Annotated in this window: 39 protein-coding genes (2 of these 39 running past the window's edge); 29 read left to right on the top strand and 10 right to left on the bottom strand. The window is 73.2% G+C overall.

Annotated elements, in window-relative coordinates:
- The 4 genes from ccrA to B9S64_RS25705 form a co-directional block, all read right to left on the bottom strand.
- Nucleotides 1-652, bottom strand: partial view of a crotonyl-CoA carboxylase/reductase gene (gene ccrA, locus B9S64_RS25690; RefSeq protein WP_228872478.1) — the 5' portion only. The gene continues 551 nt to the left of window position 1, outside the view; 652 of the gene's 1,203 nt are visible here — the first part of the coding sequence; the start codon lies at nucleotides 650-652; its stop codon lies off the left edge, out of view.
- Between the two features lie 98 nt (nucleotides 653-750).
- Nucleotides 751-1,683, bottom strand: a complete 933-nt coding sequence (locus tag B9S64_RS25695; RefSeq protein ID WP_103488514.1) for an alpha/beta hydrolase — start codon at nucleotides 1,681-1,683, stop codon at nucleotides 751-753.
- Between the two features lie 184 nt (nucleotides 1,684-1,867).
- Nucleotides 1,868-2,863 (bottom strand): 3-oxoacyl-ACP synthase III family protein, encoded by a 996-nt coding sequence (locus tag B9S64_RS25700; RefSeq protein WP_181012101.1) that lies wholly within the window; start codon nucleotides 2,861-2,863, stop codon nucleotides 1,868-1,870.
- A gap of 8 nt (nucleotides 2,864-2,871) precedes the next feature.
- A complete protein-coding gene (locus tag B9S64_RS25705) occupies nucleotides 2,872-3,939 on the bottom strand; it encodes a ketoacyl-ACP synthase III family protein (RefSeq protein ID WP_051422277.1) in 1,068 nt (355 codons plus the stop codon).
- A 1,569-nt stretch (nucleotides 3,940-5,508) separates the two neighbouring features.
- Here B9S64_RS25705 and B9S64_RS25710 point away from each other — a divergent pair.
- Both B9S64_RS25710 and B9S64_RS25715 read left to right on the top strand, forming a co-directional pair.
- Complete coding sequence (locus B9S64_RS25710) at nucleotides 5,509-10,104, top strand: non-ribosomal peptide synthetase (protein ID WP_258317579.1); 4,596 nt, start codon at nucleotides 5,509-5,511, stop codon at nucleotides 10,102-10,104.
- Between the two features lie 134 nt (nucleotides 10,105-10,238).
- Nucleotides 10,239-11,837 (top strand): (2,3-dihydroxybenzoyl)adenylate synthase, encoded by a 1,599-nt coding sequence (locus B9S64_RS25715; protein ID WP_103489124.1) that lies wholly within the window; start codon nucleotides 10,239-10,241, stop codon nucleotides 11,835-11,837.
- A gap of 79 nt (nucleotides 11,838-11,916) precedes the next feature.
- On the opposite strand, the gene B9S64_RS25720 is transcribed toward B9S64_RS25715, so the two are convergent.
- Nucleotides 11,917-12,585: a TetR/AcrR family transcriptional regulator gene (locus tag B9S64_RS25720; protein ID WP_103489125.1), complete on the bottom strand. Its 669-nt coding sequence runs from the start codon at nucleotides 12,583-12,585 to the stop codon at nucleotides 11,917-11,919.
- Nucleotides 12,586-14,065: 1,480 nt separating this feature from the next.
- Here B9S64_RS25720 and B9S64_RS25725 point away from each other — a divergent pair.
- Together B9S64_RS25725 and B9S64_RS25730 are read left to right on the top strand one after the other, a co-directional pair.
- On the top strand, nucleotides 14,066-16,042 hold the full coding sequence (locus B9S64_RS25725; RefSeq protein WP_103489126.1) for a BTAD domain-containing putative transcriptional regulator: 1,977 nt from the start codon (nucleotides 14,066-14,068) through the stop codon (nucleotides 16,040-16,042).
- Between the two features lie 90 nt (nucleotides 16,043-16,132).
- The gene (locus tag B9S64_RS25730; RefSeq protein WP_103489127.1) at nucleotides 16,133-16,876 is read left to right on the top strand and encodes an SDR family NAD(P)-dependent oxidoreductase; all 744 of its coding nucleotides are present in this window, start codon (nucleotides 16,133-16,135) and stop codon (nucleotides 16,874-16,876) included.
- 56 nt (nucleotides 16,877-16,932) lie between these two features.
- Here B9S64_RS25730 and B9S64_RS25735 read toward each other — a convergent pair whose 3' ends face one another.
- Together B9S64_RS25735 and B9S64_RS35440 are read right to left on the bottom strand one after the other, a co-directional pair.
- Entirely contained in the window at nucleotides 16,933-18,090 is a 1,158-nt protein-coding gene (locus B9S64_RS25735; protein WP_103504949.1) for a saccharopine dehydrogenase NADP-binding domain-containing protein, read from the bottom strand.
- Nucleotides 18,087-23,615 carry a non-ribosomal peptide synthetase gene (locus B9S64_RS35440; RefSeq protein ID WP_103504948.1) on the bottom strand — a complete coding sequence of 1,843 codons (5,529 nt, stop codon included), beginning with the start codon at nucleotides 23,613-23,615 and terminating at the stop codon, nucleotides 18,087-18,089. Before B9S64_RS35440 ends, B9S64_RS25735 begins: the two co-directional genes overlap by 4 nt.
- A 659-nt stretch (nucleotides 23,616-24,274) precedes the next feature.
- Between B9S64_RS35440 and B9S64_RS25745 the strand changes: the two genes are divergently transcribed.
- The 13 genes from B9S64_RS25745 (at nucleotide 24,275) to B9S64_RS25805 (ending at nucleotide 37,623) form a co-directional block, all read left to right on the top strand.
- On the top strand, nucleotides 24,275-24,862 hold the full coding sequence (locus B9S64_RS25745; protein ID WP_181012201.1) for a response regulator transcription factor: 588 nt from the start codon (nucleotides 24,275-24,277) through the stop codon (nucleotides 24,860-24,862).
- Nucleotides 24,863-25,633: 771 nt separating this feature from the next.
- Nucleotides 25,634-26,563, top strand: coding sequence for a hypothetical protein (locus tag B9S64_RS25750; RefSeq protein ID WP_146060093.1), 930 nt, complete (start codon nucleotides 25,634-25,636; stop codon nucleotides 26,561-26,563).
- A gap of 41 nt (nucleotides 26,564-26,604) precedes the next feature.
- Nucleotides 26,605-27,486: a diiron oxygenase gene (locus B9S64_RS25755; protein WP_103490083.1), complete on the top strand. Its 882-nt coding sequence runs from the start codon at nucleotides 26,605-26,607 to the stop codon at nucleotides 27,484-27,486.
- A complete protein-coding gene (locus tag B9S64_RS25760) occupies nucleotides 27,483-27,728 on the top strand; it encodes an acetylxylan esterase (RefSeq protein WP_028441047.1) in 246 nt (81 codons plus the stop codon). Before B9S64_RS25755 ends, B9S64_RS25760 begins: the two co-directional genes overlap by 4 nt.
- Nucleotides 27,725-28,552: a hypothetical protein gene (locus tag B9S64_RS34615; protein WP_103490082.1), complete on the top strand. Its 828-nt coding sequence runs from the start codon at nucleotides 27,725-27,727 to the stop codon at nucleotides 28,550-28,552. Before B9S64_RS25760 ends, B9S64_RS34615 begins: the two co-directional genes overlap by 4 nt.
- On the top strand, nucleotides 28,552-29,556 hold the full coding sequence (locus B9S64_RS34620) for a nitronate monooxygenase family protein (RefSeq protein WP_103490081.1): 1,005 nt from the start codon (nucleotides 28,552-28,554) through the stop codon (nucleotides 29,554-29,556). The genes B9S64_RS34615 and B9S64_RS34620 overlap by 1 nt, the downstream gene beginning before the upstream one ends.
- Complete coding sequence (locus B9S64_RS25775) at nucleotides 29,543-30,415, top strand: alpha/beta fold hydrolase (protein WP_164344151.1); 873 nt, start codon at nucleotides 29,543-29,545, stop codon at nucleotides 30,413-30,415. Before B9S64_RS34620 ends, B9S64_RS25775 begins: the two co-directional genes overlap by 14 nt.
- Nucleotides 30,408-30,683: a phosphopantetheine-binding protein gene (locus tag B9S64_RS25780; protein WP_103490079.1), complete on the top strand. Its 276-nt coding sequence runs from the start codon at nucleotides 30,408-30,410 to the stop codon at nucleotides 30,681-30,683. Before B9S64_RS25775 ends, B9S64_RS25780 begins: the two co-directional genes overlap by 8 nt.
- Before the next feature lie 52 nt (nucleotides 30,684-30,735).
- The gene (locus B9S64_RS25785; RefSeq protein ID WP_146060092.1) at nucleotides 30,736-31,239 is read left to right on the top strand and encodes a 4'-phosphopantetheinyl transferase superfamily protein; all 504 of its coding nucleotides are present in this window, start codon (nucleotides 30,736-30,738) and stop codon (nucleotides 31,237-31,239) included.
- Nucleotides 31,240-31,309: 70 nt separating this feature from the next.
- Entirely contained in the window at nucleotides 31,310-31,570 is a 261-nt protein-coding gene (locus B9S64_RS25790; RefSeq protein WP_103490077.1) for an acyl carrier protein, read from the top strand.
- Nucleotides 31,567-34,293, top strand: coding sequence for an aminotransferase class III-fold pyridoxal phosphate-dependent enzyme (locus B9S64_RS25795; RefSeq protein ID WP_103504946.1), 2,727 nt, complete (start codon nucleotides 31,567-31,569; stop codon nucleotides 34,291-34,293). Before B9S64_RS25790 ends, B9S64_RS25795 begins: the two co-directional genes overlap by 4 nt.
- Nucleotides 34,290-36,035, top strand: coding sequence for a fatty acyl-AMP ligase (locus B9S64_RS25800; protein WP_103490075.1), 1,746 nt, complete (start codon nucleotides 34,290-34,292; stop codon nucleotides 36,033-36,035). The genes B9S64_RS25795 and B9S64_RS25800 overlap by 4 nt, the downstream gene beginning before the upstream one ends.
- An 82-nt stretch (nucleotides 36,036-36,117) precedes the next feature.
- Nucleotides 36,118-37,623: an APC family permease gene (locus tag B9S64_RS25805; RefSeq protein WP_103490074.1), complete on the top strand. Its 1,506-nt coding sequence runs from the start codon at nucleotides 36,118-36,120 to the stop codon at nucleotides 37,621-37,623.
- 41 nt (nucleotides 37,624-37,664) lie between these two features.
- Here the strand turns inward: B9S64_RS25805 and B9S64_RS25810 are convergent, their stop codons facing one another.
- On the bottom strand, nucleotides 37,665-38,414 hold the full coding sequence (locus tag B9S64_RS25810; RefSeq protein ID WP_109492124.1) for a TetR/AcrR family transcriptional regulator: 750 nt from the start codon (nucleotides 38,412-38,414) through the stop codon (nucleotides 37,665-37,667).
- 222 nt (nucleotides 38,415-38,636) lie between these two features.
- On the opposite strand from B9S64_RS25810, the gene B9S64_RS25815 reads away from it, so the two are divergent.
- On the top strand, nucleotides 38,637-40,040 hold the full coding sequence (locus tag B9S64_RS25815; RefSeq protein WP_258317580.1) for an MFS transporter: 1,404 nt from the start codon (nucleotides 38,637-38,639) through the stop codon (nucleotides 40,038-40,040).
- Nucleotides 40,041-40,273: 233 nt separating this feature from the next.
- Here the strand turns inward: B9S64_RS25815 and B9S64_RS25820 are convergent, their stop codons facing one another.
- Nucleotides 40,274-41,134, bottom strand: coding sequence for an SAM-dependent methyltransferase (locus tag B9S64_RS25820; protein ID WP_181012219.1), 861 nt, complete (start codon nucleotides 41,132-41,134; stop codon nucleotides 40,274-40,276).
- A 157-nt stretch (nucleotides 41,135-41,291) separates the two neighbouring features.
- Here B9S64_RS25820 and B9S64_RS25825 point away from each other — a divergent pair, with 157 nt between their 5' ends.
- Together B9S64_RS25825 and B9S64_RS25830 are read left to right on the top strand one after the other, a co-directional pair.
- Nucleotides 41,292-42,296 (top strand): Lrp/AsnC family transcriptional regulator, encoded by a 1,005-nt coding sequence (locus B9S64_RS25825; RefSeq protein ID WP_228870295.1) that lies wholly within the window; start codon nucleotides 41,292-41,294, stop codon nucleotides 42,294-42,296.
- Nucleotides 42,297-42,419: 123 nt separating this feature from the next.
- Nucleotides 42,420-43,967 (top strand): MFS transporter, encoded by a 1,548-nt coding sequence (locus B9S64_RS25830; RefSeq protein WP_103490345.1) that lies wholly within the window; start codon nucleotides 42,420-42,422, stop codon nucleotides 43,965-43,967.
- A gap of 122 nt (nucleotides 43,968-44,089) precedes the next feature.
- On the opposite strand, the gene B9S64_RS25835 is transcribed toward B9S64_RS25830, so the two are convergent.
- The gene (locus B9S64_RS25835) at nucleotides 44,090-46,258 is read right to left on the bottom strand and encodes an AfsR/SARP family transcriptional regulator (protein WP_181012218.1); all 2,169 of its coding nucleotides are present in this window, start codon (nucleotides 46,256-46,258) and stop codon (nucleotides 44,090-44,092) included.
- Nucleotides 46,259-47,360: 1,102 nt separating this feature from the next.
- On the opposite strand from B9S64_RS25835, the gene B9S64_RS25840 reads away from it, so the two are divergent.
- The 9 genes from B9S64_RS25840 to B9S64_RS25880 form a co-directional block, all read left to right on the top strand.
- The gene (locus B9S64_RS25840; protein ID WP_103490343.1) at nucleotides 47,361-48,731 is read left to right on the top strand and encodes a salicylate synthase; all 1,371 of its coding nucleotides are present in this window, start codon (nucleotides 47,361-47,363) and stop codon (nucleotides 48,729-48,731) included.
- Entirely contained in the window at nucleotides 48,728-49,783 is a 1,056-nt protein-coding gene (locus B9S64_RS25845) for a ketoacyl-ACP synthase III family protein (protein WP_103490342.1), read from the top strand. Before B9S64_RS25840 ends, B9S64_RS25845 begins: the two co-directional genes overlap by 4 nt.
- Nucleotides 49,776-51,449 (top strand): (2,3-dihydroxybenzoyl)adenylate synthase, encoded by a 1,674-nt coding sequence (locus B9S64_RS25850; RefSeq protein WP_103490341.1) that lies wholly within the window; start codon nucleotides 49,776-49,778, stop codon nucleotides 51,447-51,449. The genes B9S64_RS25845 and B9S64_RS25850 overlap by 8 nt, the downstream gene beginning before the upstream one ends.
- Before the next feature lie 83 nt (nucleotides 51,450-51,532).
- Nucleotides 51,533-51,823, top strand: a complete 291-nt coding sequence (locus B9S64_RS25855; protein WP_103490350.1) for a phosphopantetheine-binding protein — start codon at nucleotides 51,533-51,535, stop codon at nucleotides 51,821-51,823.
- Complete coding sequence (locus tag B9S64_RS25860; protein WP_258037784.1) at nucleotides 51,820-53,376, top strand: amidohydrolase family protein; 1,557 nt, start codon at nucleotides 51,820-51,822, stop codon at nucleotides 53,374-53,376. The genes B9S64_RS25855 and B9S64_RS25860 overlap by 4 nt, the downstream gene beginning before the upstream one ends.
- A gap of 67 nt (nucleotides 53,377-53,443) precedes the next feature.
- Nucleotides 53,444-54,676, top strand: a complete 1,233-nt coding sequence (locus B9S64_RS25865) for a 3-deoxy-7-phosphoheptulonate synthase (RefSeq protein WP_103490340.1) — start codon at nucleotides 53,444-53,446, stop codon at nucleotides 54,674-54,676.
- A gap of 29 nt (nucleotides 54,677-54,705) precedes the next feature.
- Complete coding sequence (locus B9S64_RS25870) at nucleotides 54,706-55,476, top strand: 2,3-dihydro-2,3-dihydroxybenzoate dehydrogenase (protein ID WP_103490339.1); 771 nt, start codon at nucleotides 54,706-54,708, stop codon at nucleotides 55,474-55,476.
- Nucleotides 55,477-55,500: 24 nt separating this feature from the next.
- A complete protein-coding gene (locus B9S64_RS25875; RefSeq protein WP_308460747.1) occupies nucleotides 55,501-56,151 on the top strand; it encodes an isochorismatase family protein in 651 nt (216 codons plus the stop codon).
- Nucleotides 56,148-57,671, top strand: partial view of an anthranilate synthase family protein gene (locus B9S64_RS25880; protein ID WP_103490338.1) — the 5' portion only. 450 nt of this gene lie beyond the right edge of the window; 1,524 of the gene's 1,974 nt are visible here — the first part of the coding sequence; the start codon lies at nucleotides 56,148-56,150; its stop codon lies beyond the right edge, outside the window. The genes B9S64_RS25875 and B9S64_RS25880 overlap by 4 nt, the downstream gene beginning before the upstream one ends.

The following is a 57,671-nucleotide window of genomic DNA, read 5'->3' on the forward strand; positions in this document are numbered from 1 at the left end:
CGCCGAAGACCTTGGCGATCTGGATGGCCATGGAGCCCAGCCCGCCGGAACCGCCCCAGATCAGGATCGGGTCACCGGGCCGGACGACGTTGGGCTGCCACCCGGTCAGCTGCCGGTAGGCGGTCGCGCCGGACAGGATGTACGCCGCCGCCTCCTCCCAGGACAGCCGCTCGGGCTTCGGCACGCACTGGAAGTCCTTCACCACGGTGAACTGGGCGAAGGAGCCGTAGTTGGTCTCGTACCCCCAGGCCAGCGTTGAGTCCGAGGCCGTGGGGTCCACCCCCAGCCGGATGTCCTGCGCGGTCTCGTCCCACACCCCCGGCGACACCACCACGTGCTGGCCGACCTTGACGTTGTGCACGCCGTCGCCGACCGCCCAGACGATTCCCGAGCAGTCGGACCCCCCGATGTGGAAGTCCTCCTTCTCGCCCCGGCGCTGCCGGGCCCCGATGACGTCCACCGGCTGACCCAGCGCGGCCCAGACGTTGTTGTAGTTGATCCCCGCGGCCATCACGTAGATGAGCACCTGTCCCCGGCCGACCGGGGGCACGTCGACGACCTCCTCCTGGAAGGCCTGGGCGGGCGGGCCGAACCGTTCGCGCCGGATGAGCGACGCGTGCATCTTGGCCGGCACCACCCCGGTGGGCGGCATCTCGCCGAGTTCGTACAGTTCTTTCACTTCGAAATTCCTCACATTCCCGGAAGTGCGGACGCGGGTGTCCGAACCGAACATTGCGTGGGCCGCCGGCGTTACGTGGCCGTCGGCACCGAGGCCAGCGTCCGTTCCACCGCCTCCAGCACGTCGCGCAGCGCCGCCGAGGCCGCGGGCACGACACCGGCCATGAGGAGGTAGCCGTGCACCAGGCCCGGCGCCGGAACGTGTCGCACCGAGACCCCGGCGGCGGCCAGGCGGGACGCCAGGTCCACGCCCTCGTCGCGCAGCCCGTCGAACTCGGCGGTCCCGACGACGGTCGGCGGCAGCCCGCGGTGGTCGGCGTTGAGCAGGTCGATCGCCGGATGGGTGCGGTGCGCCGGATCGGGCACGTACTGCTCGTAGTACCAGCGCAGATCGTCGGCCTCCGCCAGATAGCCCGTCCCGTACGCGCGGACGGACTCCGACGCCATGGTGGGATCGGCGGGCGGGTACACCAGGAGCTGGGCGGCGAACCCGGGCTCGCCCCGGTCGCGCCGGTGCATCGAGATCCCCAGGGCGAGCCCCGCCCCGGCGCTGTCACCGGCGATCACGTGGTCGCGGCCGGGGAACGCGGCGGCCGCCCAGTCGGCGGCGGCGATCCCGTCCTGGAGCGGTACGGGAAAGGGGTGTTCGGGCGCGCGCCGGTAGTCGACGGAGACCACGACCGCGTCGAGGGCGCCCGCGACACGGCGGCACACCGGGTCGTGGGTGTCCACGTCGCCGGCCATCCAGCCGCCGCCGTGCAGATAGGTCACCAGACGGCCCCGGTCGGTCACCGGCAGGTAGGTGCGGACACGGAACGAGCCGCCCTGGCCGTCGATCATCCGGTCCGTCACCTCGGCGACCGGTTCCGGCGCGGTACCACGCGAGTGGGCCGCGCTGTCGGTGTAACGGCGGCGTACCTCCGCGGGCGTGAGCGTGCGCGCCGGCGCCGGCCGATCGACAGCCTGCCATTGGATCAAGGCGTGGATGAAACGGTCGATGGGCACGAGATCTCCTCGGTTCGGCCGGCGGAGGACGCGGCGGTGGGTGCCACACGCCCGGTGGCGCGGGCGGACGCCGCGGTGCGGTCGCGCGGGTGGCGTGGCCGCACCGGGGCTCAGGACCGGGGCCGGCGGGGCCGGGAGCCCGGGGTGCCGGCGCTCCCCGGTCCGCCCCGCCTCGGGGACGACGTCACCACTCGACGAGCGTCAGCCCGACCGAGACCCCGCCCCCCAGACCGACCAGCAGGATCTTGTCGCCCCGGGACAGCGCCCCGGCGCCGGCGGCGTGGTCCAGGGTCAGCGCGATCGAGGCGGACCCCGTGTTGCCGTACTCGCCCACCGTGCGGTGCACCGTCGCGGCGGGCAGGTCCAGACGCGCGGCCAAGTCGTCGAGCATGACGCCGTTGGGCTGGTGCGGCACCACGTGCGCGATCTCTGACGGGAGCACCGCGCTGTCGTGGAGGAACTGCTTCACCAGCCCCGGCACGATGGTGTTGGACAGTTCACGCGCGGTGCGTCCGTCCATCGCGAAGTAGTGCAGACCGGCGTCGTGGATCGCCGGGTCGTACGGCTTCCGGCTGCCGCCCGCGGGCACCTGGATGAGGTCGGAGAACTCGCTGTAGAAGTGGAACGCGGAGGTCAGGACGGAGCCGCCGGAACGGCTCGGCCCGACGACCGCCGCACCGGCGCCGTCGCCGAACAGGACGGCGGACTTCGGGTCGGCGGGGTTGAGGATGCGCGAGTACACGTCGGCGCCGATGACCAGGCCGTACCCGCCGTTCCTGGCGACCAGCGCGGAGACCACGTCGAGCGCGTACACGAACCCGGCGCAGACGGCGTTCACGTCGAACGCCGCCACCCCGGATCCGGGCCCGCCCAGGTTGCGGTGCACGAAGGCCGCCGTCGCCGGCTGCTGCTGGTCCGGCGTGGAGGTCGCGACGACGATGGTGGACAACTGGTCCACCGTGATCCCGGCGGACTCCAGCGCCCTGCGGGCGGCGCCGGTGGCGATGTCCGAGGTGGCCTGGTGCGGTTCGGCCCAGCGGCGCTCGCGGATGCCCGTCTTCCGCAGGATCCACTCGGCGTCCACACCGGCGGGCGCACCGACCTCGTCGTTGGACACCACGCGGTCCGGGGCACAGGACCCGGTGCCCAGGATCGCGACGGAGCCCGCGGGAGCGCTCATCGGCGGCCTCATTCCGTGACGTCGGCCGGCAGGGCGAAGTCCGTGGTGGCCTCGGGCCACTCCGGGACCGACTCGATCTCCAGCACGGCGGCGGTCAGCGAGTATCCGCCGCCGGCGCTGACCAGGAGGACGTGGTCGCCCTGGCTGAGCTGCTTCTTCTCCACCAGACGGGCCACACCGGCGATCAGGTCGCCCGCGCCCATGTGCCCGGTGTAGCGGCCCCAGTCCATCAGCGTGCGCTCGCTCGTGATGCCCAGCGGCTTGAGGAACTGGACCGCCATCAGGCCGTGGCCCATGTTCGGCATGAGTATCTTGGCGAAGTCGTCGATCTGGTGGCCGGTCTTCTTGAGCACCGAGCGGACGAGCGTGACGAGCGCGTCCTCGCAGCGCCGCAGCACCGACTCCTTCCCGACCTCCTCCAGGTACGACTTCTTGGGCGCCCGCAGATCGTGGGCGACCTCGCCGTACGCCGAGGTGAACGGCTCGGAACCGCGCCACAGCGGTTCCAGGGAGGCGTCCGTGAGCGAGTCCACGGCCACGACACGGGCGAAGCCGCTCTGCGTGGAGAGCACCATGGCCGTGGCCCCGTCGCCGCCGACGATGCCGTACGCGCCCCGCCACCGGTTGAGGGTGGGCGCGGCGAAGCGGTCGGCGGTGGTGACCATGGCGCTGGACCCCCGGCCCGCTTCGAGCATGGCCACCGCCATGTCGAGCGCCACCATGCCGCCGTTCGAGCACTGCTCCACGTTCACGGAGGTGGCGTCGGTGATGGCCAGCGCGCGCTGGATGTAGGGCGCCGAGGTCCAGCCCCAGTCGCGGCCCTGGTGGTAGAGCGAGGCGTGCACGATGAGGTCGACCTGGCCGCCGACCACGTCCACGGCACGGTCGAGGGCGCGGCGCCCGGCGATCACCGCCATGTCCGGAACCGAGATCTCGTCCGAGGCGACCGGCAGGCAGAGGATGTTGTTGGTCGTGAAATCTTCGGCGACGTACCGGCCGTCGGCCACCGCCTCCTTGGCCGATTCCGCGGGCGGGATCCAGGCCGCGGCCGACGTAATGTAGACAGGGGTGCTCATTCTCTACTTCCTCCGAGTTCGATTCCCGTCGGACAGGCAGTTCTCACACACCGAATTGCCGGGCCGATCGGTTGGTGCGGCAGCGCGTAAGGGGTGGCCGGGGCCCCTGGGGCACCCGTCACGGGAGCGCTCGACGATGCGGGCCGTCAGGCCGCGGACATGACGTGTGACGCTGTCGAGGCTTTCGCTGACGGAACCCGTCCGTTTACGCCGCAGCCTCGCCCGACGAGTTCGCCCACCCCTCCAATGAGCGTTTCATCGGAATGCGGTCCACGCTACCAGCGCCCACCCTGGTCATTGAAATATGAATTTCTCACGACTTGTGGTTAATACCGCACGGGCCATGAGGAGTTCGGGGACGGCGGGGTCTTCTCCCGGGCGCCGGTGAGGCGTTGGGCGCGTCGGTTCGCGGGGCTCCGGGGCGCGGGTTCCGGGCCGCCCGTCCGTGTACGGACCAGGTGGCCGCCACCGGGGGGCCGTGCGCGCGAAGAGCGGACGATCCCGTGCGAAGCCGCGGACGTTCGGTGGGCGGCCGCGGACGGTCTCGCGCACGGTCGCGGACGATCCGTGCGCGGTCCTCGAACGGTCCTACCCCGCAGACGCGTTCTCACGCGGCGGGACGGGGTTCGCGCCGATCCCCGGAACTCGGAACCCGGCGGACGTGTTCGCGGTACAGTAATTTTCGTACGCGTTTCCAAATCGTTTCCACAACGATGGGAGAGCGATGAGCGCGATCGATCCCGCTGGGGTGAGGGAGCGGTCCACGCCGGTGCCGGACGCCGGTCCGGCGGGGGAGCGGTGGGCGAACCCTCCGGCCCGGAGACGGCTCCTCGCCCCCCGGCCTCCCGGGCGGCGCCTCGCTCGTACCGCCGTCCGCGCACGCCGCCGGGGGCGAGGGCCGGCCGAGCGCGGCCGGCCACCCTTCGCCCCGGCCGACGGCCCCTCGGGCCGGTAGCCGTCCCCGGCCGCGCACCGGTACGCGCTCCGCGGCCGACGGAACCGCTCCCGGACTCCGTGGCCAGGGCCGGGGTGACGCCAGGGACCGGGACGCGCCCGGAGGCGGCGCCCGGCCGCCCGCCGTACGCCGTGGGTGGCCCCACGAGCCCCTCGGAGCCGTCGAGTTCGCCGCTCCGGTCGCCGCCCGCCCTCCCGGCGCGACCGGTGCGGGGCGGTCCTCGGCACGCGCGCACTCCGGCGGGACCACCGGGCCGCCCGGTGGTCCCGCCGAAAGGCGCGCGCGCCGGCCGCCGGATCGCAGTGACGTGCCGTCACCCTCCCGCCCCGGTCCGGGAGGGCGACGGCACGCGGCGCGTCCGCGCCCGCCGCTCGACGTGGCCGGCCGGCCGGGGGACGCCCGGTGCGCCGCGTGCCGTCCGCGTCGGAGTCACCGGACCGGCCGGGGGCCCGCACAGCAGGTCCGGGGCGCCGGGCCGGGCGCGCACACGGGCAACTCCCGTGACCGGTCATGATCACGCCGAATTCCCGAAGATCGACACAACGACGGCGCCCGACCGGAAAGATGCGGTTGACCCCGCTCCGTAGACCACCTCCCGACGAACTGAGGAATGGATGTCACAGAAGCGCACGTCGAGACGCTCGTCCGGGCCGGTGGACCCGCAGGTCCTCATGGGCAGCCCGGAAGCACTCCGCAGGCAGCTGTCCGAACTCCTCGGTACGGAGCTCGGGGTCGGGCACCAGGACGCCAACCTGTTCGAACTGGGCCTCCAGTCACTTCAGTTGATGCAATTCGTCAACCGGCTCAACCGGGCGGGTGTGCGCGCCGACTTCTCACTGATGGCCCAGGACGCCCGCCTGTCACGCTGGTACGAACTGCTCGGCGGCGAACTCGGGGAGACGGACGGCGGGGACGGCCCCGCACCACCGCCCGCCGCACCCCGCGTCGACGGCCGGGACCCCTTCCCCCTGACACCCGTTCAGCAGGCCTACTGGATCGGTCGGCAGGACGGCAGGCCGCTCGGCGGTGTCGGCTGCCACGCCTACCTGGAGTTCGACGCGCCGCACGTCGACGCCGACCGGCTGGAGACCGCCGTACGCGCCCTGATGCGGCGTCACCCGATGCTGCGCGCCCTCTTTCTGGACGACGCGACCCAACGCGTGCTCGACACCTCGCCCTGGCCGGGTCTCACCGTCCACCGCCACGAGGACCCGGCCGACGCCGCCCGCGCGCTGGACACCGTACGCGAGACGCTGTCCCACCGGCGCCCGGACGTGGCCCGGGGCGACGTGATGGACGTCCAGCTGAGCCACCTCCCCGGCGGCGGACACCGCATCCACCTGGACGTGGACCTGCTGGCCGCCGACGTCCACAGCGTCCGGGTGATCCTGGCCGACCTGGCCGCGCTCTACGAAGACCCCCACGCGCCCGGCGAGCCGGTCTACGGCTTCGCGCAGTACCTGGCGGACCGCTCGGCGGCCGGCCACGACACCGGGGCCGGACGCGCGAAGGAGTACTGGGCCAAGCGCCTGCCCGGACTGCCCGGCGGCCCCGCGCTGCCGCTCCAGGCCGACCCCGGCGAGGTCGCCGTCACCCGCTTCGTACGCCGCACCCGCGTACTGACCCCGCAGCGGTGGGCGGTGCTGCGGCGCCGGGCGTCCGAGCACGGCCTCACCCCGTCCGTGGTGGTCGCCACCGCCTTCGCCGAGGTCCTCGCACGGTGGAGCGGCGAGCGGCACTTCCTGCTCAACCTCCCCCTGTTCGACCGCGACCACGACGCGCACCCGGACGTCGGGGGCGTCGTCGCCGACTTCACCAGCCTGATCCTGCTGGAGGTGGACCTCACCCGGGGCACCGGCTTCGCCGAGCGGGCCAGGGCCCTCCAGGAGCGCCTGCACGAGGACGTCGGTCACGCCGCGTACTCCGGTGTGGACGTGCTGCGCGACTTCATCAGGGCCGACGTCGAGGCCCCCCGCACCGCCCCGGTGGTCTTCGCCTGCAACGTGGACGCGCCGCTGGTCCCCGACGCCTTCGCGGAGCTCTTCGGCGACGTGACCTGGATGGTGTCCCAGACCCCGCAGGTCTGGCTGGACTGCCAGGTCTACCGCACCCGGGACGACGGCCTGCTGCTGGCCTGGGACGCGGTGGACGAGCTGTTCCCGCCGGGGATGCTCGACACGATGCTCGACGCCTGCGCCGCCCTGCTGGGGGAGCTGACGGTGACGGACTGGGGCGGCGCGCCGGAACTCCGGCTCCCCGCCGCCCAGCGCCGCCGCCGTGACGAGGTGAACCGTGTGCCCCGCACGCACAGCGGACGGCTGCTGCACGAGGCGTTCTTCGCCCGCGCCCGCGAGCGGGCCGACGCGCCGGCCCTGCTCTGGGGCGACGGAGGCGACGGCGGCCCCGGCGGCGACGGGCCGCGCTGCGGCACGGGCGACGGCCCCGGCGGCACGCTCACCCACGGAGAGCTCGCGGACCGCGCCCTGCGCATCGCCGGGAGCCTGGCGCGGCGCGGGGTCTGCCGGGGCGCCCCGGTCGTCGTCACCGCCCCCAAGGGCCCCGACCAGATAGCCGCGGTGCTCGGCGTGCTGGCCGCCGGAGGCACCTACGTCCCCATCGGTGTCGACCAGCCCGCCGAGCGCCGCGAGCGGATGCTCGCCCTGAGCGGCGCCCGGCTGGTCCTCGACGGCAGCCAGAGCCGGCCGCCGGACCGGCCCGGCACCGAAGTCCTCCCGCTGGAACAGGCGTTGCTCGCGGCCCCGCTCACCGCACCGACGCGCGCCGACCCCGAGGACACCGCGTACGTCATCTTCACCTCCGGGTCCACCGGCACACCCAACGGCGTGGAAATCAGCCACCGGGCCGCCGTCAACACCGTCGAGGACGTCAACGACCGCTTCGGCGTCACCGCCGACGACCGGGTCCTCGCGGTGTCCGCCCTGGACTTCGACCTGTCGGTCTGGGACGTCTTCGGCCTCCTGGGCGCGGGCGGCGCCCTCGTCCTGGTGGCGGAGTCCGACCGCCGCGACGCACAGCGGTGGCTGAGCCTGTGCCGCCGCCACGGGGTGACCGTGTGGAACTCCGTACCCGCGCTGATGGACATGCTCCTGACCGCCGCCGACCAGGCCCCGCTGCCCGGATCCCTGCGCCTGGCCCTGCTCTCCGGCGACTGGATCGGCCTCGATCTGCCGGGCGCCCTGCACGACGCCACCGACGGGCGGTGCGCGCTGGTGGGCCTGGGCGGGGCCACCGAGGCGGCGATCTGGTCGAATTACCACGAGGTCGGGGCGGTACCGGCCCACTGGCGCTCCATTCCTTACGGCACCCCGCTGGGCAACCAGCGCTTCCGGGTGGTCGACGCCCAGGGCCGGGACTGTCCCGACTGGGTGCCCGGTGAGCTGCGGATCGGCGGTGACGGTCTCGCGCGCGGCTACCGGGGCGATCCCGCGCTGACCGCCGAACGCTTCGTGTCCGACCGGGGCGAACGCTGGTACCGGACCGGTGACGTGGCCCGCTACTGGCCCGACGGGTCCCTGGAGTTCCTGGGCCGGGCCGACCAGCAGGTGAAGATCAACGGCTTCCGCGTCGAACTGGGCGAGATCGAGACCGCCCTCCAGGGCCACCCCTGCGTGGCTCACGCCGTCACCGTGGCGCTCGGTGAGCGGCGCGACGAACTGGTGACGGCCGTCGTCGAGCGGCGCGCACCGGCCCCCGCCCCCGGCGGCGCCGCCGCCCTCCCGCGCCCGTCGCACGGCGCGGTGGACCAGGAGCACGCGCTGACCGAGACGCTGCTGGCCGCCGTCCTGGACGGGCTCTGCGTCCCCTCGGCGGACGGGGCGATGTGGCCGCCGCCGATCCCCGAGGAGCAGAAGGCCCGGCTCGACGGATGGACGGAGTACCTGGTGGGGCGCGAGGTCCTGGCGGGCTCCGCGCGCCCCCTGGTGCCCGGCCCCCGCTGGAACCAGGTGCGGGATCCCCGGCGCCCGGCGTTCCTGCGGGAGCGGACCGCCGGTACCCCCCTGGAGCGGGTGGCGGACGCCTGGGCGCGCGCCGTGCCCCTGCTGACCGCCGTGGTCAAGGGGGAGGCCGGGACGGAGGCGCTCTTCGAGGATCCCGCCCTCTCACCGGAGGGGCTCGGCGATCTGCTGCCCGGCGTCCGCGCCTGCCTCGCCGACATCGCCCGGGAGCTGTCGGGACCGGCACGGGACGGCACGGGCCCGCTCACCGTCGCCGAATGGGGCGCCATGGGCGGCAGGAACGCCGACCGGCTCTTCGAGGACCTCGACCCGGACAGCGTGATCTACACCCTGCTCGCCCCGTCGGCCGCCGAACTGGCCTCAGCCGAGGCCCGGTTGGCGACCTCGCGGCACACCGTGCGGATGGCCCTGCGGGACGCGTCGGCCGTCCCCGAGGCGTATCTGCACCGCTTCGACGCGGTGGTGGTCAACGACGCGCTCAGCAGCATGCCGGACCCGGACACCGCCGTCGCGGCCATGGCCCTGCTCGGCACCGCCGGCGGCCGGCTCTGGCTGCTGGCCCGGACCGAGCCGTCACCGCTCGCGCTGCCCGGCACCACACCGACCCACGGCACCTGCCCCTTCGACGCCGGACAGTGGCTGCGGGCCCTGGCGTACGAGGGCTTCGCCGACGCCCGGGTGACCCGCGTGGAGCCGGACCAGGTGGTGCTGATCACCGCCCGCTACCCGCCGAAGGCACCCGGCCTCGACCCCGTGGCGCTGCGGGCCTGGCTCGCGGACCACCTGCCCGCGCACATGATCCCCGGCATGCTCGTGGCCCTGCCCGCCCTGCCGCTCAGCGGCAACGGCAAGGTGGACCACCGCCGCGTCAGGGAGGTCCTCTCGGGCTGCGCCGTCCGGCCCCCGGAGAGCGCCGAACCGCCCCGGGGCGAGGTGGAGGAGACCCTGGCCGGACTGTGGACCGAGGTCCTCGGCGGCCACGACGTCTCACGCGACGCCAACTTCTTCCTGATGGGCGGCGACAGCATGCTGGCCACCCAGCTGGTGACCGGCGTCCGGCGGCGGCTGGGGGTCGAACTGCCCATGCGGGCCGTGCTCAGGGCGCCGACCGTCGCCGGAATGGGCGCCCTGGTCGCCGAGTTGCGCGGGCAGGCGGCCGCGGTGCCGCGCGGCACCCGCGCGGGCGCGTACGACGTCCACGGGCACGACGCCTACGACGAAGGGGAGCTGTGAGCACCGAAGCGTCCGCCGGTACGGGGTGGCCTGCCCGCCCCCTCGGCGGCCCGGCCGTCCCCGCGCTGAGCGGCGGACCGGCCCCGCGACCCACCCCGTGATCCCCCGGACAGAGAACAGGACGGAACGTATCCATGCGAGAAGGCTGTGTGCCGTGGCCCGCCTCAACCGCCGCCACCTACCGTGCCCAGGGGTACTGGAACGACGACGTGCTGGGCCGGCGGTACACGTCCGAGCCCGGCCGTGAGACGCGTACCGCCGTGATCACCCCCACCCGGCGGCTGACCTACGGGCAGGTGGACCGGGCCGCCGACCGGCTCGCCGCCGGACTGAGGGCCCGGGGCCTGGACGCCGGTGACCGTGTCGTGGTGCACCTGCCCAACGACGTGGAGACGGTGGTGCTGTGCGTCGCCCTCTTCCGGCTGGGGGCGCTCCCGGTCTTCGCGCTCCCCGCGCACCGCACCTCGGAGATCACCCATCTGGTGAACACCGCGGAGGCGGTCGCCTACGTCTGCGCGGACCGGGTCCTCGACTGCGACTACCGCGTCATCGCCCAGGAGGTGCGGGAGCGCACCGGCTCCCTCCGTGAGATCTACGTCGTCGGCGACGCGGGCCCCTTCACCGCGCTGGCCGAGGTGGACGCGGACCCGGTGGAGCTGCCCGCGCCCCGGCCCGAGGACGTGGCGCTGTTCCTGCTCTCCGGAGGCACGTCCGGACCGCCCAAGCTCATCCCGCGTACGCACGCCGACTACGGCTACCAACTGCGGGAGTCCGCGCGGCTGTGCGGATTCGGCCCCGGCACCCGCTATCTGTGCGCCCTGCCGCTCGGACACAACTTCGCGCTGGCCTGCCCGGGAGTGCTCGGCACGCTCCAGGCGGGCGGCACCGCGGTCCTGGCCCCGGCCCCGACACCGGAGTCGTGCTTCCCGCTCGTGGAGAGCGCGGGCGTGACGGCCACGTCGCTGGTCCCGCCCCTGGTGCCGCTCTGGCTGGACGCCGCCGAGTGGACCGAACACGACCTCGGCTCCCTGGAACTCCTCCAGGTCGGCGGCTCCCGGCTCGACCCGGCCACCGCCCGCGAGGTGCCCGAGGGCCTGGGCTGCACGTTGCAGCAGGTGTACGGGATGGCGGAGGGCCTGCTGAACTTCACGCGCCTGGACGACCCCGAGGACGTCGTCTTCCACACGCAGGGCCGTCCGCTCTCCCCGGCGGACGAGATACGGGTGATCCGCGAGGACGGGCGGGAGGCCGGGCCGGGCGAGGAGGGCGAGCTGTTCACCCGGGGCCCGTACACGCTGCGCGGCTACTACCGGGCCGAGGAGCGCAACCTCGTCCAGTTCACCGAGGAGGGCTACTACCGCACCGGTGACGTGGTGAAGCGGACCGCCGGGGGCGACTTCGAGGTGGTGGGCCGCACCAACGACGTGGTCAACCGGGGCGGTGAGAAGGTGCCCGCCCAGGAGGTGGAGGAGCACCTGCTGGCCGATCCGCGCATCCGGCAGGCCGCGGTGGTGGCGCTGCCGCACCCGCACATGGGGGAGCAGACCTGTGCCTGCGTGGTCGCGCGGGACGAGGACCGGCCGCCCGTCCTGCGTGAGGTGCAGGCCGCTCTGCGGGGGCGCGGCATCGCCGCCTACAAGCTGCCGGACCGGCTCGTCGTCCTGCCCGGCCTGCCGGTGACCGGGGTGGGGAAGGTCGACAAGAAGGCGCTCAGGGCCCGCCTGGGCGGCTGAGCGCACCGCCCCCGCGCGGCCGTCGGCGCCCGGCCGGTACCCCGGTTGCCGACGTCTGCGGGCGCCGGGCACCCCGGGATCAGCGGGCGGCCCGCAGGAGCCCGTCCACGACGGCTTCGAGCCCCCGCCGGTGGTTGTCGGCGGTGGCCAACTCCGTCCACCTGCCGCCCAGACGGGCCAGCTGGGGGTACTCCCCGGCGGTCAGCACGCGCATGCTCCGCTCCCGCTGGGGCGGGCCCCCGCCCTCGCTCCGGGCGCGCTCGCGGTTGAAGCGCACGGTCAGCTCACCGATGGTGTAGTACCAGATGACCCGGTAGGCGTACACGGCGTCCTCATGCGTCAGGCCGCAGCCGACCGCCGCGTCGATCATGCTCTCCACGAGCCACATCGCGGAGACGCTCACGAAGCCGTCGGACGCCAGGACTTCGACGATCCACGGGCAGTCCGCCAGGATGTCGTGGAGGACCTGGGCGCTCGCCAGCAGACGCTCACGCGGCTCCTCGGGCAGCTCGGGCCGGGGGAAGGCCTCGGCGTGCGCGTCCAGCAGGAGCAGCAACAGCTCCTCCTTGTCCCGCACATGGTGGTAGAGGGCCATCGGTGTGCTGGACAGCTCCTTGGCCAGCCGCCGCATGGAGAGGTTCCCGGCCCCCTCCTCCCGGAGAACGCCCTGTGCGGCGGTGAGGATCGTCTGCCGCGACAGGCGGCCCACCCGGCCGGGCCCGGCCGGCTGTTGCTTCTGGTCCCGCATGCGTCCAGCTTTCTCCGTTCCAGGCCCGACCGGGCCCACGCACCACCGACCGAGGGCGTTCGCCGGGCCGTACGGCGGGGCGGAAGCGGGTGCGGGAGCGCCGGGAGGGCTCCATGGCACACGACCGTAGTCTCCGCCGGGGCGTTTGACGCCGCCGAGGAGGCACCTGCGTGGCCGGAGGCGGCGCGGGGCCGAGCGCCGGACCCGTGGCGGGGCCGGATGGTGACGGTCCGGCAGCGAACGTTCGCACAGCGCTTCGAGACCAGGCCGCCCTTCGCACACCGCTTCGAGGTCGAGGCGGCCGTCCGTGGTGCGCTCCGGGGCCCGCGCGGCGTCGGGTACCGGCCCCGGCGGCCTGACTCCGACGGGCGGTGGGGCGGCCCGGTGCCCGCTCCCCGAAGGGGTCGGCCGACCCCGGCCGGACCGGCCGGCCACGGGCTCGACCGGCCTGGTCAGGACCCGGTTCCAGCAGGCCCGAGCACGCTTGTCCCCTCACCGGTGGCACGCGATACGGCCTCCGCGGAGAGGGAGTTGAAGGATCTTGACCGGCGGCTGGGGCATGAGTGAAGCGGGATGACAATCAGCCATGCCGACGCTAGTGTGACCTTACGCGTACAACTTATGGGTGAAAAAGACGGGGGAAACATGCTAAGCCGATCTTTGCCTGATGGTTTACTCGGTGGCTCGGATGCGCGTGCGCCCTTGTGCGGACGTCCGAGTCCGCGGCGGCGGTACCCGATAGTGGCACGGGCCGTCGGGGGCCACGAGACCCTTATGGCTATTTCGCACAGGTGTTGATCAGGCGAAGGTCCACGGCTGATCTGTAGTCCTGTTTCGCGCCGGTGTGCGTGCGTACGAGCCCCTGCCGGTCGCGGTCGTCCGGGCGGTCCGGAGGCCGGCGGTACCGGCTTCCCAGGTGGCGCCTCGGGCCCCGGCGCTCCGGCCTGACGTTCCGGCACGTCGGTCTCGCGTTCCGGCCGCCCCGCGTGGCCGTCGTGGCGCCCCGATGGTGCGACCCCATTTTTGGGTGTGTGGGCCACGAGTTTCGGCCCCTCAGCAAGGACATGCCTTTTCCGCCGACGATGTCGTGGCCGGACGCATTCCCCAGGTGAATGCCCTGGTCCAGAGGGGGGACATGAATAGCTCTTACCGCACGTCCGCTCCGAAAGAGCGGCGCGGTTCCCCCGGTGGCGCAAACGGACCCGACGCCTCCGGCATTTCTACCACACGTGTGGTGTGCACGGAACTCGGTGACAGGTCGATATCCAGCCGAATGGCAGATGAATTCCTGCCGACGTCCCGACGTATTCCGTTCCACGCGAACGGCGTCCCCGGCCAGGAGCGCCGGGCGGAGCCGTCCTCGGCCGCCGCGCGTGCACTGAAGGAGACCCGCGCCACGTTGAAGTCCCTGCCCCGGTGCCGACGCGGATGAGCCGGTACGGCAGCGGAACGGAACGCCACTTCAGGAGGCGAATGACCCATGGCCACCACGGGAGCAGCCTTACGCATACAGCTCTTGGGGTCGGTACGCGCCTGGCGGAAGGGGGTGGAGGTGGCTCTCGGCCCGCCCAAGCAGCGGGCCGTGCTGGGCCTGCTCGCCAGTCGCGCCAACGACGTCGTGGGCGTCGAGAACATCGTGGACGCCCTGTGGGGCGGTGACGTACCCCAGACGGCCGCCAACGGCGTGCACACCTATGTGGGCGGACTGCGCCGCGCGTTGGAGCCGGGACGCAGCAGAAGAGCGGCCGGTGCCGTCCTCACCTCCGAATCCGGCGGGTACTGCCTGAGGCTGGATCCCCTGGACGTGGACGCCACCCTGTTCGCACGCAGTCATAGTGACGCGCGTAGGTCCCGGGGATCGGGCTCCAGTGAGGTGACCCTGCGGCTGTACGAACAGGCGCTGTCGCTCTGGCACGGCGAGGCGTACTCGGGGGTCCCCGGGCCCTTCGCCGCGATGGAGCGCACCCGGCTGCGCGACCTGCGGCTGACCGCCGTGGAGGAGTGGGCCGCCGGGATGCTGGCGGCCGGCCGGCACGCCGAGATGGTCACCGGGCTGACCGGAGCGGTGTCCGAGGAGCCGCTGCGGGAGAAGCTGCGCTGGCTGCTGATCCTGGCCCTGTACCGCTGCGGACGGCAGGCCCACGCCCTGCACATGTACGAGGAGACCCGGCAACTGCTCAGCAGCGAGCTGGGCGTGGAGCCGGGAGCCGACCTGCGCATCCTGTACCAGCAGATCCTGTCCGGGCATCCGGAGCTGCGCCCGCCGGGCGGCGACACCCCGCACGAACTGCTCGGGGTCCGGGAGGCGGCGTTCCGTGGCGGTGCGCCCAAACCGGTGCAACTGCCGCCGCTGGCCCGTGGGTTCGTGGGCCGCGACAAGGAGCTGTCCCAGCTGGAGGCGGTGCTGGAGGAGGAGAGCGCCGGGCACGGCGCCTCGACCCCGGTCGCGGTGGTGGACGGACCGGCCGGTGTCGGCAAGTCGGCGCTCGTCCTGGAGCTGGCGCACCGGCTCATCGACCGCTTCCCCGACGGCCAGCTCTATGTGGACCTGCGCGGCGCCGCGTTGCAGGGCCGGCCGCTGAGCGCCGCGGACGCCCTCGGGCAACTGCTGGGCAGCCTGGGGGTCGAGGACGCCCAGATGCCTCCGGGCCTGGCCGCCCGCGCCTCCCTCTACCGGAGCCTGCTGCACGGCCAGCGGATGCTGGTGGTGCTCGACGAGGCGCAGAGCGCCGACCAGTTGCGGCCGCTCATACCGCGTGGCTCGTCCTGCGTCCTGGTGACCAGCCGGCAGCGCTTCGGCGGGCTCGCCGCGCGGGACGGCGCCCATCTGGTCACCGTCGGACCGCTGGCCGACAAGGAGTCGGCGCGGCTGCTCGCCGGACTCAGCGAGGGCCGCCTCGACGAGCGGGACCCGGCCACCGAGCGGCTGGTGGCGCTGTGCGGGGGGCTGCCGCTGGCCCTGCGCATCGTCGCCGACGGACTGGCGGCCAACCCCGAGGTACCGGTGGACGCGCTGGTCGAGCAGTACGCGGCCGAGCACGGCCGGCTCGACCGGCTCACGGTCGGGGACGACGCGGCGGCCAGCATGCGCAGCGTCTTCGAGGCGTCGTACCAGGCGCTCCCCGAGGACGCGGCACGGATGTTCCGCCACCTCGGCATGTACCGGGGCACGTTCACCGTGCAGATCGCCGCGACGCTCGCCGAGACGGACTGGGACACCACCCGCAGGCTGCTCGCGCTGCTCGCCGCCAACCATCTGCTGGAGGAGGAGCCGGGCCACCGGTACCGCTTCCACAACCTCATCGGCATCTACGCCGCCGAGTGCGCGGAGCGCGAGCCGCCGGCCCGCCGCGAGGAGGCGCTCGCCCGGCTGGTCCGGCTGGGGCCGACCGTGCCGCAGGCCCGGCCGCCGTCCGGGCACGGCGACTGGCGTGACACGCGCGCCGCCGCGTTCTGAGCGGGACGGCGCGTCGGTGACCGGGGCCCGCGCGGCCCCGGCGCCCGTACGGACAGAGAACGACCGGTACGTCTTGGAGGATGGATGTCAGTGGGACAGCTGGACGAGAAGGTGGCCTTGGTGACCGGTGGCTCGACCGGGATCGGTCTGGCCGTCGCCCGGCGGTTCGCCGCCGAAGGGGCCACCGTCTACCTCACCGGGCGGAGCAAGGCCGAGATGGACGAGGCGGTGAGGACCGTCGGTGAACGGGCCGTCGGCATCCGGAGCGACGTGTCGGACCTGGACGACCTGGACCGGCTCTTCGCGCAGATCAAGGAACGCAGCGGACGGCTGGACGTCGTCGTGGCGAACGCGGGCTTCGGGGAGCTGGCCCGGCTGGGGGAGATCACCGAGGAGCACTACGACAAGACGTTCGACACCAACGGCAAGGGCACGCTCTTCACCGTCCAGAAGGCCCTTCCCCTCATGTCGAGGGGAGCCTCGGTGATCGTGCTCTCGTCCACCAACGCCTCGACGGGCGTCAGGGGGATGACCACCTACAGCGCCACCAAGGCCGTCGTCCGCAGCTTCGCGCGGACCTGGGCGGCCGAGCTGGCGGGCCGGGGCATCCGGGTCAACGCGCTCAGCCCCGGGCCGACGGAGACCCCCGGTCTGCGGAGCCTCACCGCGCCGGGCGGCCGGCAACTGGCGGACTCCCTCGCGGCCGCGATCCCGTTCGGCCGGCTCGCACGGGCCGAGGAGGTCGCCAACGCCGCCCTCTTCCTGGCCTCGGACCAGAGCTCCTTCACCACCGGGGCGGAACTGTTCGTGGACGGGGGCCTCAACCAGGTCTGAGAGCGCCACGGACCCGGCGGGCGGGCGGCACCTCCGGCCCCGCCCGCCGGAGGGCGTCAGAGCGTGCCCTCCTCCACCCCGCCCGCTTCGGTGCCGTCCCCCGGACCGCGCCCGTGCTCCGCGTCCGGGGAGGACGAGACCGTGGTCTGCCGTACGGTCACCCCGGGGACCCCGGTCCGCAGCCAGTCGACCACGGCCCGCGGTGACAGGACCGCCGACGCCTGGTGCACCCCCCGCAGCACCTGCCCGCCGCACACCGCGGCGGCGGCGAACGCCCCCACCGCGCCGGTCAGACGGGAACCGTCCTCGCCCCGGATCACGATCGCCCGGCTGACCGCGTTCCCCTCCTGGTCCGATCCCTCCAGACGCCCCCACAGCACGTGGTAGGGGGTGCGTCCGGCCGCGTCCAGGGCGCTGGAGCGCACCAGCTCCTCGGCCCTGGCCGCGAGGTCCCGCGGCCCCGGGTGCCCGCCCCGCGCCCGGTTCAGGGTGCCGAGGACGGCGTCCCCGTCGAAGGCGTTGTACCACCGGGCCTCCCCGAGGCCCAGCTCCCGTGCCCTGTCCACCAGTTCCTCGGTCAGGAAGGGATGCGCGACGAGCGGCCGGGGCACGCCGGGCACCGGGAAGTGCCGTTCGACCGCCAGCGCCGAGGGCACCACCCCGCCCCGCCACACGGCCATGGGGGTGCCGTAGCCGCGCTCCGCGCTCAGCAGGTAGTCGAGCGCCCCGGTCCGGGTCAGGGTGCCCAGACCCGCGTAGCAGCCGGTGAACTCCCCGCCGGGACGCAGACCTTGGGACAGCAGCCCCGGCAGCAGCCCGGAGAGCCCCGGTGTCAGCCCGGCCGACAGGACGGCCGTACGCCCCGGGACCGGGTCGGCCGTGCGGCCGTCGTCCATGACGTCCACGTAGTCGGCACCCGCGGCGAAGGCCGCGCGGCGGGCCCGGTCGACCAGCAGGTAGGCCGGGCCCGCGCAGTTGAGCACGGTACGGCAGCCCTGGCTGAAGCGGCCCAGGCTGCGCGGGTCGCCCGCGTCCACCGCCATGGCCTCGGCGGGCGCGGGGAGCCGGGCGGCGCAGGCGCGCGCCGCCTCACCGTCGCGCCCTCCGAGCCGTAGCCGGAACCGGCCCTCGGCGGCCAGGCTGCGCGCCGCGCTCCGCCCGACCGCGCCGTAGCCGCCGATGATCCCGATCAGGGGCGCGCGACGGCGGCTCATGCCGCACCCCGCGCCGTCGCGCGCACCAGGAGTCCGGCCAGTGCCGCGGCGTGCGGCGGCCGGACGCAGGTGAAGTGGTCACCCGGCACGTCGGCCACGCGCAGCCCGTCGCCGCACACCCGCTGCCAGTAGGCACGCATGTCGTGGTGCATGCTGGGGAAGATCTCCGCCTCGCCCCGCTGGCGTACCAGGGTGGTCGCCCCGGTGTACGGGGTGGCCTGGTGGGCGGCCACCGCCGCCAGGCTGTGTTTGACGGTGCGGAAGGCTCTCTCCAGACGTTCGGGCGCTCTCAACTCCGCGCTCTCCTGGGGAAGATACGTGCCGATGGCCCGCAGCCTCTCCTTCTGGGGCCGCGCGGCCAGGGATCTGAAGGCGCGCAGGGCGCCGGTCCCGGCCGGTCCGAGCGCGGTGGGCGGCCGCTCGGTGAGGGCGCCCTGCGGCACCCGGTCACCGTGCCGCCGGGTGGCCGCCGTGACCAGGGCGCGGGTCGCCGCCTCGTCCCGGGGGTAGCCGAGCGCGACGGTGTCGGCGCGCATCATGCGGGCGAAGACGTACTCGGCGAGCAGATCGTCCTCCACCAGGTACGGCACCCGGTAGCTGCTGATGACCGACACCCCGCCGACCTCGCCGCCCGCCCTGCCCAGCCGGCCGGCCAGCTCGGTGGCCAGCAGCCCTCCCATGCAGTAGCCCACGAGGTGGACCCGGGTGAGGCCCTGGTCGAGGAGGACCCCGGCATAGCGGTCGGCCAGGGCGGCGACCAGCGTCCCGGGGTCGCCGCCCAGATAGGCGTCGAGGTCGTCGACGACCAGCCCGGCGACGGGCAGCCGCCCGGAGAGCTCCTGGACCAGCGCGCGGTACGGCCCCACGGTGCCGGTCCCGTCGTGCACCAGCAGCAGGGTCGTGGGCTCCCCGGAGCCACCGGGCCCGGCGGGGGCATCGGTACCGCCGATCCGTACCAGGGGAGAGGCCGTCGCGGCGGGCGGACCGGCGGCCGGGGCGCCCGCCGGGCGCAGCCGGTCGGCGAGCGCGGCGACCGTCGGCCGGTTGAGTACGCAGCGCAGCAGGTCGTCCCAGCCCATCCCCGCGGCCTGCGGGAGGTGTTCGCGCATCCGGCCGACCAGGCGGGCGACCAGCAGGGAGTCGCCGCCGAGTGCGAAGAAGTCGGCGTGCCTGCCCACGGCGGGCACACCGAGCACCTGGGACCACAGGCCGGCCAGGGCGCGCTCCAGGTCGTCGGCCGGTGCCGCACCGGCCTCCCCGGCGGCGGCAGCGGTCACCGCCGGGGAGGCGAGGCGGGCCAGCCGGGCGCGGTCCACCTTGCCGTTCGCGGTCAGCGGGACCGTGTCCACCACCTGGAGCTCCGCCGGGACCATGGGGGCGGGCAGCCGCTCGGCCAGATGCGTTCGGAGCTCCGTGGTGGTCAGGGCCGCGCGGTCCGGTTTGAAGCGGGCGACGAAGACCTGCTGGCCGATGTCCGCGAGCGCGCTGTCCTCGTGGGGCAGGCACAGCGCGGTCTCCGCCCCCGCCTCGCGCAGCAGGTCCAGCCACTGCGGCCGGGTGAGGAAGGGGGAACCGGTCTTCTCCCGCGCGTCGGTGAAGCCGGTGAGCCCGTCGTTGAACTCCATGGACGTCATGGCGCGGGCCGTGTCGCGGGTGGCCTCGACGAAGACCAGCCAGCCCCCGGGGGCCGTCAGCTCGCGGATCCGCTCCAGCATCCGGCCCGCGTGCACGGCGTTGTGCAGGACGTTCGCGGCGACGACCACATCGGCGCCGTTCGGCCGGAACCCCTGGGCCCGGTAGTCCTGGTCGAGGTCGAACAGCCCGAAGCGCACCCACGGACGGGCGGCGAACGCCTCGCGCGCCTCGGAGAGGAAGAAGGGGGAGAGATCGGTGAAGTGGTAGTCGACCGGAAGGCCCTCCAGCGCCGGGACCAGGTCCGCGCTGGTGCCCCCGACACCGGCCCCGATCTCCAGCAGGCGGACGGGGCCCGGCCCCTGGTGCTCCCTTACGAGGTGCCGTACGGCCCCGGCCACGGCCGCGTTGTTGTACCGGCTGATCAGGTTCGCGCGGTAGGCGGCGGCCGCGGTGTCCAGGCGCCCCTCGGGGAAGAGCAGCTCGCGCACCGGGAGTTCGCCGCTCAGCAGAGCGGCCAGCCGCGCCTCGCAGTCGCGGTGGAAGCGGACGAGGCCGGGGCCCCAGCCGACGGCGCGCTCCAGCGCGTCCACGCGTGCCCACAGCTCCGCGCGCTCCCCCTCCGGTACGGGCGCCAGGCCGCGGTACGCGCCGTCCCGGTCGCGGGTCAGCCGGCCCGCCGCCTCCAGGGCGCCCAGCCAGCGTCGTACGAGGCCGTGGTGACGGGGGTGCGCACCGCAGGCCGCGACGACCTCCCCGGCCGTGTGGACGTCCCCGGGCGAGGCGAACAGGCCGCGCTCACGCAGCAGCAGGGACATCGCCTGGAGGGCGGAGGCGTCCAGCGCGGCGCACAGGGCGCGCACCGCGTCCCCGTGCCCGGCCTCGTCGAACCCCGCCGCCCGCCCGGCCGCCTCCTCCGCCTGCCGCGCCAACTCCGGTCCCGGAGCGGGCCGTCGTGGGACGCGGGCGGTCTCGGCGAAGGCCACCAGCCCGCGCGTGGCGCCCTCGCCCCGCGCCAGCGCCGCGGCCAGCCGTACCGACGGGTGGCTCCGGAGGGCGGCCTCCACCTCGGCCAGCTCGACCCGGTGGCCGTTCAGCTTGACCTGGCCGTCCTCCCGGCCCAGCAGCTCGATCACGCCGTCCGCCCCGCGCCGGCCCATGTCGCCCGTGCGGTACAGCCGTTCACCGCTGTGCGGACGGACGACGAAGCGCTCCCGGGTGCGCCCGGTGTCCCCGAGGTAGCCCAGCGCCAGGCCCGCCCCGCCGATGCAGATCTCTCCGGTCACGTGCTCGGGGCAGTCCCGCAGCCGGTGGTCGAGGACGTGCACGGTCTGGTTGGCCAGCGGACGCCCGTAGGGGATGCTGACCGCGTCCGGGTCCACCTCGGTGACCGGGTGGTGGAGGGACCAGATCGCGGCCTCCGTGGCACCGCCGAGGGCGACCACGCGCAGCGAGGGGAGGCGGGCCCGTATCGCGTCGGGCAGCGTCACCGGTATCCAGTCGCCGGAGAGCAGCGCCAGGCGCATCCGGCCGGTGCCGGGGGCGGGAGCGGTCCGCAGGTACTCCTGGAGCATCTGGAGCTGGGCGGGCACCGAGTTCCACAGGGTGACCGCGTGCTCCTCGGCCAGGGCCGCCCAGTGGGCCGGGTCCCCGCGCCGCCCGGCGTCGGGCAGGACGAGCGCGCCGCCCACGGACAGGGGCCCGAAGATGTCGTACACGGACAGGTCGAAGCCCAGGTGTGCCAATCCCAGGACCCGGTCGTCGGGGCCCACCGCGAAGCGGCGGTTGATGTCGTCCACCGTGTTGCGGGCGGCGGCGTGGGTGATCATCACGCCCTTCGGCGTGCCGGTGGAGCCCGAGGTGTAGAGGACGTACGCCAGGTCGTCGGGACCGGTGGCGGCGTCCTCGTACGCCTCCTCGCCACCGGCGGGTGCGGCCGTGTCCACCGCGAGGGACCGGGTGTCCGGCGGCAGTTGGAGGCCGGGGGACAGCCAGGACTGGGTGAGCACGGTGCGGACCGCCGCGTCCGCCAGGACGGTGGCCCGGCGCAGCGCGGGCTGGGTGGTGTCCACGGGCAGATACGCCCCGCCGGCCAGCAGCACGCCCAGGACGGCGACGACCTGCTCCCACCCCTTGTCCATGACGATGCCGACGCGCTCACCGGGGGCCACCCCCTCGCGGGTGAGAGCGGCGGCCACGCCCCGGGCGCGGGCCAGGAGTTCGGCGTAGTCGAGCCGGCGGCCGGGGGCGACGACCGCCGTACGGCCCGGGGTGCGCACGGCCTGCGCCACGACCTGGGCGTGCAGCGGCCCCCGGGTGCGCGGAGCCTCGGTGGCGTTGACCCGGGCCAGCCGTGCGACCTGGGCGGCGGGCAGCTCCAGGGGGTCGGCCTCGTGCCAGACGGCGTCCTCTCCGGCCAGCCGGTGCGTCAGCCGGGCGAACGCGTCGAACATGTCCTGGACCACGCCGTCGGGGAACAGGCCCTCACGGACGTCCCAGTGCGCGAGCAGCCCGCCGTCGTCCTCCATGATCTGGCAGTCGATCCACACCTGCGGGGTCTGGGTGATCCCGTGGACGAGCGTGCCGCCGGGCATCAGCGAGGAAGGACCCGCCGCTCCGGCCCCGCCTCCCGGTCCGCCGACCGTACTGGTGAAGACGACCGGCATCAGGGCCTCGGCCCGTCCACGGCGCCGTGCGATCTCACGGAGCACCTCGACACCGCCGCAGAGCCGGTGGTCCATGTCGTCCCACAGACGCGCCTGCGACCCTTGTGCGCGCTCCGCCAGGCTCGCCCCGTCGCCGAGGTCCACGGCGAGCAGGCTGGTGGAGCTGAAGTCGCCGACGACCTTGTCCACCCCGGCGTGCACCGGGAGCCGGTTCTGCAGGGTGAGGCCGAGGGTGAAGCGAGGGTGGCGGCTCCAGCGCCCCACCGTTTCCGCGAAGGCCTGGAGCAGAGCGCCCGAGGCGGTGACCCCGGCGGCCGCGGCCCGCCGGTTCAGCGCCTCCCACGGCCGGGGGCCGAGGCGCGTGCCGTGCCGGTGGAAGTGGGGCGGGGCGGCGGGGGCGTCGGTGCGCAGCGGCAGTTCCGGGGCGGGCGGCAGGCTGTCCACGCGGTCCCACCAGTAGGCCCGGTCGCGCTGGTAGCGCGTGCCCTCCTGGGTGCCGCGCGCCGCCAGGACGTAGTCCCGGAAGGTGACTTCGGGCGGGTCGGCGGACGGGGCTCCGGTACACAGCCCGCGCAGTTCGGTCAGGAGCAGCCGGATACTGCTGTAGTCGCAGATCAGCAGATCGACGGAGAGGTGCAGCAGCAGCCCGTGGGCGGTGCGGGTGGTCCGCAGTTCGAACAGGGGCCACCGCTCGGTCGGTCCGCGCCGGTGCGACATCCGCGCGCGGACCGCCTCCAGCGCGTGCCGCTCCTTTGGCCCGTCACCGGCGCCGAGGTCCGTGTGGGCCACGTGGTACCGGGGCACCTGGGGCAGGACGCGCTGATGGCCCTCGGCCGAGACGACCGCGCGGAGCATGTCGTGCCGGCCGATCAGGGTGTTCCAGGCGTCCTCCACGGTGTCGTCGGCGACGGCGGGCAGCGCGATCTCCAGATATCCGTGACAGGCCACCCCTCCGTAGTCGAAGGCCTCGCCGCGGCCGAGCAGATAGGCCGACTGGACGTCCGTCAGCGGGAAGGGATCGTGGCGCGCGCCGGGGTCGGGGACCAGTCCCGGCCCCGTCTCCAGGACCCGCAGGTGCTCCAGGACGGCCGGCTTGTTCTCGCGCAGCCAGGCCAGCCGGCGTGGTGTCAGCACCCCCTGCCGGGCGCGGTAGCGGAGTTGACCGTCCTCCTCGTGCAGGAGGACGCCCTCCGCGGTGAGTTGGGCAACGTACTCCGCTACGCGCATGGTGCTGTGCCTCTCATTTCGCCGTGCCGACGGGACCTGGACGGAAACAGAGCGGGCCGTCAGCTTCACACGTGACAACGGGTGAGCGCTCCACTTCCGCGACAACAGGCGTCTCAGAAACCCGAGTTGAGGCAGGCCCCGGCGTCCCGAAGAAACCGGCGCGATCCCCACTCTCCGTCAGAACGTCGTCACCACACGCGATACGCTGAGCTGATCGCGCCCCCTTCCGGCGGTCGCGGGCGCCGGTCTGTACGGCGCCGGCCGTCCATACAGACGGCGTACATACTTCGCCCAGCCGGGCTGTCCCAGAATGACGACGCCCGCGCCGGACGACCTTCGAGCGCGCTGATTGATCCTCGGTACACCCAAGGGGGAGGTCCATGCTCGCCGCGCCGAGCCACGGGAACGGCACAGCGCCCTCCGCTCCGCGTCCGCACGCACCGGACCGGTTACCGGCGGAACTCCAGCTCGTCGGTCCTCCCGCCGGCCGGGCCGGCCCCTCCGGTGGATGAGGCTCCGGCCCTGACCGGTGGTGGAACGAGGGGGGTGGGCCTCAGCGGCCCACCCGGCCACCACCCGGTCGTACGCACGTTCGCATCACGCCCCAATAGGGCGGTCGAGGAACTACGTTGGGGGATCGAGTGGGAATCGATGTATTGGTGTCCGACGACCTGCACCTGTCCCGTTTCGCGCTCAGCGCACTGCTTGAGCGGCATGAGGAGATCCGCGTCGTCGGGTCGGTGGAGAGCAATCTGGACGCACTGGAGTTTGCCGAGCTGCACAGCCCGGACGTGGTGATCATCAGTTTCGAGGACGCGGACAGCGACACGATCGCGATCGCCGAGAAGATCGCGAGCCTTCCCGGGTGCCGGAGCATGCTGCTCGGCAGGGCGTTCACCCGGTCGGTCGTCCGTCAGGCCTTCGCCGCCGGGATCGGCGGCATGGTGGAGCGCAGCGTCCCTCCCCGCCAGTTCTTCGAGGCCATTCACCGGGTGCACCAGGGGGAGCGGGTGTTCGACGCGGAGTTGACGGTCGCCGCGCTGATCAACAGGGACTCCACCTTGACGCTGCGGGAGTTCTCGGTACTGGAACACGCGTCCCGGGGCGACACCGTGGTCGAGATCGCGGCGCGCCTGCACCTCTCCGAGGGGACCGTGCGCAACTACCTTTCGTCCATGGTGACGAAGCTGGGCGCGCGCAACCGTATCGACGCTTTACGGATCGCCCGTGACGCGCGGTGGATCTAGGGCGTGCCCCTGTTTCCCGACGTGTTCGCGGAGCCGTTCACGGACATTTCGTCCGCAGCTGACAAAATTATCCCATGAGCATCTTCCGTCGATTGTGTGACGCACAGCCGGCCTGAGCGGCAGCCATTGAATCGTCAACCCGGCACGGCACCTAGATGTACCACCGGGGCGCTGTCGGTGCAATGGCGCGAAGGTCTCCGGGCTCGTTGTCCCGTGGTATCCGGATGAGTTCTTAACAATCGAATGCGCGATTCTCACCGATACGGTGGACGCGACCCCCGCCGGCCGGGGCTCTTGGAGCCTGTGGCCACCGGCGGGGGTCGCTCGCATGCCCGGACCCGCCCGTACGGTGACGCCCCAGGCCGCTTCCCGCGGCCTTTGGCGGGCGTGCCGGGCGTCCGGAACCGACGAGGCACACGGCTTCGTCCCGGTGTCCTGGAACCGCCGGGCTGAATGAGCCGAGTGGTGGGTAGCAGTGGAGTCCGGCCGGTATTGATTTCTCCAGCCCTTATATGTGAAACGCATGGGCATGCATGTGAAAATAATCTGTCGCGACGTGAAGTGCTGCTGGTACCGTCGAGACGTTCCGGCAGATTCAGGCGGGGAGCCGGCGGAAATGTCCGCGATTCACCGGGCCGATTGCGGTGACCTGCGCGACATTACCGTGGAATCGCGGAGGCGATGGGCGTCGAACCATCGGTACGAATGCTTTTCCTGGAGGGATGAACCATGCCGAACCGAGCTGCAGTCCCGCCCATTCCCTGGGGGGAAGTGGCGAGTTCCATCCAATTCATTCCCGCCGAGTACTCCCGTACGGACCAGCCGGAATCCGTTGCGCGGGAGATGCTGCGCTGCGCATCCGAGGACATCGACAGACTCGTCGACGCGGGGCTGCCCTTCGACCGCCGGGAGGGCGTGCGCCATTTCGACGTGAACGATCTGTACACCCTCGGCATGTACTCGAACAGCACCCGTACACAGCCGGAGCTCGCGTTCCGCATGCTGTTCCGGTTCGCCGGGCGTCCGGTCGACGACCTGCTCCGCGACAAGGCGTGGGAGTTCCGGGTCCAGCTGGAGTGCCCGGAATGCGACGAGGTCGCCCCCTGGCACTTCGAAGCACCTGACGTCGTCCGGTTCGGAGGGCGCCTGGAGGGCGGGGCCGCCCCGGAACCGAGCGCGGGTTCGGCCGCGTACGCGGCGACCGTCACCACGACGGGTGCGCGGACCCCGCTGGTCTCCACCGAACTGCGGCGGCTGACCCACGAGTACCTCGACGCCGGCTACCGGTGGCAGATGATCCCCGTCGCCATGCAGGCCGACTACGAACTGGTCCACGGTCTGGGGGCGACGAGCTGCATCGCGGCGAGCCTGCTGCTGGCCGAGCGCTTCCGGACGGCGGGCTACAAGGCCGAGGCGAAGCGGGGCTGGTTCTGCGGCGTGCTCGGCGGAGCGCTGGACCTGCCGCACGCCTGCGTGGAGGTCGAGGACGACGACGGCAGGCTCAAGACCGTCGACATCGCCAAGGCGCAACTGGCCGCCCGGCTGTCGTCGGACACCGGGGACTTCCAGGAGCTGTGCCTCGGGTCGATCTACAACAAGGTGATCCCGTCCACCGCTTCCGGAAACGCGTCGTTCGGCCACCACGCGTGCGGTTCACCGCTACCGGCCCAAGTGCGCGCGGACATCCGGTCGGCGCGTTGAGCTGAATTCTCGAAACACCCTGTGTGGAAGGACGAGTGAGAATGGCAGTACGTGAGATCGAACCGGTCGTGCTCGAACTCGACCGGTTGGAGCAGCTGGCCGAGTCCGGCTACTACAACCCGTACACGATGTTCGACTGGCCCGACACCATCGAGCCCGACAAGCCGTGGATGAGCGAGCACCTCACCACGCTGGGCGGCACGCCGATGTGGGACGAGCTGACGCGTGAGCAGCAGCTCGCGCTGACCCGGTTCGAGGCGGTCAACTTCTTCAGCCTCAACATCCACGGCATCCGCGAGCTGATGAGCGACGTCGTGATGCGCATCCACGAGAAGACCTACGCGGACGTCTCGGAGTTCCTCCACCACTTCATCGGTGAGGAGAACGAGCACATGTGGTTCTTCGCGCAGTTCTGCCTCCGCTACGGCGGCAAGCTGTACCCGGCGCAGCCGACGCTGAAGGCCGACTCGGTGGAGCACCTCTCGCCGATCGCCCGCGAGCTGATCGTCTTCGCGCGCATCCTCATCTTCGAGGAGATCGTCGACCACTACAACGCGTACATGGCGACCGACCAGACCCTCCCGCACATCGCCCGCGAGATCAACCGGGTGCACCACCAGGACGAGAGCCGGCACGTCGCGTTCGGCCGCATGGTCTTCACCAACCTGCTCGGCCAGCTCGTCAAGCGCGACCCCGACGAGGCGCCCGTGGTCGCCGAGTACCTGGAGAACTACCTCCAGTACAGCATCGGCACCCTCTACAACCCGGCCGCCTACCGCGACGCGGGCATCCCGGACGCGCTGGCGCTGCGCCGCAAGGCGCTGGCCCACCCCGCCCGGGTGGAGACGCACGACCAGGTGCTGAAGCGGACGAGGAAGTTCCTGTCGAAGTCCGGCGTAGGCAGGGAAACGATCAAGCGATGACCGACCCCATGCAGGCGGTCCAGGAGTTCATCCTGGGCCGTAACCCCGCACTCGACCGGGTGTCCGAGGACCTCGACCTGATCGACAGCAGGGCCATCAACTCGCTGGCGTTCGTCGAGTTCATCTTCCTGCTGGAGGAGCTGACGGGGGAGTCCATCGATCCGGAGGACCTGGATCTGGACGACTTCCGCACCCTCGACGCGCTGGAAGCACGATTCTTCAAGAAGGAAGCGGCGCGATGACCACAGCGACCGACAACGGCCTGGGAGTTCTCGACGGCGGCCAGCTGCGGTTGCTGCGGGCGATCGACGGCGTGGTCCTGCGATGGGCCGACAGCTGGGGCGCCCCGGAGTTCCGGTTCCCGTTCCTGATGCGGTGTCAGGACCTCGACACCTTCGACTACTACGACAACTTCCCGCACCTGGGCCTCGCCGCGACCCGGCTGGACCCGGAGCGTCTGGGCGGCCTGCTGGCCGAGACGCCCCGGCCGGTCGCGCAGATGCCGACCGAGGTCATGGAGCCGACCGCGTTCGCGCTGCCCTCGGCGGCCTGCTACTCGGTCTACCTGAACCTGGCCGGCTCGGAGCTGCCCGCCGAGGGAGCCCTGCGGACCACGGTCGGCACCTGCTTCCGCAACGAGGAGCACTACCAGGGCCTCCAACGGCTGCTCGGCTTCTCCATGCGCGAGATCGTCTGCGTCGGGCCCGAGGAGGTGGCGAAGAACCACCTGCTCCGCGCCAAGGACGTCGTGACGAAGCTGTGCGCCCAGCTCGGGCTGGACGTCCGGCTGGAGGTCGCCACCGACCCGTTCTTCGACAAGAACGGCGGCAAGGCCAAGATGCAGCGGCTGTTCCCGGTGAAGGAGGAGTTCGTCGTCGACGGCCTGGCGATCGGCTCCGTCAACTACCACCGGAACTTCTTCGGCGAGCGGTGCGACATCCGGGCCGGGGACGACACGGCGCACACCAGCTGCCTGGCCTTCGGCCTGGAGCGCTGGGTGCACGCCCTGACCGCGCGGTTCGGCAGCACCGACGCCGCGGTGTCGGCGATCGAGAGCCTGAGCTGATGCGTGCCACGCTGGCCGGAGCGCTCGGCCTGGACGTGGCGCTGCTCCAGTCGGGCATGGGCGGCGTCGCCGGCGCGGAGCTGGCCTGCGCCGTGTCCGACGCCGGCGCGGCGGGGTGTGTGGGCGGCTACAAGCTGGCCGGCGACGCGCTGTCGGCCGTACTCGGCCGGTTGACCGCCGGTACCGAACGGCCCGTCGGCGTGAACCTGATCCCGGAGGTGGTGGGGCCGGAGGAGCTCGACCGCCAGGTGGCCCAGGTGCTCGACGAGACGCCCGAGCGCGTGCACCTGTCGTTCTTCGGCATGCCCGAGGACGCGGTGCTCGACCGGGTCGTCGCGGCCGGCCGGGGCCTGGTGGTCCAGGTCGGATCCGTCGAGGACGGGACGCACGCGGCCGGACGGGGGGCGGTCGTGGTGGCCCAGGGCACCGAGGCCGGCGGCCACCTCCTGGGCACCGCGCGCCGCGACGACCTGGTCGCGGCCCTGCGCGACCGGCTGCCCGACGCCTGCCTCGTCGCCTCGGGCGGCATCGGCTCGCCCGAGGAGGCCGGGCGGGCACTCGCCGCCGGAGCCGACGGTGTCCTGCTGGGCACCGCCTTCGTCGTCGCGCACGAGTCGCGGGCCCACTCCCGCTTCAAGGCGGCGGTGACCGCGGCCGACGAGGCCGACACCGTGATCACCGACGTCTACGAGATCGGCTGGCCGGGCCGGCGGCACCGCGTCCTGGCGACCGCCGTCACCGCCGACCCCGGACAGCCCAAGAATTTCATCGGCCGCACGGTGGTCGAGGGAAAGCCGTACCTGGTACCGCGCTTCAGCTCGGCGGTGCCGACCGAAGCGACCAGCGGCCGGATCGAGGAGATGGCGATGTACTGCGGCCGGTCCTGCGGTGACATCTCCGAACAACTCTCGGCGGCCGATGTCGTGGCCGCGTTCGCGCGTGTCCTGCCGGGCGCCGAGACCGTCACGAACCAGACAAGGATGGAAAGCAATGTCAGCCGATGAGGCGCAGGACAACCACCACGACCTGAGCTACCGCGAGGACATCCCGCGCGTCCGCACCAGGGAAGGCGTCGAGCTCTACGCCGAGACCAACGGCGAGGGCGACATCACCGTCACCACGCTCAACAACTTCTTCTTCAGCGCCCCGTTCTGGCGTGAGTACACCGAGGAACTCGTCAAGCACTACCGCGTCCTGAGCTACGACCTCTGCAACCACGGGCAGTCCTCGCGCGTGGAGCAGGAGCCGACCTGGGAGGAGCACGCGGAGGACCTGATCGGACTGCTCGACGGGCTGGGCATCGAGTCGACCTACCTGATCGGTACGTCGGCCTCCACCCAGCTCGCCCGGGACGTCGCGCTGGCCCACCCCGACCGGGTCAGGGGCATGGTGCTGGCCGGACCGGTCGTCGGCCCGCAGGGGATGCGGCGCCACCGCGGGCTCCAGCGCGCCTGGCTGCGGACGCTGAACAGCTACGGCATGCCCGAGCTGTACAGCCACATGTACCCCGAGGTGATCAGCACCGACATGAACGAGGAGACCGGCACCCCGGGATTCCTCGGGCTGCGGGAGAGCTTCCTGGCGATGTCCACGGCCGAGGAGCTCAACAACGGACTGACCCTCGCCCAGCAGGGCGACCCCAGCCCCGAGCTGCTGACCCGCATCCAGACCCCGACGCTGATCGCCCTCGGCGACGACGACATCCTGCTCGGCCCGACGGCCGGCCAGGAACTGGCCGAGCTGTTCCCCAAGGGCCGTCTCGCGCTCATGCCGAAGGCCGGCCACGTGCCGTTCCTCGACGACCCCGAGGGATTCCAGGAGATCGTCCGCAAGTTCGTGGACGAAGTGGAATCGGATGTCTGATCCGCGGGCCGAAGCCCGGCTGCGCATCCGTGCGTTGCTGGTGGACATCTTCGGCGGCGACCGGTTCGTCAGCGGTGTGCCGGACACCGCGTCGCTCCGGGAGGCGGGGGTGCCCTCCACCGCGCTGGTGAGCCTGCTGGTGGCGATGGAGGACGCGTTCGGCTTCGAATGGGACGACGAGGTCCGCCCCGAGGTGCTGCGCACGATCGACTCACTGGCGGGACACGTGGTGGAGACGGGCGCGGTGGGGACACCGGGTGGCCGCTGAGCCGCGTCCTGGCGGGGGCTTCGTGCCGGAGCCCGCGATCGCGTGGCATCCGGTGCCGTGGCCCCACGGACCGGCCCAGCAGTCGGCGGCGGGCCGCCACGCGGCCGCCGCGGCCCTGTCCTCGGCCGGCTCGGCCGAGCGGACGGTGCCCCGCGATCCGCACGGCCGGCCGTGCTTCCCGCGGGGCTTCCCCGGCTCCATCTCCCACACCGCCCACCTGGCGGTCGCGGTGGTGGTCCCCGGGGCCGAGGCCGTGGGCGCCGACATCGAGAGCGCGACCGTCACCGCCCGCATGGCGGCGTTCGTCCTCGGCGAGCGGGAGCGGCGCACGCTGCTCCCGCCCGCCGGTGAGTACAGCCCCCGTGAGCTGTTCGCCGCCAAGGAAGCGGCCTACAAGGCCATGAACGGCGCGGGCACAACGGGTGAGTTCCTGTTCTGGCGGATCGGACTCAGCCGTTCCGGCGGGACGTTGACCGCGTCGTACCGCGGCGTGCGCGTACCGCTGTGGATCCACTCGGAGGCGGGCCACGCGTTCGCCGTGGCGATACGGCGTTGAATTCCGCGGTCCGCCTCGCCTTCCCGGGCCGGCACCCGGCCGACGGAACGTATCGAATGGGGAAGACGCAATGAACCAAGACATCCTTGAGGTCGTCGATGAACTGTTCCGACGCGGACTGCAGGTCTCCGAGATCGACATCGACGTCCCCCTCGTAGATTACGGCCTCGATTCCATTCGCTCCATCAACATGGTGGTCGACATGGAATCCGCGTTCGGCGTGCGGATATCGGATGAACAGGCGGCCTCGATGGAGACGCTGCGTGACGTCGTGGACCAGGTCACCGCGTTGGTGACCGTGCGGGCCGGGCAAGGAGAGGGTGACGCATGAACGTCGATTCCGTTTTCGAGCGGTACAGCCGGCCGGAGCTGGCCAGGCTGTTCCGCGCCCTGCGCCTGGACGTCACCTACCGGTCCGGCCAGGGCGACCATCTGACCAGGGAATCACCGGGCGCGGGAGACCGCCCCGAGGCCGCCGACCAGGTGCTGGACCTGGTCGGCGGCGCGGGTTCGTCGCTGCTCGGGCACAACCACCCGGAGCTGCTGGCCGTGGCCCGCCGGTGCTTCGACGAGCAGATCCCCTTCAACGCACAGGTCAGCGTCCGCCCCGGAGCGGCCGAACTGGCGCGGCGGCTCTCGGAGATCGTGGGATCCACCACCGGCGCGAGCTATGTGGTCACCCTCGGCAGCACCGGGGCGGACGCGGTGGAAGCCGCGGTGAAGCACGCCACGGTCGAGCACCGGCGGCGGCTGGGCGCCCTCCAGGAGGACGTCGAGCTCTCCCTGCGGCGGGTACGGCGGGACGCCGGCGCGGACGCCGTCTGCGCCGACGGACCCGCGGCCGGACGCCGCTGCGCGGAGGTGCTGGGCGAGACCCTCGACCGGATCACCGGGATGCGGGAGACGGACCCGGTCTTCGTCTCGCTGCGGAACGCCTTCCACGGCAAGTCGGCCGGTGCCGGCACCCTGACGCACGGCGGCAACATACCCGCGGACCTGCACGTCCCGGGACCGCGGCACCGGCGTCTGCACGACTGGACGCCCGAGGCGGTGGTGAGCGCCCTCGACGCCGAACGCGTCGCGGTCCACACGGTCCGCGTCGACGCCGCCGGAGTGCCCCACTCGGCGGTACGCCACCTGTCGCCGGTCGCCGCGTGCTTCGTCGAGCCCATCCAGGGCGAGTCCGGGGTGCACGATGTCCCCGTGGAGACGCTGGCCGCCCTGCGCGAGCTGGCCGACCGGCACGACGCGGCCCTGGTGTTCGACGAGATCCAGTGCGGCATGGGCCGTACGGGCACCTTCCTGGCCTCCGAGGGCTCCGGTGTGGTCGCCGACTACTACCTGTTCTCGAAGTCCCTCGGCGGCGGGCTGGCCAAGGTCTCGGCCTTCCTGGTCGACGAGAAGCGCTACGTCGCGGAGTTCGGCCGCCACCACACCTCGACCTTCGCCGACGACGACTTCTCGTCCCGGATCGCGACGGCCGCGGTGGAACTCGCCCTGTCCTACCGCGACCGCGTCGTCGAGACGGGCGCACGCCTGCGCGAGCGGCTGGTGGAGGTCGCGGAGCGGTGGCCGGACTCCGTCGTCGAGGTGCGCGGACGCGGACTGCTCCTGGGCATCGAGTTCGTGCTGCCCCGGCCCGACTCCGGACTGCTGCGGGAAGCGATCGACTCCGAGTCGCTCGGCTACCTGATCGCGGGGCGTCTGCTGCACACCCACGGCATCAGGGTCATCCCCACCCTGTCCGCCCCCACCACGGTCCGTGTCCAGCCGTCCGCCCTGCTGGAGGCCGCCGACGTGGACCGGGTCGCCGTGGCCTTCGACGACGTCGCCGGTCTGCTCTCCCGGGGTGACTACGCGACCCTGCTCGCCCATCTGACGGTCCCGGCCACCGAGGAGTGGAAGCCGCGGCAGCACGTCCCGCTGCCCCGCCGCGACTGGCCCGCGCCCACCGGCGGGGAAGCGGACGTGCCGCGCGTCGCGTTCCTGGCCAACATCGACAGCCCCGGCAAACTGGGCTCCCTGTCGCCGGAGCTGGCCGCCTGGTCGGACGCGCAGTGCACGGCGGCGCTCGACCGGATGTGGGGCGAGCTGGACCCCTTCGAGGTCGTCCGCCACCGCGTCACCTCCGAGAGCGGGGGAGAGGTCGAGGTCGTCATGGTGGCGGCGCCGTTCACCGCCGCCCAGGCCAACGCCGCGCTGCGGGCGGGCCACGGGGCGTGGCTGCGCCGCACGGTGCTCGACGCGGTGGACCTGAGCGTCTCGCTCGGCGCCCAGGCCATCGGCCTCGGCGGTCACACCTCCATCGTCACCAACGCCGCGCGGGACGTGGTCGAGCACGACATCAAGGTGACGTCCGGCAACTCGCTGACCGCCGCCTGCGCCTACGACCTGCTCCGCCTCCAACTGGCAGAGACCGACGGTGAACGCCGTGTCGGGCTCGTCGGCGCCATCGGCAACATCGGCGCGGTGATGGCCGAACTCATCGCCCCGCACTGCGATTCGATGGTGCTGGTCGGCCGGCCCGGTTCCGCGCGGCGGCTGGAGGCGGTGGCCGCCCGGCTCCCCGGCCGGGTGGACGTGCGGATAGCCGAGGACCTCGACGCCCTGCGCGACTGCCCGATCGTGGTCAGCGCGACCAACTCGGCGGACCCGGTGATCCTTCCCGGACACCTCGCCGGTGAGCAGAAGGTCCTGGTCTGCGACCTCGCGGTCCCCGGTGACGTGCACCCGGCGGTGGCCGGGCTGTCGAACGTCACGCTGGTCTCCGGTGGCCGGATCCAGCTCCCCGGCGTACAGACCCCGCACTTCCCGGGGCTCACGCTGCCGCCGGGCATCCTCTACTCCTGCATGGCCGAAACGATGCTGCTCGGCTTCGAGCCCGGCACACCGAGTCCCTCCTACGGCGGTCTCTCCTCGAAGGGAGTGCTGGCCGCCCGGGACCTGGCCGCCCGGCACGGCTTCCTCCCCGCCCGGATCGTCTCCGACGACGTCTCGGTACAGCCGTGGATCACCGACCAGTTCAGCCGCACCCACGAGGAGCACACCCGATGACCGCATCCCGACCGCGCCACAGAAGCATCCTGCACGCGTTACTGGCACAGGCGGAACGCGGCTCGGACGCCTCGGCGGTGACGCTGATCCCGGAACCGGGCCAGGAGGAGACACTCCGCTACGACGTCCTGGTCGAGGCCGCGTCACGGTGCGCGGCCGCCCTCGCGGAGCGGGGGGTCGGCCGCGGCGACCGGGTGGTGCTGTGCCTGCCCACGGGCGCGCAGTTCATGACGGCCTTCTTCGGGGCCCAACTGCTCGGTGCCATGCCGACGGCCATCGCCGTACCCCTGCGCTTCGGCGGTGCCGCGGGCTTCGAAGGACAGCTGAAGGAGCTCGTCGGATACCTGCGGCCGACCGCGGTCATCACCGTGGCGGCCGTGATCGAGGGGCTCCCCGACCTCGGCGGCACCACACTGGTGGACGGTGCGGAGCTGTACGCGCGCGCCACCGCCGCCGACGCGCCGGCGCACCCCGTCCGCCTCCCGGACGACGACGACCTGGCGTTCATCCAGTGCACCTCGGGATCGACGGGCCGGCCCAAGGGCGTCATGATCTCGCACGCCAACCTCACCGCCAACTGCGAGCAGATCACCCGCGCCGTCGGCTGGACGCACCGGGACACCACGGTCAACTGGGTGCCCCTCTACCACGACCTGGGCCTGTTCTCGGGCATCCTGTGCCCGGTCTACTCGGGCGGCAGCGCGGTGCTCATGCCGCCCGCCCGGCTCCTGCGCGCGCCCGCCGAGTGGCTGCGCAACATCAGCGCGTACCGCGGATCGGTGACGGCCGCCCCGAACTTCGCCCTCGGCTACGTCACCGCCCGTGCCCGCGACGAGGAGTTGGAGGGGGTGGACTTGTCGAGCTGGCGCATCGGGCTCTGCGGAGCCGAGCCCATCCAGCCCGGCACCGTGCGGCGCTTCGTCGAACGCTTCGCCCGGTGGGGCCTGCCCTCCGGAGCGATCACCCCCGCCTACGGCATGGCCGAGGCCTCCCTGGTCATCACGGCCACCCAGCCGGGCGAGCCGCTCGTGGTCGACACGGTCGAGCGTCAGGGCCTCGTCGCCGAGGCACGGGTGACCGACACCGACCCGGACGCCCCGGACGCGGTGCGGATCGTGGACTGCGGGGCGCCGCTCGACGGCAACGAGGTACGGATCGTGGACGGCGACGGCCGAGTCCTGGAGGAGGACCGGGTCGGACACGTCCAGTTCCGCGGCCCCGCCCGCACGGTCGGGTACTTCGAACTCCCGGAGGTGACCGCCGAGTCGGTCGACGCACCGGACTGGTGGAAGACCGGCGACATCGGCTACCTGCGCGACGGCCGCCTGCGGATCACCGGCCGCGCCAAGGACCTGGTCATCATCCGTGGAGCCAACTACTTCCCGACCGACTTCGAGCAGGCCGCCGAGACCGTGCCGGGCGTCCGCCTCGGCTCGGTGATCGCGGTCGGGTACCGGCACGAGGAGGCCGACTCGGAAGAGCTCCACCTCGTCGTCGAGACCGAGCTGGACCGTGCGGAGCACGAGGCGCTGCGCCGCTCCGTCCAGGCCGCCGTCAGCTCGCGGACCGGTGTGCGGGCCGCCGCGATCCACCTGGTCCCCAAGCGCAGCGTGCCCAAGACCACCAGTGGGAAGGTGCAGCGCTCCAAGGCCCGCGAACTGTTCGTCGAAGGATGGTCGCCGGCCGGACCGGACGGCCTCCCGCCGGCGGCCGGTACGGACGACCCAGCCGTACGGCCGTAGCGGGTCCAGCTCCGGACGGCCGGGGTGCCGATCCCCCGCGCACCCCGGCCGTCCGGCCCCCCCGCAGACAGAGGGAGCACCCATGAGCACGACCCCGTCCGCCTCCACCCCACGACCCCAGGAGGGCGGACTCTCCCGCAGCCTCACCACACCCAAGATCGTCTTCCTGATCGTCGCGGCCGCCGCGCCCCTCTCCGCCATGGTCGGCACCGTGCCGCTGGCGTTCGCCCTGGGCAACGGGCCCGGTGTGCCCGCCATGTTCGTCTTCGCGGGCCTGACCCTGATGTGCTTCTGCGTCGGCTACGCCGCGATCAGCCGCACGGTGGTCAACGCGGGAGGGTTCTACACCTACATCTCGTACGGCCTGGGCCGGCCGCCCGCGGTGGGCGGCGGTCTCGTCGCCGTGCTCGCGTACAACGCCGCGTCCGTGGGACTGCTCGGCGCGTTCGCCTACTTCGCCCGGCTCGTCGCCGCCTCGCACGGGCTGGACGTCCGCTGGGAGATATGGGCGGCGCTCGGCCTGCTGGTGGTCGGCGCGCTGGGATACCGCCAGATCGACCTGAGCGTCCGGGTGCTCGGCGTGGCGATGCTCTGCGAGGTGGGCATCCTCCTGCTCCTGGCCGCGGCCGTGCTGATCCGGCACGGCCACGCGGCCCTGCCCACCGTGTCGTTCTCGCCGCACACCCTCACCGGCGCGGGCGTCGGCGTGACCATGATGTACGCGTTCATCTCGTTCATCGGGATCGAGTCGGCCGCGCTCTACGGGGAGGAGGCGCACGCCCCGGAGCGCAGTGTGCCGCGCGCCACCTACGTCTCCGTCTCGCTCATCGCCCTCTTCTACGGGTTCGTCAGCTGGATCGCGGTGGGCGCCGTCGGGCCCGGCCACATCCAGGACGTGGCCGGCAGTCAGCTGGGGGACCTCTTCTTCCGGCTGAGCGACGACTACCTCACGGCCACGCTCACCACCGTCATGCAGGTCCTGCTCTGCCTGAGCCTCTTCGCCAGCTGGCTGGCCCTGCACAACGCCGCGAACCGCTACCTGTTCGTCCTGGGCCGCGAGGGGGTGCTGCCCGGTGCCCTCGGAACGGTGCACGCCCGGCACGCCTCACCGCACCGGGCCAGCCTCACCCAGACGGCGTTCAGCGTCCTCACCGCCACGGCGTTCGCGCTCGCCGGGCTCGACCCGTACCTCGGGATCACCACGAGCATGCTGGGCCTGGGCACCCTGGGCATCGTCTTCCTCCAGGCCGTGGCGTGCGTCTCGGTCATCGGCTACTTCTGGCGCAGACCGGACCGGCACTGGTGGCGCACCGCGCTCGCGCCGGCACTCGGCTTCGCCGGGCTCGCCGCGGGCACCTCGCTGGTCGTGACCCACTTCGACACCATGACCGGTACGGACAACCCGGTGGTGGGCGCCCTGCCCTGGCTGATCGTGGCCGCGGCGGTGCTCGGTCCCCTGTACGCCCTGTGGATCCGCTCCGCGCGTCCCGAGCGCTACGCGCGCCTGGCGCGGGCCGACGACCGCCCGGAGGAACCCGTCGAGGCCGCCGGCCCGGACGTCACCGACCGTGTGGCGGCCGGGCGTTGACCGCGTCCGCACCACCCCCGCCACCGGTGCGGACGCTCCGGTCACCCGGCCCCGGAGCCGGCCGCCCGCGCCGGGCGCGGGCCCCCGCCGGGCGCCGCGTCGCTCAGCGGCGTCGTCGAGGTGGCCTGGGCGAGCAGTCCGTCGACGAAGGCCCGGAGCCCCTGGGGGTAGGTGTCCTGCCAGGCCAGGCCCGGCCACTGGTCGGCGAGCGCGGTCATGCGCGGCAGCCGGGACCCGCCGTGGCCGGCGGTGAAGGCGTCCACATCGGGGCTCTCGTCCGCCGCCCGCTCCCGGGCGGAGTGGGCCCGGACGAGGATCTCGCCGACCGTGTAGTACCAGATGTTGCGGTAGATGTGGACGGCCTGCTCGGGCGTGCATCCGTGGTCGATGGCCCCCGCCACCATGGTCTCGACCAGCCACAGCGCCGAGTCGCCGAGCCGGGCGAGGAAGCCGTCGGTGGTGAGGACCTCCGCGGCCCACGGCCAGGCCGCGAGGGCGTCGTGGACCGCGGTGGCGGCCGCGACGATGCGGTCCCGGGGCTCGGGGGGCAGGTCGGGGTGCGGGATCTGCTCCGCGTACTCGTGGATCAGCAGGAACAGCAGATCCTCTTTGTCCCGTACGTGGTGGTACAAGGTCGTCGCGCCGATGCCGATCTCGCCGGCCAGCCGGCGGATGGTCAGTTTCTCCCAGCCGTTCTGGTCGATGAGCCGACGGGCCGCGGCCAGGATCTGCGTGCGGGACGTCACGGGGGGGCGGCCGACGCGGCCGTGCGGTGCATTGGTTCGGGACACCGTCCCATCATGCCCTTCTGCTCTGACTCCGCCCGAAACCGGTTGGCTTCGAGGTTCCTGCTCGACAGCGGGCTGTTCCCGGTGATAATTTCAGAACATGTTCGAAAAATCTACTGGCCCGAGAAGAGCGCAGAGGACTGGGTTGCGGTGACAAACACGGAATCAGCAAGTGGGGAATCGGCCATCCAGCGGGGTGCTCGCCCGGGGCTCATCCTCGCCGCGGTGGCCGTCGTGCAGTTCATGGTGTCGTTGGACCTGTCGGTCGTGAACGTCGGTCTCCCGGAGATAGGCAAGGGCCTCGGCTTCAGTGAGTCGGGCCTGACCTGGGTGATCCACGCCTACGCCCTCACCTTCGGAGGGTTACTCCTCCTGGGCGGCAAGGTCGCCGACCGGTACGGCCAGAAGCGGATCCTGCTGATCGGGCTGCCCCTGTTCGGACTCGCCTCCCTGGCCGGCGGACTCGCCCAGGAACCCGGTCATCTGGTGGCCGCCCGCGCCGTGCAGGGCGTCGGGGCAGCCGCGCTGGCCCCGGCCGCGCTGGCGCTGCTCGCCTCGACCTTCCCCGGCGGCAAGGAGCGCGTGAAGGCGTTCGGCGTCTGGAGCGCGATGAACGCCGCCGGTGGCGCCCTCGGCGTCCTGATCGGCGGTCTGCTCACCGAGTACGCGGGCTGGGAGTGGGTGATGTTCGTCAACGTCCCCATCGTCGCCGTCGCCCTGCTGCTCGCCGTGCGCGGTGTCGCCCCCGACCGGCCCGTGGCGAGCCGCGGTGCCCCGGACGTGCTCGGCGCCGTCCTCGCCACCGCGGGCATGGGCCTGCTGGTCTTCGGCGTGGTCCGTACCGACCGGCATCCGTGGGGTTCCGCGGAGACGCTGACGACCCTGGCCGTCGCCGTCGTCCTGCTGGCCGCCTTCCTCTACGTCGAGCGCACCACCAGCCGCGACCCGCTGATCCGGCTCGGCCTGTTCAGCAACCGCTCGGTCGCCGGCGCCAACGCCTTCACCCTGCTGCTCGGCGGCGCCATGGCCTCGGCCTTCTACTTCGTGTCCCTCTACCTCCAGCGGGTGCTGGGCAGCGGGGCGGCCAAGACCGGTGTGGAGTTCCTGCCGTTCGCGTTCGGCGTGGTCATCGGCTCCGTACTCGCCGTCAAGTTCGGCTACCGCTTCGCGGCCCGCAACATCCTGCTGGCCGGTGGTGTGCTGATGGCGATCGGCTTCGCCTGGTTCGGCATGCTGAGCGCCGACGGCTCCTTCGCCGTGGACGTCCTCGGCCCGTCGATCGTCAGCAGCATCGGTATCGGGCTCTGCCTCGCACCGGCCGTCTCCCTCGCCACCTCCGGTGTCGCGGAACACGAGACGGGCAGCGCCTCCGGCCTGCTCAACAGCACGCGGCAGATCGGCGCCTCCCTCGGCCTGGCGGCCCTGGGCACCGCCGCCAACAACCGTACCGACGGCGTCCCCACCGCGGAGGCCCTCAACGACGGGTACGCGTTCGGTATGACGATCGGCGCCGGGGTCGTGATCGTCGGCCTGGTCATCGCCTTCACCATGCTGCCGCGCACCGGCCCGCAGGTCACGGCGGACGCGGCGGCGCCCGACAGCGGCGACCTGCTTCCCGAGCGGGACTGACCGGCCGCGGCGGCGGCGAGCGGCCGGGCCCCGGCCGACGCGACCCGCGTCGGCCCGGCCCGGCTCCGCGCCCGTCCGCGGTCGTCCGCGCGTGTACAGGCCCGTACGCGCGCGGGGCCGGTGGACGCGACCCCCGGTGACCGAGGCCCTCGAAGCCTCCGGTCACGGACGAGGGGTCGCGTCCGCGTCCGCCCGCGCACCGCCCGCACGCCCCGACGGTGCCGTACCGGCGGTCAGCGGGCCGCGCTGATGAGCCACACCCGCCCGTCGCACCCGGTCCCCTGACCGAACAGGCCGGAGGCCTCCCGCCCGCTGCGCAGGGCGAGTTCCGCGGGGTCGGTCAGACCGAACGTCCAGCCGTGCGGACCGAGCCAGCCGTCCGGGAAGTCCAGCGTGGAGCGCCAGCCCAGGCCGACCGCGCGCAGTTCCTCCGCGACCGCCGTGAACCCCGCCGAACGCCGCAGCGCCCCGTCGAAGTGGTCCACGACCAGCCGGCTGCCCGCGGCCGACATCGCCGTGATCCCGGTCAGCAGCCGGTCGTTCTCGGCCCGGCTCAGATACGGCAGCAGCTCCTCCGCCCCCCACACCGTGGGCCGCCACGGATGGAAGCCCGCGGCCCGCAGCGCCCCGGGCCAGTCGCCCCGCAGGTCCGCGCCCACCTCCACGCGCGCGCAGCGGGGCCGTTCGCCCGCCCTCGCCACGATGGAGTGCTTGAAGCGCAGGACGTCGCTCCGGTCCACCTCGTACACCTCGGTGCCCCGCGCCCAGTCGAGGCGGAAGGCGCGCGAGTCCAGCCCCGAACCCAGCAGCACCACCTGACGGCACCGCGTGGAGGCCGCGCTCAGCTCCTCGTCGAAGAACCGGGTGCGCAGCGCCACGAAGTCCTGCACGCGCGTCCGGTCCACGGGGCGTCCCTCCGGCGGTCCGCCGAGCGCCTCCGCCAGCGCCTGGGCGACGCGGTCCTCGAAGAGCCGGTCGGGCCGGCGGTTCTCGGCGCCCCGGTGCCTCGCCGTGCGCAGGGCCGTGAGACCGACCCCGGCGGGGAGGGCCGCCGGGAGGCCGTCCGGTCCGTACTCCGGGTGCGCAGTGTCCACGAGCAAGCCCCTTCGCGTGTCGTCGGCCGGGGCGGCGGGGCGGCTGCCACCGCCGCGCTCCGGCGTCATCTGCCTCCGGATGCTGTGCCGTGGTGCCGGAAGGCACCACCCGGCGGGCCTCTCGTGCCGGATAGCGACATCAACTAGGCTCCCGGGGGTGGAAGTCAACCCGCTCGACGACCTGGACCTCCGTCTCGTGCACGCCCTTCAGCTCGACGGGCGGGCCCCCCTCACCTCCATCGCCGACGTACTCGGCGTGTCCGACCAGACCGTGGCCAGGCGCTACCGCCGGCTCCGGGGGGCCGGGGCGATGCGCGTGCTGGGGCTGGCCGACGCGGGCCGCTTCGGCCACATCGAATGGCTGGTACGGGTCCGCTGCACCCCGGACAGCGCGAGCGGCGTCGCGGGTGCGCTGGCGCGGCGGGACGACACCTCCTGGGTGAGCCTCACCGCCGGCGGCACGGAGATCGTCTGCCTCACGCGCGCCCCCCACCGGGCGGAGGGCGCCTCGCTGCTGCTCCAGAAGCTCCCGCGCACCCCGCGGGTGGTCGACATCAGCGCCCACTACATACTGCACACCTTCTTCGGCGGACCCACGGGCTGGCACGGCAAGACCCGGGCCCTGACCGACGAGCAGGCCGAGCGGCTCCGGCCCCGGCTGCCCGAGCCCCCGCCGCGCGGCCTGCGTGTGCCCATGCGCGAGGGCGACGCGGAACTCTTCGCCACGCTCGCCTCGGACGGCCGGGCCGGATACGCCGAGCTGGCCGCGGCCACCGGCTGGTCGGAGTCCACCGTCAGACGGCGGCTGGAGCAACTGCGGCACCTGCGCGCGCTGTTCTTCGACGTCGAGATCGACGCGGCGCTCCTGGGGTACGAGGCCGAGGTCATGCTCTGGCTCACCGTGCCCCCGGCGGACCTGGTGAGCGTCGCCGAGGAGCTGTCCGGCCACCCCGAAGTGGTCTTCACGGCCGCCACCTCCGGGCAGTCCAACCTGGTGGCCATCGTCGTCTGCCGGGACATCGACGCCTTCTACGACTACATGAGTACGCGGATCGGCGCGCTGAAGTCCGTGAACCACATGGAGAGCGCACCCGTGCTCCAGTCCGTCAAGAGAGCAGGCCGCCTCGTTCCTGCGCGAAATCATCCCTTTCCGTCACGGTAGGCGTCCAGGTGTCGGTCGGCGCCAATTGACCGGCTCCGGCGGGCGGCGGCGGACCGGACCCTGAAGGGTGGGCCAGGTCTCGCGCGGGCGCTCATGGGCTCCCGTGCTCGGAAAGGGGTTCGTATGCGTAAATGGTGGCCCTTGGCAGCGATCTGCCTGGGCACCTTCATGCTCCTGCTGGACGTCACGATCGTGACCGTGGCGCTGCCGGACATGGCGGCGGATCTCGACACCACACTCCCCGATCTGGAGTGGGTGGTCGACATCTACGCCCTGGCGCTGGCCTCGCTGCTGCTGGGCGTGGGTTCCTCCGCCGACCGGATCGGCCGCAAGAAGGTGTACCTCGTCGGACTGGTCGTCTTCACCGCGGCGTCGCTGGTGTGCGCCGTCGCCCCGAACGCGGGCGTGCTCATCGCGGCCAGGGCGGTGCAGGGGCTCGGCGCCGCCGGGATGTTCGGCACGACGATCGCCCTGCTCGGCATGCACTACACCGGCCGGGAGCGCGGTGTGGCGTTCGCCGTGTGGGGTGCCACCAACGCCATCGCGGCGGCCGCCGGACCGGTGGTCGGCGGGCTGCTCACCGAGTACCTGAACTGGCGCTGGATCTTCTTCGTCAACCTGCCGCTCTGCCTGGTCGCCGTCGTGATGGCGCTCCGCGTCCTGCGCGAGTCCAGGTCCCCGGGGCGGCAGCGGGCGGACGTCCTGGGCATCCTCACCTTCACCGTGGCCGCCGGGTCACTCACCTTCGCGCTGATCCGGGCCCACACCGACGGGTGGGGCGCCTCCCTGACCCTGACCATGTTCGCCGTCGCGGTGGTCGCCCTCGGCCTCTTCGTCACGGTCGAGCTGAAGCACGAACACCCGGTCCTGGACCTGTCGCTGTTCCGCAGCCCGTCGTTCACCGGCATCATGATCAGCGCCCTGGTCCTGCAGAGCGCCGCGTTCGCCTACCTGCTGTTCGAGTCGCTGTGGATGCAGTCCGTCCTGGGCTACGGGCCGGTCAAGGCGGGGCTGTACATCATGCCCATGTGCGCCGCCGCGTTCGTCGTCTCCGCGCTGGTCGGCCGTTTCGGGCCCTGGCCCGCCCGGTCGTCCATGGGCGTGGGGATGGCGTTCATCGCCGTCGGTGCCGGGCTCCAGGCCATGCTCGACGCGGGCTCGTCGGGCGACACCATCGTGCTGGGGCTCGTGGTGACCGGCCTGGGGGTCGGGCTCGTGACGCCGAGCCTGTCCGCCGCGGCCCTGGCCGCGGCACCGCCCGAGCGCGGAGGCATGGCGGGCGGGGCGGTCAACACCTTCCGTCAGCTCGGGTTCGCGCTGGGCATCGCGGTGTTCGGCGTGATCTTCCAGGGGCGGATCGAGGCGGTGCTGAAGGACGGCGGCCAGGTGGCGGACCCGCACGCGGCGGCCGTCGCGCTGAGCGGCGGGCAGGCCCGGTCGGTCGTCTCCGGGGTGCCGGCCGGTGAGCGCGCCGGGATGGAACACCTGGTGCACGAGGCGTTCGCGTCGGGACTCAACGTCATGCTCGGCGTGGCTGCCGCGCTCGCCGCCCTGGCCTCGGTCCTCGTCTTCGCGATGGTCCGTCTGCCGGGCGGCGGCACCGAGCAGCCGGCCCCGCGGAGCGGCGGGGCCGCCCCGGGACCCGGGATCCGGGCCGACGCCACGCTGTAGCGGCGGCTCCGGCACGACCCGCGGCCGGTGGTCCGGTTGAGCGTTCCTCCCCCGGTGCTCACCGTCGCCGGCCGCGTAGCCCCCGGTGCCACGAGCTGTAGGAGGCCCGTGGCGCCGGGGCATCACCCCTTCGCGGCGTAGACGGCCGCGTCCCGTGGCCGGGGACCCGGACCGGGCCCCTGGGCGGACCCGGCCGGTGCCGGGTGGTGGTGCGGCCGGCGGTGCAGCCGGTGGAGCTCCGCCAGCGTACGGGCGAGGGCGCGGGCCGTGGCGTCGTGCCCGTCGGCGTCGGCCTGGTGGAACGCTGCGACCAGCCCGATCCTCTCGGCGTCGGACCACGGCAGGGCCCCGGCCGCGCGCACGGGACGCCCGTCGGTCAGGGCGCGGACGCCGGCACGGGCCCGCAGCAGCCACGCGGTGAGCGCCCGGTCGACCGTCGAGCGGCGTTCGGCGCCGTCGCTCTCGTCGTCCGCGCGTTCGGAGGCGAACAGGCGGATGACGGGCGGCATCCGGTAGCGTAGCCGCCCCGCGCGGTCCGACCCGCTCACCTCCAGCAGCCGGGCGTCGACCAGGGCTTCGAGGACGTCCTCGGCCGTGGACTCGTCGGTCTCCAGCACGACGGCCGTCAGCCAGGCGGGGATCTCCGGGGTCCGCAGCAGCGACAGCCGGCACAGGGCCGTCCTGGCCTCGCCCGGCAGCCGCAGATAGCCCCGGCGGAGCGAGGACCGGACGTCCAGGTCGCCCAGGCGCAGCTCGTCCAGCGGCCGCCGGTGCCCGTCGGCCAGCCTGCGCGCCATCTCGGTCAGCGTCCAGTGGGGTTTGGCCGCCAGGCGTCCGGCCACCACACGCACGGCGAGCGGCAGCAGCCCGCACCGCTCGACCAGCCAGTCGGCCACGGCGGGCTCCGCCGCGACCCGGCCGGCCCCGGCCACACGGCTCAGCAGGGCGAGCGCCTCGGACCGTTCGAAGACCTCCAGCTCCAGCTGCCGGGCGCCCTCCAGGGCCGTGAAGCGCGACCGGGCCGTCACCACCACCCTGCTGCCCGCGGCCCCCGGAAGCAGCGGCCGCACCTGCTGTTCGTCATGGGCGTTGTCCAGGACGACCAGCACCCGGCGTTCGGCGAGCACGCTGCGGTAGAGCTGGGTGCGCTCGTCCACCGTCAGGGGCAGCGGGGTGCCCGGCTCGCACAGCGACTGGAGGAACCATTCGAGTACGTCGTGCGGGTCCTTGGAGCGGCCCGGTGACCCGGCCAGGTCCGCGTACAACTGGCCGTCGGGGAAGGAGTCCAGGCGCAGCCGCCCGGCCTGGACGGCGAGGGCGCTCTTGCCCGCACCGGCGGCCCCGGTCACCACGACCGGTGCCGCGCCCGCTTGATGACCAGTCAGTACACCGCGTAGCTCCTCCAGTTGGGGCTCCCGGCCGGTGAAGTCGGCGACGCGAGGGGGCAGCATGGCCGGACGTACCGGCCGCCGCCGCTGGACGCGTGTCTCCGGGGGCCGGTCGGCGGGGGCGGTGAGTCCCGGGTCCCCGGACAGGATGGACTGGAAGACGTCGTTGAGGGCCGAACTGGGGTCGATGCCCAGCTCCTCCGCGAGGATCACCCGCCCGCGCCGGTACTCGGCCAGGGCGTCCGCCTGCCGCCCCGCCCGGTAGAGCGCGGTCATCAACTGGGCGCGCAGCCGTTCCCGTACGGGGTGTGCCTCCACCAGGCCCACCAGCTCGGAGACGAGCGCGTCGTGGTGCCCGAGCGCGAGATCGGCGGCGATGCGGCCCTCCAGCGCCGCCATGCGCGCCTCTTCCAGCCGGGGGAGCTCGACCCGGGCCAGGTGTTCGGTCACGCCGCCGAGCGCGGGGCCGCGCCAGAGCGCGAGCGCCGTGGTCAGGTGTGCGGAGGCCGCCGCGTGGCGGCGCGCCTTCAAGGCGTCGTAGCCGAGACCGGCCAGCCGGTCGAACTCGGCGTGGTCCAGGGTCGCGTCGGTCAGTACGAGCCGGTAGCCCGGCCGGTGGCGCAGGATCGCGGCACCGGGGGAGAGCAGTTTGCGCAGCCGGGAGATGTAGGTGTACAGCTGCTGATCGACCGTGGCGGGAGGCGTCCGCCCCCAGGTCACCTCCCGCAGGCGCGCGTCGGAGACGACCCGGCCGCCCGCCAGGAGCAGCGCGGCCAGGACGGTCTTCGGCTTCTCCGCCACCGGCGTGAGGCCCCGGCCCGCCTGATGTATGCCGACCGGTCCGAGAACGCGGATCTCCACCCGTACCCCTTTTGTGTCGTCACGGTCCAGAACGGCGGACACGGCCCAGGCGTCAAGGCGCCGAGGGGAAGCGGCGGGGGCCTCGCGCCGCGGGGTGAGGGCGCCTGCCTCCCACGGCTGCGGGAGCGGCGCGAAGGACGCTCCCCGCCGGTGGCCCGGCACGGGTCATGGCAGCCGGGAACCGGCCGCGCACACCGCCCGGCAGCCCCGCCGGCCCCGCCCGGGACACGGAGGACGACATCGCCCGGAGCCGGGCGGGCAGGTGGAGGAGGCGCTCGGGTCAGGCGGACGCCGCAGGCGCATACAGACGTGCGGGGGCCCCGCCCTCCGGGCGGACGGCGCTACTGTCAGGGGCGACCGCACCGCGTCCGCGCGGCGGGCCCGCCGTCCACCGGACGCGCGCGCGGGAACGCGCCCTGCCCTGTGCGCGTGTGCGGAAACGGCGTGGTGTGGCACAGCCCGACTCTCCCGACGAAGCGACCGCGCCGGTGCGCCGGCGCCCCTCATGGCACGGTGCCACGGAAATGTCGCAGATGCCCACAGGGATCGATGCGGTCGATCGTGGACATCCCCGCCGGCCCCCCTGCCCGATTCCACGGAGTGATCCCGAAGGTACCACCCCGCGATCACGGCGCAACAGGCCGCTTTCGCACGCGACTTCATGCGTTTCGCACACTGATCGGCCTGTTTCGGCCATCAGCTGACGTCCCCTCAGCTCCTGTCCCCATGTCCCCGCCACGGCGTCCGGACGGGTCATCGACCTGCGCGGTATAGCCGCGCTATGGCTTCGCTCCGCGCCGGTATAGAAACCGTCCGCAAGATGTGGGCCGAGCGGACAGCCGGGTGGACATCCCGCTGCGTCAGTCAACGCCTACGGGGGAGCGCCATGAGCGGCGGACTAATCGGAGGACCGGCCGTACCCGCCGGTGGCACGGCCTGCCGGACGCGGCCACCCCGGACACGGATCCCCGGGCCACGGCGTCCGCGATGTTCCCCGTCCCGCTCCTGATCCCCGCCCTATCGCCGTCCCCGTCGCCCCGGCACTCCCGCGCGACCCCCGGGCGCCCGCACGCCCGTGTGCGGCCCCGCGGTGAACTCCCCGCTCCGCTCTCCCCTTTCGGCTGTCGAGAAGAGGACGTTCGCGATGTACCAGTCGCCCAGGCACTACTTCGAGAAGAGGCTGAGGCTGCCCTCGGACCCCATGACCGCCGCCGCCCGCCTGGCCTCCTCGGGCCTGCACGCGGACTACATGGTCTACGAGAACCAGGGCACCTGGTCCTACGCCGGCGGAGCCGCTGCCGAGATCACCCTGGACCGCACCGGCGCCAGGCTGCGCCAGCCGGACGAGGTGCTGCTGCCCTGGGACGGCCACCCCCTGCGGCAGGTGCAGAACCTTCTCGACGCCGTACGGGTCACCGGCTGGCGGGCCTACGGCTGGGCGGCGTTCGAGCTGTCGTACGCCAAGGGCGGGGACCTCGCGCACATCGGCGACCAGCGGCTGCTGCACCTGGTCGTCCCGCACACCGAGGTCAGGATCGAGGGCGGCGAGGCGTATCTGCGCTCCGTGGACGAGGCCGGTCTCGCGGCCGCGCTGGACGTGCTGAGCGCGGAGCACGCCGAGCGGCGGTCCGTGCCCGATCCGGTGGACGTACGGCAGGCCGGGGCCGAGGCCTACCGGCGGGCGGTCGGCGTCGCGGTCGACGCGATCAACGACCAGCGGCTCCAGAAGGTGATCTTCTCGCGGGTGGTCCCGGTCGAACGCGAGCTGGACTTCGTGGGCACCTACCTGGCGGGCCGCCGGGGCAACAGCCCGGCGCGGTCGTTCCTGCTCGACCTCGGGGGCATCGAGGCGACCGGCTTCAGCCCGGAGATCGTGGTCCAGGTCGATCCGGACGGGAAGGTGGTCAGCCAGCCGCTGGCCGGCACCCGGGCACTGACCGGCGACCGGGCCGAGGACGAGCGCCTCCGCGAGGAACTCCTCGCCGACCCGAAGGAGATCTACGAGCACGCGATCTCCGTGAAGATCGCCTGCGACGAACTGATCGGGGTGTGCGCCCCCGGCTCCGTCGGCGTCGAGGAGTTCATGGTCGTCAAGGAGCGCGGCACGGTGCAGCACCTCGCCTCGCGCGTGGGCGGGCGGCTGGCCGCCGGCCGCCGGGCCTGGGACGCCTTCGACGCGGTGTTCCCCGCCGTCACCGCCTCCGGTGTGCCCAAGGCCGCCGCGTACGACAGCATCCGCAGCAACGAGTCCGAGGCCCGCGGACTGTACAGCGGGGCGGTGCTGACGGTCGATCACCAGGGCGCGATGGACGCCGCCCTGGTGCTGCGCAGCGTCTACCGGCAGGACGGCCGCACCTGGCTGCGCGCCGGTGCGGGCATCGTGGCGCACTCCCGGCCCGAACGGGAACTGGAGGAGACCTGCGAGAAGCTGGGCAGCGTCGGGCGCTTCCTGGTACCGGCCGCAGAACCCGTGGGCGCCGGTGCCGCCCCGATGGCGGAAGGGGCCCGCCCGTGAAGACCGACGGCATCTTCCTCGCCGGCGTCGCGACCTGCCTGCCGGAGCCGTACACCACGCTGCGCGCCGTGGCCGAGGGGGCCTACGAGGAGGCGGACCGGGAGGAGTCCGGGATCGAGTCCGTGCCCGTCGCGGGCGAGACCCCCGGACCCGATCTGGCGGTGCGCGCCGCCCGGACCGCGCTGGCCCGCTCCGGTCACCGGCCCGAGGACTTCGGCGCCCTGCTGCACAGCAGTGTCCACTTCCAGGGCCCCGACGGCTGGTCCGCCCCGCACTACGTGCTCCGGCACACCCTCGACCGCCCGGTGACCGCCGTCGAGGTCCGGCAGGGCTGCCTGGGCATGCTCTCCGCCCTGGAGATGGCCGCCTGCCGCCTCACGGCCGTGCCCGAGCACCCGGCGGTCCTGCTGACCTCCGGGGACAACTTCTCCACCCCGCTGGTGGACCGCTGGCGCGCCTCCAAGCTCTTCCTGCTGGGTGACGCCGGGGCCGCGGCCGTGGTGTCCCGCCGGGGCGGCTTCGCCCGGGTGCTCTCCGTGGGCTCGGTCTCGACCCCGTCGATGGAGGAACTGCACCGCGGCGGGGAGCCCATGTTCCCGCCCGGCCCCACCGTGGGACGCACCCTCAACCTGGAGGAGCGCAGGGAGTACTGGCGCCGCGAGTGGGCCCGGGGGGTGCCGCCTCCCATGGGTAACTTCGGCGACACGGTCGCCGCCGCCGCCCGGCGGTCACTGGCCGAGGCCGGTGCCACCATGTCCGACATCACCCGCGTCTGCCACCTGGGGTTCTCCGAACTCCCCTTGGGAGCCTGCTTCCTGGACCCGCTGGACATCGACGAGAAGCGCGGTATCTGGGAGTTCACCCGTACCACCGGCCATCTGGGCGCCGCCGACCCGATCGCCGGTCCCCAACACCTGTGGCGGACCGGGCAGGTGGGCGCGGGCGACCTGGTGATGATCATCGGCGCCTCGCCCGGCATGGAGGCGGGCTGCGCCGTCGTCGAGATCACCCGATCCTTCGACGCCGCCGACGAGGAGGACGGCCATGCTTGAGGGATGCACTCCCTGGCCGGGGGAACGCGCGCGGCGGTACCGGGCGGCGGGCCACTGGCGGGGCGAGAACCTCGCGGACCTGCTGTCCGCCACCGCGGCCACGCATCACGACCGCACCGCGCTCGTGCTCGGAGGGCGCCGTCTGACCTTCGCCGAGCTCGACCGGCGGGTGGCCAGGACGGCCGCCGGGTTCGTGGAGCGGGGCATCGCGGCGGGGGACCGGGTCGTCGTACAGCTGCCGAACGTGCCCGAGTTCGTCATCGTCTGCTTCGCCCTGTTCCGTATGGGCGCCAAGCCGGTGTTCTCGCTGGTCTCGCACCGGGCCAACGAGATCCGCCACCTGTGCGGGATCTCCGGCGCCGTGGCCTACGTGGTGCCGGGCGAGTACCAGGGCTTCGACCACACACGGCTGGCCCTGGACCTGGTGGAGGAGCACGCCGCCCTGCGGAAGGTCTTCGTCCTCGACCGGGAGGCCGTCGCCGGGGCCGCCGCCGCCCCGCCGGGGGTGCTCGTCGCCCTGGACGACGTGGACGCCGAACCGCTGCCGCTGCCCGCGCCCGACCCGTCCGACGTCGCGTTCTTCCTGCTGTCCGGGGGCACGACGGCGCTGCCCAAGCTGATCCCCAGGACCCACGACGACTACGCCTACCAGGTCAGGGCGGCCGCCGCGCTGCTCGGACTGGACCAGGACGCCGTCTACCTGGCGGTGCTCCCGGCGGAGTTCAACTTCACCTGGGGGTGCCCCGGTGTGGTCGGGACCCTGCTCTCCGGCGGCACCGTGGTCCTGGCGGACGCGCCCATCGCCGACGAGTGCTTCGAGACCGTGGCGCGCGAGGGCGTCACCTTCACCTCGCTGGTGCCGACCCTGGCCCAGCTGTGGGTGGAGGCCGCCGAGTGGAGCGAGGCCGACCTGTCGAGCCTGCGGCTCGTACAGATCGGCGGCGCCCGGACGCACAGCTCGCTCGCCGCACGCGTCGGCCCCGTACTGGGCTGCCGGCTGCAACAGGTCTTCGGGATGGCGGAGGGCCTGCTCACCCTCTCCCGGCCCACCGACTCCGAGGAGCGGGTCCTGGCCACCCAGGGCCGGCCGCTCTCCCCCGACGACGAGGTGCGGATCGTCGGCCCGGCCGGTGACGACGTGCCACCGGGCGGCACCGGCGAACTCCTGACCCGGGGCCCCTACACCCTCCAGGGCTACTACAAGGCGCCGGAACACAACGCCCGCGCGTTCACCGAGGACGGTTTCTACCGCACCGGCGACCTCGCCCGCCTGACCGACGACGGCGACCTCGTCATCGAGGGCCGCATCAAGGACGTGATCAACCGGGGCGGGGACAAGGTGTCCGCGCCGGAGGTGGAGGAACACCTGCTGGCCCATCCGGCGGTGGCGGAGGCCGCCGTCGTGCCGGTGCCCGACCCGTTCCTCGGCGAGCGGATCGGCGCCTACGTGGTCCCCGACGGCCCGCCGCCCGCATTGCGGGAGCTGAAGGAGGCCCTGCACGCGGACGGCCTGGCCGACTACAAGCTGCCCGACTGGCTGGCGATCGTCGAGGCGCTCCCGCTGACCGGCCTCGGCAAGGTCGACAAGAAGACCCTCACGGCCGACGCGGCGGCCAGGATCCACGCGGCGGACACCGCGGCGCCCGACGCGGCGACCGTCCGATGACCGCCTCCGCCGCCCCGGGACCGGTTCACGCCGCCGCTCCCGCCCACCCCCGTCCCGTCGAAGCCGAAGGACACAGGACCACCATGCACACCACAGCACAGGACAGCGGCGGCCGGACACCGGCGCAGGTGTCCGCCGCACTGCGCCAGGACGTCGCGGCCATGATCGGCACCGACCCCGGGACCATCGGACAGGACGCCAACCTCGTCCACCTCGGACTCGGTTCCCTGGAGATGATGCGCCTGGTCAACCGGTGGCGCCGGGAAGGAGTGAAGGTCTCCTTCCGCGAACTGGCCGCCGAACCCACCCTCGGCGCCTGGCAGCGGCACCTCGACGCCGTCGCGGCGGCCGGACCCGAGGGGGACCGGGCGTGAGCGGGCCCACGGGGCCGGACCCCGAGGGCCTTCCCGCCCGCCCGCCGGCCCTCCTGATCCACGACGGCCACCTCTGCACGGCGGACGCCGAGTCCCGGGTGCACCCCACGGGCTCCGTACTCGTCGTGGACGACCGGATCGCCGCCGTGGGCCCCGCCGGTGACGTGGCGGAGGCCGTCGCCCGCCTCACCCCCGGGCAGCGGGCCGGACTGCGGACGATCGACGCCCGGTCCATGCTCGTCATGCCCGGCTTCGTGAACAACCACTGGCACGACCTGTTCGCCGTCCGGCTCCCCTTCAAGGGCGCCCTGCGCACCCCCCAGGACCAGGCCGACGAGCCCGGCTTCATGGCCCTGGGAGGGGACATCGCCAAGGTCTCCGGCGGCTTCGAGGGATTCCGCCGGCTGACGGACGCCCTGGAGCCCGAGGAGGCACGGGCCGTCGCCCGCTACGCCCTGTGGACCCAGCTGCGCTCCGGCACCACCACGCTCGGCGACGTCGGATCCGTCAACCGGCCCGACGCGCTGGCCGACGCGGCGCTGGACCTCGGCATCCGCTGCTCGGTGAGCGCCTGGGTCGGGGACATCCACTGCGGACCGGGCACCACCTCCCCCGAACGCACCCGCGACACCGACACCGAACTGGAGCGCACCCGAAGCCTGCTGGACCGGTGCGCGGCGGACCGGACCGGCCGGCTGCGCGCCTGGCCCACGGCCCCCTACCTCACCAACATCAGCGACGAGCTCGGGCGCGGCCTCGCCGCGCTCTCGGCCGCGTACGACGTCCCCTTCGCCACCCACGTCGGCGCCCTGCGCCACGAGGCGGACGCGGTGCGCGCCCACTTCGGCACCACGCCCCTGCGCAGGCTGGACCGGCTCGGGCTCCTCAACGACCGGCTCATGGCGGTGCACTGCGCGTTCGCCGACGCCGAGGAGCGGCGGATGCTGCTCGACGCGGGCGTCCACATCAGCCACTCGCCCGCGAAGTACGGGCCCAACGGCGAGTCCGCGCTGACCGAGACCGGTCTCATCCCCGAGCTCAGACGGTCCGGCCTGGACGTGTCGCTGTCCACGGACGGGGGCGTGTTCCCCGTCATGGGCATGGCCGAGGAGATGCGGGCGGCCTGGCAGATGTACAACGAGATGGCGGCCGACCACACCACCCTGCCCGCCGGCGAGGCCCTCGCCATGGCCACCCGGATCGCGGCGCGCGGCCTCGCCTGGGAGGACGAGGTCGGCAGCCTGGAGGCGGGCAAACAGGCCGACCTGGTCCTCGTCCCGATCGACGACTGGCGCTATCTGCTCAACCCCCGCCCGCTGGAGGCCTACCTGGCCCTGGGCGGCACCCAGGACGTGCACACCGTGCTGGTCGCGGGCCGGGTCCTGCTGGAGAACGGCCGCACCCCCCACCTCGACGAGGACGCCCTGCGCGACGCCTACCTGCGGGCCCTGCGGTCCTTCTCCGCCCGTGTCCTCGGCGTCGCCGAGAAGGACCTGACCGCGCTGTTCGACGACAACCCCCGGCTGCCGGCGCGCGGCCCCGCCCCGGCCTGACGACCCGCCCGCCCGCACCCCGCGCACGCTCCCTCATTCCCGTGTCCCGTACGGAGGTCGCGCCACCATGCCCGACAACACCGCCCTGCTGCTCGCCGAGGACGAGGGCGCCGCCCTCTCCCTGGCCGAGCTGCGCCGATGGCGTGCGCTGCCCGCCCGGCAGCAGCCCGACTGGCTCGACCACCCGGAACTCGACCCCACACGCGCCCTCCTCGCCGCGCGGCCCGCGCTGGTCACGGGCGACGAGGTCGCCACGCTCCGCCTCCTGCTGGCCGAGGTCGCCCAGGGCCGCTGCCAGGTGATCCAGGCGGGCGACTGCGCCGAGGACCCGGCGGAGTGCGCGGCCGGACCCGTCGCCCGCAAGGCCGGCCTGCTCGACCGGCTCGCCACGGTGATGAGCTCCCGCTCCGGGATGCCGGTGCTGCGGGTCGGCCGTATCGCCGGACAGTTCGCCAAGCCCCGGTCCCGGCCCACGGAGCACGTCGGAGGACGCGAACTGCCCGTCTACCGGGGGCACATGGTCAACGCCCCGGCACCCGACGCCCGCGCCCGGCGCCCCGCGCCCTCCCGGATGGCGGCGTGCTACGACGCCGCCGCCATGGCCGTGGACACCCTGCGGCTGCGCCGCACCGGCGACCCGGCCGCGCCGGACTCCCGGGTCTGGACCAGCCACGAGGCGCTCGTCCTCGACTACGAACTGCCGCTGACGCGCCGCGACCACGCCGGCCGGCTGCTGCTGACCTCCACCCACTGGCCGTGGATCGGCGAGCGCACCCGGCAGGCCGACGGGGCGCACGTACGCCTGCTCGCCGCCGTGGACAACCCCGTCGCCTGCAAGGTCGGACCGTCCGCCGCCGTGGACGACCTGCTGCGCCTGTGCGGACTGCTCGACCCAGGACGGACGCCCGGCAGGCTCACGCTGATCGCCCGGATGGGCGCCGAGGCCGTCACCGCGCGGCTGCCCGCCCTGGTGTCCGCCGTACGGGCCGCGGGGCATCCGGTCAGCTGGCTGTCCGACCCGATGCACGGCAACACCGTCAGCGCGCCCGGAGGGCTGAAGACACGGCGCGTCGACACGATCGTCGCCGAGGTCGTCCGCTTCCAGGAGGCCGTCTCGGCGGCCGGAGGCGTCGCCGGGGGCCTCCATCTGGAGACGACCCCGCACGCCGTGACCGAATGCGTGGCGGACGCCTTCGGACAGGACCGGCTGGACGGCGCCTACACGACGCTCTGCGACCCGCGCCTCAACCCGGGGCAGGCCCACGCCGTGGTCTCCGCGTGGCGGGGCCAGGACCGATGACGCACGACGACACGAGCGGAGGACTTCCCATGAAGGACACGATCGCGGTGGTGACCGGTGCGGCGGGAGGCATCGGCGCGGCGGTGGCCGAGGCGCTCGCCGTACGCGGGGCGTCGGTCGCCCTGCTGGACCGGGACGCCGGCCGGCTGGCGGTGGTGGCCAAGGAGCTGACCTCGGCCGGGCACCGGGCGACCGCCTTCCCGGCCGACGTCACCTCCGGCGAGGAGGTCGAGGCGGTGATCGGGGCCGTCGAGGAACGCCTCGGCCCGGTCGACCGGCTCGTCAACGCCGCCGGGGTGCTGCGCACCGGACCCGTGCACGGGTTCGCGGACGAGGACTGGGAGGCGATATTCGCCGTCAACACCACCGGGGTGTTCCACGTGTCCCGCGCCGTCGTACGCCGGATGCGGACGCGGCGGCGCGGTGCCCTGGTCACCATCGCCTCCAACGCCGCCGGCACCGCCCGCACCGAGATGGCCGCGTACGCGGCGTCGAAGGCCGCGGCGTCCATGTTCACCAAGTGCCTCGGGCTGGAGAACGCCGCGTACGGCATCCGCTGCAACGTGGTCGCCCCCGGCTCGACCGACACCCCCATGCTCACCGCGCTGTGGGACGACGCGTCCGCCGCCGACGCCTCGATCACGGGCGTCCCGGAGGCGTACCGCGTCGGCATCCCGCTGGCGAAACTGGCCCGCCCGAAGGACGTCGCCGACGCCGTGCTGTTCCTGCTGTCCGACCAGGCCTCGCACATCACCATGCACCACCTCACCGTCGACGGCGGGGCCGCGCTCGGCGCGTGAGCCCGCCCCGGAAAGGAGCCGGTTGTGGCCATCCCCACGATCGAGCCGTACCCGATGCCCACCCAGGGCGATCTGCCGGCCAACACGGCCTCGTGGTCCGTGGATCCGTCGCGCGCGGTCCTGCTGGTGCACGACATGCAGTACTACTTCCTGCGGCCGTTCCCCGCGGGCGCGTCGCCCGTGGACGCACTGCTCGGCAACGCCGTCCGGCTCCGGCAGACCTGCGCCCGGCTGGGCGTCCCCGTCGCCTACACCGCCCAGCCGGGCGACATGACCGAGGAACAGCGCGGCTTGCTCAAGGACTTCTGGGGGCCGGGCATGTCCGCCGGACCCCGCGACCGCGCCGTCGTGGACGAACTCGCGCCGGGCCCCGACGACACGGTGTTCACCAAGTGGCGGCCGAGCGCCTTCTTCCGTACGGGCCTGCTGGAACTGCTCCGGGACACCGGGCGGGACCAGCTCATCGTGTGCGGTGTGTACGCCCACGTCGGCATCCTCATGACGACCGGTGAGGCCTGCGCCCACGACATCCGGACGTTCGTCGTGGGGGACGCCGTCGCCGACTTCACCCCGGACGGCCACCGTATGACCCTGGAGTACGTCGCCACCCGGTGCGGCATGGCCGTGACCACACAGACCGTGCTGCGGCAGCTGGAGGAGGCGAGCGGCACATGAACCCCGGTGCCCCCGAGGCGTTCGCGGGCGGACCGGACCCGCTGCTGCGGCGGATCCTGGACGGCGGACCGCCGCCGTTCGCCCTGGTGCACCGGCCGCGGACCACCGGGCCCGACCGGCTGGAACTGATGACGGGCACGCTCTCGCGGCCCGGTTCGCTCGCCGGACTGCCCCTGGCGCAGGGCCCCGGCACCTCCCGGCACGACGTCCTCGCCGTCCTGCCCTACCGGCTGCTGGCCGAACGCGGCTACACCTGCCCGGACGACGGCACCCCCCTGCTCGCCCTGACGATCGAGGAGCAACGCCTTCTGTCCCGGCGGGAGTTCCTCCGGCACGTCCCGGACCTGCCGCTCCGGATGGAGGAGCACGGCTTCGACCTCGACGACGACGCGTACGCCCGTACGGCGGCCCGGATCATCCGGGACGAGATCGGCCGGGGGACCGGCGCCAACTTCGTCTTCCGGCGCACCTACCGGGCGGACCTGGCGGACTGGGGCGTGGCCGCGGCCCTGGCGTTCTTCCGGCGCCTCCTGCTGCGGGAGCCCGGCGCCTACTGGACGTTCCTGATCCACACGGGCGACCGCTGCCTCGTCGGCGCCACCCCGGAACAGCACGTGGCGCTGGACGGCGGGGCCGTGACGATGAACCCGATCAGCGGCACCTACCGCTATCCGGAGAGCGGCGCCGACCCCGAGGGGGTGATGGACTTCCTCCGGGACACCAAGGAGTCGGACGAACTCTTCATGGTCCTCGACGAGGAACTGAAGATGATGGGCCGGGTGTGCGACCGCGGGGGCCGGGTCCGCGGCCCCTACCTCAAGGAGATGGAGCGCCTCGCACACACCGAGTACGTCATCGAGGGATCCAGCCGCCGGGGCGTGCGCGACATCCTCCGCGAGACGATGTTCGCGCCGACCGTGACCGGGAGCCCGCTGGAGAGCGCCTGCCGGGTCATCGGCACGTACGAACCCCAGGGCCGCGGCTACTACAGCGGGGTGGCCGCCCTCATCGGCCGGGACGACGGCGGCGGCACCGTCCTGGACTCCTCGATCCTCATCCGCACCGCCGACATCGACCGGACGGGGAGCCTCTCCCTCGGCGTCGGCGCCACCCTCGTCCGGCACTCCTCCCCACGGGCCGAGGTGGCCGAGACCCACGCGAAGGCCGCCGGACTGCTCTCCGCCCTGCGCGCCGCACCCGACACCGGGCCCACGGCGGGGCACGGCACCGGGGCCCCGGCGCGCGGACCGGGACTGCGGGACCACCCGGACGTGCGGGCCGCGCTGGCGAACCGCAACGCCACCCTGGCCGACTTCTGGCTGGCGGACCCCGACGACCGGGGCGAGCCCGTGGACCGGCTGGCCGGGCGGCGGCTGCTCGTCGTGGACGGCGAGGACACCTTCACCTCCATGGCCCGGCACTGCCTCGCCGCACTGGGCCTGGACGTGACGGTGCGCCGCTTCGACGAGCCGTACACGCTCGACGGCCAGGACTTCGTGATCGTGGGACCCGGCCCCGGG

The organism is Streptomyces sp. SM18 (assembly GCF_002910775.2).
Lineage (GTDB): Bacteria > Actinomycetota > Actinomycetes > Streptomycetales > Streptomycetaceae > Streptomyces > Streptomyces halstedii.

What these genes read in the sequence shown, in the direction of transcription:
- B9S64_RS25700 (WP_181012101.1), bottom strand. Translation starts at nt 2,863, where the DNA reads ATGAGCGCTCCCGCGGGCTCCGTCGCGATCCTGGGCACCGGGTCCTGT.
- B9S64_RS25705 (WP_051422277.1), bottom strand. Translation starts at nt 3,939, where the DNA reads ATGAGCACCCCTGTCTACATTACGTCGGCCGCGGCCTGGATCCCGCCC.
- B9S64_RS25710 (WP_258317579.1), top strand. Translation starts at nt 5,509, where the DNA reads ATGTCACAGAAGCGCACGTCGAGACGCTCGTCCGGGCCGGTGGACCCG.
- B9S64_RS25715 (WP_103489124.1), top strand. Translation starts at nt 10,239, where the DNA reads ATGCGAGAAGGCTGTGTGCCGTGGCCCGCCTCAACCGCCGCCACCTAC.
- B9S64_RS25720 (WP_103489125.1), bottom strand. Translation starts at nt 12,585, where the DNA reads ATGCGGGACCAGAAGCAACAGCCGGCCGGGCCCGGCCGGGTGGGCCGC.
- B9S64_RS25725 (WP_103489126.1), top strand. Translation starts at nt 14,066, where the DNA reads ATGGCCACCACGGGAGCAGCCTTACGCATACAGCTCTTGGGGTCGGTA.
- B9S64_RS25735 (WP_103504949.1), bottom strand. Translation starts at nt 18,090, where the DNA reads ATGAGCCGCCGTCGCGCGCCCCTGATCGGGATCATCGGCGGCTACGGC.
- B9S64_RS35440 (WP_103504948.1), bottom strand. Translation starts at nt 23,615, where the DNA reads ATGCGCGTAGCGGAGTACGTTGCCCAACTCACCGCGGAGGGCGTCCTC.
- B9S64_RS25755 (WP_103490083.1), top strand. Translation starts at nt 26,605, where the DNA reads ATGGCAGTACGTGAGATCGAACCGGTCGTGCTCGAACTCGACCGGTTG.
- B9S64_RS25760 (WP_028441047.1), top strand. Translation starts at nt 27,483, where the DNA reads ATGACCGACCCCATGCAGGCGGTCCAGGAGTTCATCCTGGGCCGTAAC.
- B9S64_RS34615 (WP_103490082.1), top strand. Translation starts at nt 27,725, where the DNA reads ATGACCACAGCGACCGACAACGGCCTGGGAGTTCTCGACGGCGGCCAG.
- B9S64_RS34620 (WP_103490081.1), top strand. Translation starts at nt 28,552, where the DNA reads ATGCGTGCCACGCTGGCCGGAGCGCTCGGCCTGGACGTGGCGCTGCTC.
- B9S64_RS25775 (WP_164344151.1), top strand. Translation starts at nt 29,543, where the DNA reads ATGTCAGCCGATGAGGCGCAGGACAACCACCACGACCTGAGCTACCGC.
- B9S64_RS25780 (WP_103490079.1), top strand. Translation starts at nt 30,408, where the DNA reads ATGTCTGATCCGCGGGCCGAAGCCCGGCTGCGCATCCGTGCGTTGCTG.
- B9S64_RS25790 (WP_103490077.1), top strand. Translation starts at nt 31,310, where the DNA reads ATGAACCAAGACATCCTTGAGGTCGTCGATGAACTGTTCCGACGCGGA.
- B9S64_RS25795 (WP_103504946.1), top strand. Translation starts at nt 31,567, where the DNA reads ATGAACGTCGATTCCGTTTTCGAGCGGTACAGCCGGCCGGAGCTGGCC.
- B9S64_RS25800 (WP_103490075.1), top strand. Translation starts at nt 34,290, where the DNA reads ATGACCGCATCCCGACCGCGCCACAGAAGCATCCTGCACGCGTTACTG.
- B9S64_RS25805 (WP_103490074.1), top strand. Translation starts at nt 36,118, where the DNA reads ATGAGCACGACCCCGTCCGCCTCCACCCCACGACCCCAGGAGGGCGGA.
- B9S64_RS25830 (WP_103490345.1), top strand. Translation starts at nt 42,420, where the DNA reads ATGCGTAAATGGTGGCCCTTGGCAGCGATCTGCCTGGGCACCTTCATG.
- B9S64_RS25840 (WP_103490343.1), top strand. Translation starts at nt 47,361, where the DNA reads ATGTACCAGTCGCCCAGGCACTACTTCGAGAAGAGGCTGAGGCTGCCC.
- B9S64_RS25850 (WP_103490341.1), top strand. Translation starts at nt 49,776, where the DNA reads ATGCTTGAGGGATGCACTCCCTGGCCGGGGGAACGCGCGCGGCGGTAC.
- B9S64_RS25855 (WP_103490350.1), top strand. Translation starts at nt 51,533, where the DNA reads ATGCACACCACAGCACAGGACAGCGGCGGCCGGACACCGGCGCAGGTG.
- B9S64_RS25865 (WP_103490340.1), top strand. Translation starts at nt 53,444, where the DNA reads ATGCCCGACAACACCGCCCTGCTGCTCGCCGAGGACGAGGGCGCCGCC.
- B9S64_RS25870 (WP_103490339.1), top strand. Translation starts at nt 54,706, where the DNA reads ATGAAGGACACGATCGCGGTGGTGACCGGTGCGGCGGGAGGCATCGGC.